This window comes from Amycolatopsis sp. NPDC041971 (assembly GCF_055588925.1).
The window spans coordinates 427,561-471,001 of sequence record NZ_JBVJCE010000001.1 but is presented as its reverse complement, the minus strand read 5'-3'; the positions used below and the strand labels follow the sequence as shown (position 1 = coordinate 471,001).

At 67.5% G+C, this 43,441-nt stretch carries 42 protein-coding genes (1 of these 42 cut by a window edge); 18 read left to right on the top strand and 24 right to left on the bottom strand.

Annotated features, from left to right (window positions below; translation table 11 throughout):
• Positions 1-352 precede the first annotated feature (352 nt).
• Positions 353-1,969 (bottom strand): alpha/beta hydrolase, encoded by a 1,617-nt coding sequence (locus ACZ6DT_RS02375; RefSeq protein WP_465587423.1) that lies wholly within the window; start codon positions 1,967-1,969, stop codon positions 353-355.
• Positions 1,970-2,174: 205 nt separating this feature from the next.
• Here ACZ6DT_RS02375 and ACZ6DT_RS02370 point away from each other — a divergent pair, with 205 nt between their 5' ends.
• Both ACZ6DT_RS02370 and mctP read left to right on the top strand, forming a co-directional pair.
• Positions 2,175-2,453 (top strand): DUF3311 domain-containing protein, encoded by a 279-nt coding sequence (locus ACZ6DT_RS02370; RefSeq protein WP_465587420.1) that lies wholly within the window; start codon positions 2,175-2,177, stop codon positions 2,451-2,453.
• Positions 2,450-4,093, top strand: a complete 1,644-nt coding sequence (gene mctP, locus ACZ6DT_RS02365) for a monocarboxylate uptake permease MctP (RefSeq protein WP_465587417.1) — start codon at positions 2,450-2,452, stop codon at positions 4,091-4,093. Before ACZ6DT_RS02370 ends, mctP begins: the two co-directional genes overlap by 4 nt.
• Here the strand turns inward: mctP and ACZ6DT_RS02360 are convergent.
• The 5 genes from ACZ6DT_RS02360 to ACZ6DT_RS02340 form a co-directional block, all read right to left on the bottom strand.
• Positions 4,090-4,716, bottom strand: a complete 627-nt coding sequence (locus ACZ6DT_RS02360; RefSeq protein ID WP_465587415.1) for a hypothetical protein — start codon at positions 4,714-4,716, stop codon at positions 4,090-4,092. The two genes, mctP and ACZ6DT_RS02360, sit on opposite strands and share 4 nt — an antisense overlap.
• A gap of 554 nt (positions 4,717-5,270) precedes the next feature.
• A complete protein-coding gene (locus tag ACZ6DT_RS02355) occupies positions 5,271-6,194 on the bottom strand; it encodes a bifunctional helix-turn-helix transcriptional regulator/GNAT family N-acetyltransferase (RefSeq protein WP_465587412.1) in 924 nt (307 codons plus the stop codon).
• Between the two features lie 233 nt (positions 6,195-6,427).
• Positions 6,428-6,589, bottom strand: a complete 162-nt coding sequence (locus ACZ6DT_RS02350) for a hypothetical protein (RefSeq protein WP_465588869.1) — start codon at positions 6,587-6,589, stop codon at positions 6,428-6,430.
• A 275-nt stretch (positions 6,590-6,864) separates the two neighbouring features.
• Positions 6,865-8,055, bottom strand: coding sequence for an AAA family ATPase (locus ACZ6DT_RS02345; protein ID WP_465587409.1), 1,191 nt, complete (start codon positions 8,053-8,055; stop codon positions 6,865-6,867).
• Between the two features lie 110 nt (positions 8,056-8,165).
• On the bottom strand, positions 8,166-8,927 hold the full coding sequence (locus ACZ6DT_RS02340) for a MerR family transcriptional regulator (RefSeq protein ID WP_465587407.1): 762 nt from the start codon (positions 8,925-8,927) through the stop codon (positions 8,166-8,168).
• A 71-nt stretch (positions 8,928-8,998) separates the two neighbouring features.
• On the opposite strand from ACZ6DT_RS02340, the gene ACZ6DT_RS02335 reads away from it, so the two are divergent.
• Together ACZ6DT_RS02335 and ACZ6DT_RS02330 are read left to right on the top strand one after the other, a co-directional pair.
• The gene (locus tag ACZ6DT_RS02335; protein WP_465587404.1) at positions 8,999-10,030 is read left to right on the top strand and encodes a glycerophosphodiester phosphodiesterase family protein; all 1,032 of its coding nucleotides are present in this window, start codon (positions 8,999-9,001) and stop codon (positions 10,028-10,030) included.
• Between the two features lie 129 nt (positions 10,031-10,159).
• Complete coding sequence (locus ACZ6DT_RS02330; RefSeq protein WP_465587401.1) at positions 10,160-10,666, top strand: DoxX family membrane protein; 507 nt, start codon at positions 10,160-10,162, stop codon at positions 10,664-10,666.
• A 59-nt stretch (positions 10,667-10,725) separates the two neighbouring features.
• On the opposite strand, the gene ACZ6DT_RS02325 is transcribed toward ACZ6DT_RS02330, so the two are convergent.
• The 4 genes from ACZ6DT_RS02325 to ACZ6DT_RS02310 all read right to left on the bottom strand — a co-directional run bounded on the left by ACZ6DT_RS02325 (position 10,726) and on the right by ACZ6DT_RS02310 (position 14,306).
• A complete protein-coding gene (locus ACZ6DT_RS02325; protein ID WP_465587398.1) occupies positions 10,726-11,097 on the bottom strand; it encodes a YciI family protein in 372 nt (123 codons plus the stop codon).
• Between the two features lie 98 nt (positions 11,098-11,195).
• A complete protein-coding gene (locus ACZ6DT_RS02320) occupies positions 11,196-11,999 on the bottom strand; it encodes an ABC transporter permease (protein WP_465587395.1) in 804 nt (267 codons plus the stop codon).
• Complete coding sequence (locus ACZ6DT_RS02315; protein ID WP_465587392.1) at positions 11,996-12,949, bottom strand: ATP-binding cassette domain-containing protein; 954 nt, start codon at positions 12,947-12,949, stop codon at positions 11,996-11,998. The genes ACZ6DT_RS02320 and ACZ6DT_RS02315 overlap by 4 nt, the downstream gene beginning before the upstream one ends.
• 67 nt (positions 12,950-13,016) lie before the next feature.
• A complete protein-coding gene (locus tag ACZ6DT_RS02310) occupies positions 13,017-14,306 on the bottom strand; it encodes an acetyl-CoA C-acetyltransferase (RefSeq protein ID WP_465587389.1) in 1,290 nt (429 codons plus the stop codon).
• Positions 14,307-14,399: 93 nt separating this feature from the next.
• On the opposite strand from ACZ6DT_RS02310, the gene ACZ6DT_RS02305 reads away from it, so the two are divergent.
• Both ACZ6DT_RS02305 and ACZ6DT_RS02300 read left to right on the top strand, forming a co-directional pair.
• The gene (locus ACZ6DT_RS02305; RefSeq protein WP_465587386.1) at positions 14,400-15,734 is read left to right on the top strand and encodes a 3-oxoacyl-ACP reductase; all 1,335 of its coding nucleotides are present in this window, start codon (positions 14,400-14,402) and stop codon (positions 15,732-15,734) included.
• Between the two features lie 2 nt (positions 15,735-15,736).
• Positions 15,737-16,582 (top strand): MaoC family dehydratase, encoded by an 846-nt coding sequence (locus ACZ6DT_RS02300; RefSeq protein WP_465587383.1) that lies wholly within the window; start codon positions 15,737-15,739, stop codon positions 16,580-16,582.
• Here the strand turns inward: ACZ6DT_RS02300 and ACZ6DT_RS02295 are convergent.
• Entirely contained in the window at positions 16,565-17,230 is a 666-nt protein-coding gene (locus ACZ6DT_RS02295) for a TetR/AcrR family transcriptional regulator (RefSeq protein WP_007032385.1), read from the bottom strand. The two genes, ACZ6DT_RS02300 and ACZ6DT_RS02295, sit on opposite strands and share 18 nt — an antisense overlap.
• Before the next feature lie 127 nt (positions 17,231-17,357).
• Here ACZ6DT_RS02295 and ACZ6DT_RS02290 point away from each other — a divergent pair, with 127 nt between their 5' ends.
• The gene (locus tag ACZ6DT_RS02290) at positions 17,358-17,993 is read left to right on the top strand and encodes an SCP2 sterol-binding domain-containing protein (protein ID WP_465587380.1); all 636 of its coding nucleotides are present in this window, start codon (positions 17,358-17,360) and stop codon (positions 17,991-17,993) included.
• A gap of 29 nt (positions 17,994-18,022) precedes the next feature.
• Positions 18,023-18,670, top strand: coding sequence for an SCP2 sterol-binding domain-containing protein (locus ACZ6DT_RS02285; RefSeq protein ID WP_465587377.1), 648 nt, complete (start codon positions 18,023-18,025; stop codon positions 18,668-18,670).
• Between the two features lie 73 nt (positions 18,671-18,743).
• Here the strand turns inward: ACZ6DT_RS02285 and ACZ6DT_RS02280 are convergent, their stop codons facing one another.
• The 7 genes from ACZ6DT_RS02280 to pdhA form a co-directional block, all read right to left on the bottom strand.
• Positions 18,744-19,226 (bottom strand): FxsA family protein, encoded by a 483-nt coding sequence (locus tag ACZ6DT_RS02280; RefSeq protein ID WP_465587374.1) that lies wholly within the window; start codon positions 19,224-19,226, stop codon positions 18,744-18,746.
• Positions 19,227-19,283: 57 nt separating this feature from the next.
• The gene (locus ACZ6DT_RS02275; protein ID WP_465587371.1) at positions 19,284-19,784 is read right to left on the bottom strand and encodes a P-loop NTPase family protein; all 501 of its coding nucleotides are present in this window, start codon (positions 19,782-19,784) and stop codon (positions 19,284-19,286) included.
• A 2-nt stretch (positions 19,785-19,786) separates the two neighbouring features.
• Positions 19,787-21,736: an ABC transporter ATP-binding protein gene (locus tag ACZ6DT_RS02270; protein WP_465587368.1), complete on the bottom strand. Its 1,950-nt coding sequence runs from the start codon at positions 21,734-21,736 to the stop codon at positions 19,787-19,789.
• Between the two features lie 26 nt (positions 21,737-21,762).
• Positions 21,763-22,332: a TetR/AcrR family transcriptional regulator gene (locus ACZ6DT_RS02265; protein ID WP_465588783.1), complete on the bottom strand. Its 570-nt coding sequence runs from the start codon at positions 22,330-22,332 to the stop codon at positions 21,763-21,765.
• Between the two features lie 149 nt (positions 22,333-22,481).
• Positions 22,482-23,807, bottom strand: coding sequence for a dihydrolipoamide acetyltransferase family protein (locus ACZ6DT_RS02260; RefSeq protein ID WP_465587367.1), 1,326 nt, complete (start codon positions 23,805-23,807; stop codon positions 22,482-22,484).
• Between the two features lie 16 nt (positions 23,808-23,823).
• Entirely contained in the window at positions 23,824-24,816 is a 993-nt protein-coding gene (locus ACZ6DT_RS02255) for an alpha-ketoacid dehydrogenase subunit beta (RefSeq protein ID WP_465587364.1), read from the bottom strand.
• 1 nt (position 24,817) lies between these two features.
• Complete coding sequence (gene pdhA / locus ACZ6DT_RS02250) at positions 24,818-26,023, bottom strand: pyruvate dehydrogenase (acetyl-transferring) E1 component subunit alpha (RefSeq protein WP_465587361.1); 1,206 nt, start codon at positions 26,021-26,023, stop codon at positions 24,818-24,820.
• 373 nt (positions 26,024-26,396) lie between these two features.
• Here pdhA and ACZ6DT_RS02245 point away from each other — a divergent pair, with 373 nt between their 5' ends.
• From ACZ6DT_RS02245 to ACZ6DT_RS02225, 5 genes are all read left to right on the top strand, one after another.
• Complete coding sequence (locus ACZ6DT_RS02245) at positions 26,397-27,809, top strand: M20/M25/M40 family metallo-hydrolase (protein ID WP_465587358.1); 1,413 nt, start codon at positions 26,397-26,399, stop codon at positions 27,807-27,809.
• 84 nt (positions 27,810-27,893) lie between these two features.
• Positions 27,894-28,751, top strand: a complete 858-nt coding sequence (locus ACZ6DT_RS02240; RefSeq protein WP_465587355.1) for an alpha/beta fold hydrolase — start codon at positions 27,894-27,896, stop codon at positions 28,749-28,751.
• A 328-nt stretch (positions 28,752-29,079) separates the two neighbouring features.
• Positions 29,080-29,901 (top strand): transporter substrate-binding domain-containing protein, encoded by an 822-nt coding sequence (locus ACZ6DT_RS02235; protein WP_465587352.1) that lies wholly within the window; start codon positions 29,080-29,082, stop codon positions 29,899-29,901.
• Between the two features lie 70 nt (positions 29,902-29,971).
• Positions 29,972-30,778 (top strand): amino acid ABC transporter permease, encoded by an 807-nt coding sequence (locus tag ACZ6DT_RS02230; protein ID WP_465587349.1) that lies wholly within the window; start codon positions 29,972-29,974, stop codon positions 30,776-30,778.
• Positions 30,775-31,530 (top strand): amino acid ABC transporter ATP-binding protein, encoded by a 756-nt coding sequence (locus tag ACZ6DT_RS02225; protein ID WP_465587347.1) that lies wholly within the window; start codon positions 30,775-30,777, stop codon positions 31,528-31,530. Before ACZ6DT_RS02230 ends, ACZ6DT_RS02225 begins: the two co-directional genes overlap by 4 nt.
• On the opposite strand, the gene ACZ6DT_RS02220 is transcribed toward ACZ6DT_RS02225, so the two are convergent.
• From ACZ6DT_RS02220 to ACZ6DT_RS02205, 4 genes are read right to left on the bottom strand one after another with little or no spacing between them, the layout of a single operon-like run.
• Entirely contained in the window at positions 31,527-32,270 is a 744-nt protein-coding gene (locus tag ACZ6DT_RS02220; RefSeq protein WP_465587345.1) for an ESX secretion-associated protein EspG, read from the bottom strand. The two genes, ACZ6DT_RS02225 and ACZ6DT_RS02220, sit on opposite strands and share 4 nt — an antisense overlap.
• Before the next feature lies 1 nt (position 32,271).
• Positions 32,272-33,468 (bottom strand): hypothetical protein, encoded by a 1,197-nt coding sequence (locus tag ACZ6DT_RS02215; RefSeq protein WP_465587342.1) that lies wholly within the window; start codon positions 33,466-33,468, stop codon positions 32,272-32,274.
• The gene (locus ACZ6DT_RS02210) at positions 33,465-34,037 is read right to left on the bottom strand and encodes a DUF3558 domain-containing protein (protein ID WP_465587339.1); all 573 of its coding nucleotides are present in this window, start codon (positions 34,035-34,037) and stop codon (positions 33,465-33,467) included. Before ACZ6DT_RS02210 ends, ACZ6DT_RS02215 begins: the two co-directional genes overlap by 4 nt.
• 30 nt (positions 34,038-34,067) lie before the next feature.
• Positions 34,068-34,562 (bottom strand): PE domain-containing protein, encoded by a 495-nt coding sequence (locus ACZ6DT_RS02205; protein ID WP_465587336.1) that lies wholly within the window; start codon positions 34,560-34,562, stop codon positions 34,068-34,070.
• A gap of 601 nt (positions 34,563-35,163) precedes the next feature.
• On the opposite strand from ACZ6DT_RS02205, the gene ACZ6DT_RS02200 reads away from it, so the two are divergent.
• Entirely contained in the window at positions 35,164-37,509 is a 2,346-nt protein-coding gene (locus ACZ6DT_RS02200) for an oxidoreductase (protein ID WP_465587334.1), read from the top strand.
• A gap of 35 nt (positions 37,510-37,544) precedes the next feature.
• Positions 37,545-38,015 carry an SRPBCC family protein gene (locus ACZ6DT_RS02195; RefSeq protein WP_465587331.1) on the top strand — a complete coding sequence of 157 codons (471 nt, stop codon included), beginning with the start codon at positions 37,545-37,547 and terminating at the stop codon, positions 38,013-38,015.
• 70 nt (positions 38,016-38,085) lie between these two features.
• Here the strand turns inward: ACZ6DT_RS02195 and ACZ6DT_RS02190 are convergent, their stop codons facing one another.
• Positions 38,086-38,655: a hypothetical protein gene (locus ACZ6DT_RS02190; RefSeq protein WP_465587328.1), complete on the bottom strand. Its 570-nt coding sequence runs from the start codon at positions 38,653-38,655 to the stop codon at positions 38,086-38,088.
• A gap of 179 nt (positions 38,656-38,834) precedes the next feature.
• Here ACZ6DT_RS02190 and ACZ6DT_RS02185 point away from each other — a divergent pair, with 179 nt between their 5' ends.
• Genes ACZ6DT_RS02185 through ACZ6DT_RS02175 form a run of 3 tightly spaced genes read left to right on the top strand, consistent with a single transcriptional unit; the run spans position 38,835 to position 42,852 of the window.
• On the top strand, positions 38,835-40,643 hold the full coding sequence (locus tag ACZ6DT_RS02185) for an NHL domain-containing thioredoxin family protein (RefSeq protein WP_465588780.1): 1,809 nt from the start codon (positions 38,835-38,837) through the stop codon (positions 40,641-40,643).
• 40 nt (positions 40,644-40,683) lie between these two features.
• Complete coding sequence (locus tag ACZ6DT_RS02180; RefSeq protein WP_007032412.1) at positions 40,684-40,977, top strand: GroES family chaperonin; 294 nt, start codon at positions 40,684-40,686, stop codon at positions 40,975-40,977.
• Between the two features lie 30 nt (positions 40,978-41,007).
• Complete coding sequence (locus ACZ6DT_RS02175) at positions 41,008-42,852, top strand: VanW family protein (RefSeq protein ID WP_465587326.1); 1,845 nt, start codon at positions 41,008-41,010, stop codon at positions 42,850-42,852.
• 3 nt (positions 42,853-42,855) lie between these two features.
• Here ACZ6DT_RS02175 and ACZ6DT_RS02170 read toward each other — a convergent pair whose 3' ends face one another.
• On the bottom strand, positions 42,856-43,441 hold the 3' portion of the coding sequence (locus tag ACZ6DT_RS02170) for a leucine-rich repeat domain-containing protein (protein WP_465587323.1). It continues 131 nt past the right edge of the window; the window shows 586 of its 717 coding nt (coding positions 132-717); its start codon lies off the right edge, out of view — the gene reads right to left on this strand; it ends in the stop codon at positions 42,856-42,858.

The following is a 43,441-nucleotide window of genomic DNA, read 5'->3' as shown; positions in this document are numbered from 1 at the left end:
GGGGTGGTTGGGGGTGGGGGTTTGTTGTGTTGGTGTTTGTATGTTCTCTCCCCCCCCCCCCCCCCCCCCCCCCCCCCCCACCACCGGGACCGACGCGGTACGCGGGTTGACCGCCTACCGCCGCCGAGTACGAGGATCCCGGACGGTCAATGCCCGGAACCGTCATCGGGGTCGTGAGTGGCGATTCGGGCTAGAACCCGAAACGCCACTCACGACCAACCCGACCCACGACCCACCGCCGCCCGCCGAGTTACCCCCAGCCTGTGGACAACTCTGTGCACAGGTCTGTGGACCGGCGAAAGAAAGGGCCCCGCCGAGCCGGAGCTCGACGGGGCCACAATCCCTAGTGGTTTCAGGCGCCCGCGGGCACCGGAAGTGGGAGTCCGGGGAGGCTCTGGTCGTTCGGCACCTTGCCGTCGACGAGGAAGTCCTCCACGACCTTGTCCACACCCGCGTTGCCGCCGGCGTAGATGCCGTGGTCGCCTTCACCGGTCACCGTGATCATCCGCGAGCCGGCGAACGCGCGGTGCGCACGGGTCGCACCCTCGATCGGGGTCGCGGGGTCGTTCACCGACTGGACGATCAGCACCGGCGGGACGCCGCGGCCGTCGAGCTTCGGCAGGTCGACCGGCTTGTTCTTCCAGAAGATGCACGGCTGGATCAGCCAGCCGGCGCCCAGCAGCGGCAGGTCGCGGTCGATCAGCTTCTGCGACTGGCGGATGACGCTCTGCCGGTTGCCGGTCCATTTGCCCTCGTTGCAGGGGATGGTCCAGAAGCTGGCGTTGTAGGAGTCGCCGTCGGTCGGGACGAACAGCGGCTGCGGGCCGATGACGCCGTCACCGTCCACCGTCTCCGCCTTGACCTTCTGTGCGGCGGCCGACTTCTGCTGCTGCGACGAGGTGCCCTCGGTCAGCGTCTTCAGGTTGACCAGGTAGTCGGCCAGCGCCGGGAAGTTGCGCTTCGAGTAGAGGTACGACGCGATGGTCGAGTCGAGGGCGTTGGCCGAAACCGGGACGCCGTCCACCTCGACCGGGTTCTGCGTCAGCGCGAAGCGGACCCTCTCGTAGGTCTGGCGAGCGGCCTCCCCGTTCTTGCCGAAGCCGTAGAGCTTGTTGTACTTGCCGATCCACGGCAGGAAGTCCTGACGCCAGCGGCGCTCGAAGCCGAGCGGCTGCCCGTCGAACGAGTTCTGCCAGGTGGTGGTGAACTCGGTCGAGGAGTCGAGCAGGAAGCGGCCGGTCCGGGTGGGGAACTGCTGCGCGTAGTGCGCGCCCATCCAGGTGCCCGCCGAGTAGCCGACCCAGTTGATCTTGTCGCGGCCCAGAAGGACGCGCAGCAGGTCGATGTCACGGATGGTCTGGGCGGTGTTGATCAGCGGGCCCAGCTCACCGGACTTCACCTGGCAGGAGTCGGCCGCGTACTTGGTGGCGTCCAGGATCAGGTTGAGGTTCGCCCGGCTGCGGTCGCGCGGGTCGAGGTCGGAGCCGGTGCCGATCGCGTTGCCGCAAGTGATGTTGGTGCTCTTGCCGGTGCCGCGCGGGTCGAGACCGATGATGTCCTGGTTCGCGCGCAGCTTCGCCTGGTTACGCAGACGGGCCGGGAAGTTACGGCCCGGAGCGCCGGGGCCACCCGGGTTGGTGATCACGCTGGCGGTCGAATTGCCACTGGTGGCGGCGAGGCGGCTGACGGCGATCGTCAGATCGATGGCCTCGTTCGTCCTGTACCAGTTGCGCGGTGCGCGGTAGGTCGCGCACTCGATGTTTTCGGCCCCCGGAGGCGGCGCGGACGGCAGCTCGCCGACGGTGCACTTGTGCCAGTCCAGCTTCTGGTCCGCGTACTTCGCCGGAATGTTGGTGGAGTTCAGCGGCTGCTGCCGGGCAGCCTCCGGTCCTGCGAACGCAGGAGTGAACCCGGCCAGCATGGTGCCGGCGACAGCCGGGATCACCACCGCATAGCGGAGTTTCTTCATCCGATGCCCCTTTGATCTTGCGTGCGAAGTTCCTGTTCGCGACTTGCGGCTATTGATATCCGGCGGGGAGCGGGACGGCAACCGCCCTTCGTCGTATGAGGCGTCGCTGATCAAATCGATATCGGGCACGCGTGACCCGGGTGGGGGAGAGGTCTTAGGGTCATCGGGACCATCCGGGGGTACGGGAAATGTTAGGTGAGGTCCGATGGCGTCAGGTAAGGCAGGCGGGAGGGCGAGGGGCTTTCAGTTCAGCCCCTGGAACCTCCTGCTGATCATCCCGTTGCTGGTGCTGATCACGTCCTTGTTCAATTCGGACGGGCCGCGGGTGTTCGGGATGCCGTTCTTCTACTGGTTCCAATTCGTGTTCGTGGCCGTGGGCGTCCTGTGCACCTGGATCGTCTACGTGATGACCAAGGACAAGCCGACCAGTGAGCGTCCCGACCGGCTGTCCGTGGACGAGCTCGACGAGGGGGACGTCAAGTGAGCAACATCCAATGGCCAGAGCTGATCGTCTTCTCGATCCTCTTCGCGGTGGTCACCGTGCTCGGCTTCGTCGCTTCGCGCTGGAAGGCCGGCAACACCCTCGACCACCTGGACGAATGGGGCCTCGGCGGCCGCAAGTTCGGTTCGTGGATCACCTGGTTCCTGCTCGGTGGTGACCTCTACACGGCGTACACGTTCGTCGCCGTCCCCGCGCTGATGTTCAGCGCCGGCGCGATGGGCATGTTCGCGTTGCCGTACACGATCATCGTCTATCCGATCGTGTTGATGCCGGCGCTGCGCATGTGGTCGGTTTCGCGCGTCCGCGGCTACGTCACGCCCGCCGACTTCGTCCGCGGCCGCTTCGGTTCGCCGACGCTGGCGCTGCTGATCGCGATCACCGGCATCATCGCGACGATGCCGTACATCGCGCTGCAGCTCGTCGGCCTCGAAGCGGTGCTGCGGACCATGGGCATCAACGGTTCCGGCGTCGTCGGTCACCTGCCGCTGCTGGTCGCCTTCATCATCCTGGCGGTCTACACCTATCAGTCCGGCCTTCGCGCGCCCGCGCTGATCGCGTTCGTCAAGGACATCCTGATCTATCTCGTGATCATCGTGGCGATCATCTACCTGCCCTCGAAGCTCGGCGGCTGGTCGGCGATCTTCGACGCGGCCGACGCCAAGTTCGACAAGACGCAGTCCCCGGCGGACGGCATCCTGCTCAACGCGAACAACCAGTTGCAGTACGCGACACTGGCGCTCGGTTCGGCGCTCGCGCTGTTCCTGTACCCGCACTCGCTCACCAGCGTGCTCGCTTCGCGCGGTCGCAGCGTGATCAAGCGGAACATGGTCGCCCTCCCGGCGTACTCGCTGGTGCTGGGTCTGCTGGCGCTGCTCGGTTACGTCGCGATCAGCGCCTCGGTCTCGCCGATCACCAACAACGCCACCGGCAAACCGGACACGAACACCGTCGTCCCGGTGCTGTTCGACTCGCAGTTCTCGTCGTGGTTCGCCGGGATCGCGTTCGCCGCGATCGGTATCGGCGCGCTGGTGCCCGCGGCGATCATGTCGATCGCGGCGGCCAACCTGTGGACCCGCAACATCTACAAGGAGTACATCAAGAAGGACGCGACGCCGGGCCAGGAGGCGAAGCAGGCCAAGCTCGCTTCGCTGATCGTGAAGTTCGGCGCGGTGGCGTTCATCTTGTTCATCGATCCGCAGTTCTCGATCGACCTTCAGCTCATCGGCGGCGTGCTGATCCTGCAGACGCTGCCGGCGGTCGCGATCTCGCTCTACACCCGGTGGTTCCACCGCTGGGGCCTGATCGCCGGTTGGGTGGTCGGCATCGGCTGGGGCCTGGTCATGCTCTACAACATCCCGAACGCGGCGACCGGCAAGGCGCATTTCGGTGGCTCGGCGCTGAAGCTCGGTGAGCTGTCGATCTTCGGCTGGCACCCGCTCAGCGGCTCGCAGCTGCAGATCTACGTCGGTTTCGTGGCGCTGATCGCGAACCTGCTGATCGCCGTCATCTTCACGGTGATCGCGCGGAAGTTGAAGGTCTTCAACGGCACGGACGACACCGAGGCCGAGGACTACCACGCCGATGAACACGACAAGGGACTCCGCGAGATCGGCGTCCACTAGTCACTGGTGATCGAAGGGGCCGCGTCCTGCCGGGACGCGGCCCTTCTCGTTGCGGCGTCCGCGACGAGATAGAGCACGAGCCCGTTCAGCAGGTGCCACAGGAAGTGCGTCCCGGCGGGGAAGTTCCCGCAGACCGTGTGGTCGGCCGTGCGGAACGAAAGGGACACCCCGAAGACACCCGCGGCGACGGCGAATCCGCGGCGGTGCTCACCCTTGAGAATGACCGCGAAGACCACGAGCCCGATCAACGCCGAAAGGTACAACCCGCCGCCCAGCGCCGCGACAAGGGCGGTGAAGGCGAGGAACACGGGGATGCCGATCCAGGACAGCCTGCGGTCGACGCCGAAGAACACGTGCGGGAACACGGCGGCGTAGTACAGGACGAACACCAGGATGAAGCCGGTGTCGGCCGCCGCGGACCAGCGGGTGGCGAGCAGGTGGAAGGCCGTGCTGCCGAGGAACACCAGTCCGATGAGGGCCGCGAAGACACGGCCGTTCGGTCGCCGCCAGACGGCGATCGCGGCGATCAGGAACGCGAGATTGCTGAGGCTGTTGAGCGGTTCTCCCCAGAGGCCGGGGGCCAGACGTTCGCAATAGCCGTCGAGGTAAGCGGTCCAGTTCACCTCTCCAGACAACCTTGTCCGCGTGAACTGCGGGTGTCGCCGCCCCGCCGTCCGAACGCCGACGTGTCGCGAAAGCCGGCACGCGTGTCTGGATGGACGGCACGCGTCGCGGTTCCGAGCAGGGCAGCGCGATCGCTCGCCGGTAGTGCCCGGCGGCGCGGGCGGGGTCTCCGGCCTGGAGCCACAGCGCGCCGAGGACGGCGGGCAGCAGGGTGTAGTCCGGCAGGTCGGCCTCGAAGGCCTCGAGTTCGGCGATCCCGGTGACCACACCGTCCACTATGGACAGCGCGATCGCGCGGTTCAGCCGTGCCACCGGCGACGGGCGCAGTGCCGGCAGATCGTCGTACAGGCCGACGATCCGGCGCCAGTCCGGTGGCTGAGCCGTGCTGTGGCACAGCGAAACAGCCTTCCTGCGTGCGCTCTTCCGCCCAGGCCAGGTAGTTCTCGACCACGCGTTGGGCTTCGCCGGGGCCGAGGTGGTCGTGCGAGTTCTTCGTTTGGGATCGATGGTCCCTGGACGAACGGGTGCTCCGCGAATCGACATCGTCCGTTCGTCACAGCTCCAGCCGCCAGGTCTGCCCGGTCAGCTCGTAGCCGAAGCCCTCGATCGTCTCTTCGCGCACCAGCCGGAAGCCAGCCTTCTGATAGACCGCCCTCGCCGCGTCCAGCAGCGAGACCGTCCAGAGTTCCATCGCCGGGTAGCCGGAGGCCCTCGCGAACTCGACGCACTCGGCGACCAGGCGTTTCCCGACGCCGCGGCCACGTGCGGCCGGTTCGAGGAGCAGCATCCGCAGCTTCGCGGTGATGCCGTCTTCGGCGGGCATGCAGAAGATGCTGCCGACACGTTCCCCGTCGAGTTCGGCGATCCAGCCCGCCTGGCGGGGGTCGCCGCGCCTGTCGACGTACTCGGCGACGACGCGGGCGACGAGTGCTTCGAAGCGTTCGTCCCAGCCGTATTCGCGGGAGTAGAGGGCGCCGTGGCGGTGGACCACCCAGCCGAAGTCGCCCGGCCGAGGCGGGCGCAGGACGAGTACGGGATTCGGGGCGCGCTCGCCGACCAGCGAGGTGATCGTGTCCATGGCGCCGAGCAGGCGCTCTTGCTCGTCTTCGCCGAACCTGCCGAGTAGCGAGCCGATCCGGCCCACCGACCGTTGGTCGAGGACGCCGAAGGCCTTTCGGCCGTCCTCGGTCAGCCGGACGACTTGGCGGCGGGCGTCCTCGTCGCTGCGTTCGCGAGTGAGGAGACCTCGTCCCTCGAGCCTCGCGAGCAGTCTGCTCGCGTATCCGGCGTCGAGATCGAGACGTTTACGCAGGTCGGTGACCTGAGTGGGGTTCTGCTGGGCGAGTTCGAAGAGGACCCGGGCCTCGCTCAGGGAGTACTCGGCGTCGGCCGGTCCTTCGTCGAGGACGCCGATCACACCGGTGTACAGGCGGTTGAAGGCCCGGACGGTCGCCACCCGGTCCGCGGAACGAATCATTTGACCACCTCAACAAATTCGTTGACTAGGTCAAGTGTTACGCCGCGAAGCGGTGAAGGCAAGAAATCTTTCGGGGTGGACATATGGAAACCCCGTGATGCTGCCAGGTCGGGGGTCCGCCAGCATCACGGGGTCGTAATGGGTATCGACGCCGCTTTCCACGGCGTTACACCTCACGCACTATGTGTCGTAGGTCACTCGAAAGGGCGACACCTACAACGGTGGTGGTCGGGTCAGCGCATGTGCGTGTGACGCGCCTGGGAGATAGCGATGAGCTCCTGACGAACGGTCGCGGTGGCCGCGGTGTCGATCGCCCGGTTCAGGGCCCGGCGAGTGCGAGCCTCGGCGCGACGGGCACGGAGCTTGGCGGCGATGTTGTTCATCGGTTGTGTCATCCCCTTGGGAGTAGATCTTGCGTCTTCGTGGCTGTGCTTCTAGTATGCACCCTTTTTCACAAGGATGCCAACGATTATCCGGTGACTTGGCGCACTTGCCGATGAATCATCGGCAACTAGCGCGCAAAACCGAAGAGTTTTGGTGGCGCCGGTCACTTCTTGGTAACGCTGGAGATATCTAGCGTTTGCCCTATAAGGCCGAAGAGAGCGCGATGAAGGGACGATAGCTGTCTCTAACGCTTCCTAGAGCTGAGGCTATAAAGCCGGAGAGAGGCTTAGTCGCGGCCGAGCAGATAGTGGCCGAAGTGCGGGACCGTGAAGGCGATGTGACCGCGCTCGGCGGAGTAAACGAGGCCCTTCTTCATCAGGCTGTCCCGCGCCGGCGACAGCGACGAAGGCTTTCGTCCCAGGTAGACGGCCACATCGGCGGTTCCGGCGGACTCGTCCCGGCCCTGGGTCAGCTCGGCCATCGCGAGCAGGTACTCACGTTCGGCGGGCGTCGCGCGTTCGTACCGGGAGCCGAAGAAGCCGACCGCGAGTTCCGATTCGGCCTCCGGGGCGGCGACCTGGACGTCCTTTACGGTGATGGGATCAGCGGGCGCGGCATCCCAGGCGGCCTTGCCGTACGCCTGGATGAAGTACGGATACCCGCCCGACGCGTCGAACAGGGCGTCCAGCGCTTCGGGTTCGATGCCCGCGTCCTCGCGTTCGATGGGCGCCATCACCGCGAGGTCGGCGTCTTCACGTTCAAGCCTGTCGATGCGCGCGTAGCGGAAGAGACGTTCCGAGTACGACTTCGACGCCGACAGGACCGCGGGCACGTGCGGCAGCCCCGCGCCGACCACGACCAGCGGCGCCCCGGACTGCGAGAGTTCGTGGCAGGCGGCACAGAGTGCGGAGACGTCTTCGGGCAGCAAGTCCTGGATCTCGTCGATCAGCAGCGCGACCCCGGTGCCGACGTCGGCCGCCAACTCCGCGACCTCGGTGAACAGCTCGACCAGGTCGATTTCGATGTCGCCCGAATCGGCGCGGCCCTGCGCGGCGGGCACGTCGATACCGGGTTGCCAGCGGTCACGGAGCTTCGCGTCCGGTTTGTTGGCGCGCAGCGCGAACGCCTTGAGCACGCCGAGCACGTGCTCGACCCGGTCCGGCGCGCGATGGCGCACGGCGAGGTCGCGGATCGCGCGATGCAACGCGGCCGAAAGCGGCCGCCTGAGCTCGGTGTCCGGGCGGGCTTCGATCTTGCCGGCGCCCCAGCCGTGCTTGATGGCCCTTGAGCGCAGTTCGCCCAGCAGCACGGTCTTCCCCACGCCACGCAGGCCGGTCAGCATCAGGCTGCGTTCAGGTCTTCCGCGCGCGACCCGTTCGAGCACGACCTCGAAGGCCTGGAGCTCGCGCACGCGGCCTGCCAGCTCGGGCGGCCGTTGACCGGCGCCCGGGGCGAAGGGGTTGCGGATGGGATCCACTCTCATACGCTATCGGCGTTTCTAGCTCTCGCCCGATAATCCGCCATAGAGGGATAGGCGTGTCGCGACGGGTTACTCCGAGTGGACGGGTCTGCAGCCCCGTCCACTCATCAGTCGCGCAGGTTGCGCTCGGCGTAGACCGTCATCGCGTCACGGATGTACTCCGCGGTGCCGGCGCCGTGCTTCTCGTCGTACTGCCCGTAGCGGGGGTCGTCGACGTACAGCTGCCCGAGACCGGCGAAGTAGCCCTTCGACACGGCCCGCACGGCCGGCCGAAGCCACTCGTACAGCCGCCGCGTGATCGCCTGGGCCTCGTCGCCGTCGGCGGGCAACCCGTTGGCGCGCGCCGCGCCGAAGGCCGCCGCGATGTCCTTCTGTTCCTGCTGGTGCGCCTTCTTGTCCTCGGCGCTGAGGGACTTCCACCACCGGTCGCCCTGCTTGTAGGCGTCGGCGCCCCAGCGTTCGGTGACCTCCTTTTCGTACTTCGCGTGGTCGAAGCCGTCGAACACTTCCGTTGCCATCAGTTGTTCACCTCTTTCTGTCTTCATCAAGGTCGTCCTGACCGATTCGATCTGCCGTCCGAGCCGCTGTCGCTCCTGCTCCAGCCACTTCAGGTGCGTGCGTAGCGCCGCTGTCGTGTCCTGCTCCCCTTCGAGCACTTCACCGATCGCGGGCAGGCTCAGCCCGAGTTCGCGAAGCAGCAGGATCCGTTGCAGCCGCACCAGCGCGTCCTGGTCGTAGTAGCGGTATCCATTGCTCCCCACCCGGCTCGGTTCGAGCAGCCCGATGTCGCCGTAGTGGCGCAGCGTGCGGCTCGTGGTCCCGGCCGAGCGGGCGATGTCCTGGATCGACCACTCCTGCTCGTTCGGCATGTCCACGAAGGTAGAGGTTGACGTTGCGTCAAAGTCAATCGAAGTTCACCCGGCCGTGGGATGGTGCCCGGATGAAGACATTCGCGCTGGTCATGGCCGCCGTGCTGACCTTGACGTCGGCCGGGGTCGCCGACGCGCATCCGCGTCGCGCGTTCGACATCCAGGCCCACCGCGGCGGGCTCGGTCTCACGGTCGAGAGCACGCTCGCGTCGTTCGGCGAGGCGATGGAGCTGGGGGTGACCACGCTCGAACTCGACCTCCAGATCACCAAGGACGGTCGCGAGGTGATCACCCACGACCGCAAGACGACACCCGCGAAATGCCGCGACACCGCGCCCGCGACGCCCGGCGACCCGGCGTATCCGTATGTCGGCAAATACGTGAAGGACCTGACGTTCGCGCAGGTCCGCACGCTGGACTGCGGTTCGATCCGCCAGCCCGCACATCCCGGCCAGACGCTCTCCCCCGGTGCCAAGATGCCGACGCTCGCCGAGCTTTTCCGGCTGGCCGGGGACCACCGTGCCTGGGGCATCAAGTTCAACATCGAGACGAAGGTCGAGGCCGCCGCGCCGCACGAGACGGCGCCGCGTGAGCAGTTCGTCCAGCGGGCGGTGCGCGAGATCGTGCGTGGAGGGTTCGCGCACAACGTCTCGATCCAGAGCTTCGACTGGGGCGCGCTGATGCGGTTCCGCGAGGTCGCGCCGTGGCTCCCGACGGTCGCGCTGACCCAGCCCGAATTCCTGCAGGCCGGACAGCCGGGCAAGTCGCCGTGGCTGGGCGGGCTCGACATCGACGACTTCGGCGGCAGCCCCGTCCGCGCGGTGAAGTCGTTCGGCGCGAAGGCACTCTCGCCGGTGCACGGCAACCCGCAGGGTGGCAAGGTCGGCGACCCCGGCTACCGGCCGTTCACGACGAAAGCGCTGGTCACCGAGGCGCATCGCGCGGGGATCAAGGTCGTGCCCTGGACGATCAACGACCCGGCCACCATGCACAAACTCGTCGACGACGGGGTCGACGGCCTCATCACCGACTATCCGGACCGCCTTCGGGAGGTCGCGGCCGACCGTGGCTTCAAGCTGCCGAGGTCGTATCGAGCCCGCTAGCGAGATCTAGCGCTGTCTAGCGCCAGAGAAATATTCCGGGATACTCCGGTAGCGGGGGTTCGGTGACGTGGCGGGCGGGAAGACTGGGGATAGGTTTGTTTCCGGGCCCGGATCAGAAAGGCTACGACCGTGATTCTCCGTCGCGTCGCACGTCCGCTCCTCGCCGCGATCTTCATCTCCGGTGGGATCGGCGCGCTGAGGGACACCCAGGGGCACGCCAAGGCGGCGGAGCCGTTCCTCACCGAGTCGTTCAAGAAGCTGGAAGGCGTGGTACCGGACTCGGTGCCGCGCGATCCCGCCACCCTCATCCGGATCGACGCCGCGGTGAAGGTCGGCGCCGGGGTCGCGCTCGCCGCGGGCAAGGCCCCGCGCCTGGCCTCGCTGCTGCTGCTCGGCAGCCTCGTCCCGACCACGCTGGCGACGCACCGGTTCTGGGAGATCCAGCAACCGGCCGAACGTCAGCAGCAGCAGATCCAGTTCATCAAGAACGCCGGTCTCGCCGGTGGTCTGCTGCTGGCCGCCGCCGACACCGCCGGCAAGCCGTCGTTCGGCTGGCGTGCCCGCCGCGCCGCGTCGAAGACGGAGAAGCACGCTGAGAAGCTGGCGAAGAAGGCCGAGAAGGCCATCACCAAGTGACACCCGCATTTAGTCCTCTGGATGCGTAAAGGCGCATCCAGAGGACTAAATGCGTGGGGTCAGGAGGTGAGGGCGGCGATGTCCTCTTCCTCGACGATCGTCCGCACCTCGACCTCGATCTCGTCGAACAGCGCGGCGTAGGACTCGGCGAACGAGACGGCCTCGGCCAGGTCCTTGGCGTTGATCAACGCGAACCCGCCGATGACCTCCTTGGCCTCGGTGAACGGGCCGTCGGTCGCGGTGATCTTGCCGCCGCGCACCTTGCGGACCTTCGCGCCCTTCTCCGACGGGTGCACGCCTTCCGCCGTGATCAGGAAGCCCTTCTCGAACGAGTCCTGGATGAAGGCACCCATCTGTTCGATGAACTCCTTGCTGGGGTTCCAGGCTTCCGGGGCGCTCTCGTCGAGCCGGTGCATCATCAGAAACCGCATCGCTGCTCCTCAGTGTCTTGGCGGGGCTGTTTCTACCCCGCCTTCACCGACGCGTCGAGCGGCTCGACGGCGGTTCGACATTTCGACATGGAGTTTTCTCAGCGGCTCGCGACCTTCTTGTACTGGGCCGTCGCCAGCGGCGCGAAGATCGCGATGATGGCGACGCAGCACAGGATCGCGTACAGCGAAGCGTGCTCGGCCGGCCAGCCTGTCGGTGCCGCGCCGAACCGGTTCCCGAACAGGTCACGGGCCGAATTGATCACCGCGGTGAACGGGTTCCAGTCGGCGATCGCCTTCAGCACCCCCGGCAGCTTGTCCGCCGGGACGAACGCCGTCGAGATGAAGCTCAGCGGGAACATCCACATCAGCCCGGCGCTCTGCGCGACCTCGACACTGCGTGCGACGAGCCCGATCCACGCGCCGACCCAGGACAGGGCCCAGGCGAACATCAGCATCACCAGATAACCGAGCACGGCGTCGAAGAAGCTACCGCGGATCCGCCAGCCGACGAGCAACCCGCACAGCGACATGACGATCAGCGCGACCACGCTGATCACCAGATCCGACGTCGTCCGGCCGAAGATCACCGCGAGACGGGAGATCGGCAGCGAACGGAACCTGTCGATGATGCCCTTCTGCAGGTCGTTCGCGAACCCGATCACGGTGAACGCCGAGTTGAACGCGACCGTCTGCGCGAAGATGCCGGCGATCAGGAACTCCCGATACGCGAGCCCACCCGCTTCCCCGCCGATCGCGTCGCCGAAGACGTACGCGAACAGCAGCACGAACATGATCGGCTGCAGGGTCGCCGCCATCAGCCAGTCCGGGTTGCGCTGGACGTTCTTCAGGTTCCGCCAGGTGATCACGCCACCATCGGAAAAGGCCTTCGCGACCGCGCTCACTTCTTCTCCCCCTCGTCCGTGGCGTGCCCTGTCAGCGAAAGGAACACGTCGTCGAGCGTCGGCCGGTGCAGCGCGACGTCCTGAATGGCGACGCCGTGGCCGTCCAGCCGCCGCAGCGCCTCGATCAACGCCTTCGGCCCGCCCTCGACCAGGACGTCGACCTTGCGGGTGTGCTCGTCGACCGACGGCGTCCCCGAGCCGACCTCGGTCAGCACCTGCGTGGTGACGGCGAGATCGCTCGTGTTCGCCACGACCAGCTCCAGCCGCTCGCCGCCGATCTCCTGCTTGAGCTCGTCGGCCGTGCCGCGCGCGATGACCTTCCCCTTGTCGATCACCACGATCGAGTCGGCGAGCTGATCGGCCTCCTCCAGGTACTGCGTGGTCAGCAGCACCGTGGTGCCGTCGGCGACGAGTTCCTTGATGACCTCCCAGGTGTCGATCCGGCCGCGCGGGTCGAGCCCGGTGGTCGGTTCGTCGAGGATCACCACCGTCGGCTCGGCGACCAGCGCCCCCGCGAGGTCGAGCCGTCGCCGCATACCGCCGGAATACGTCTTGGCGGGCCTGTCCGCCGCGTCCTCCAGCCGGAACCGCGCGAGCAGTTCACGCGCCCTGGACTTCGCCGCGGCCTTCTTGCTCCCGTACAACCTGCCGACCATGTACAGGTTCTCGAACCCGGTGAGGTTTTCGTCCACGGCGGCGTACTGCCCGGACAACCCGATCGACCGCCGGACGGCGTCGGGCTGGGCCAGCACGTCATGCCCGGCCACCTCCGCCTCGCCCGAATCCGGGCGGAGCAGGGTGGTCAGGATGCGGACCGTCGTCGTCTTGCCGGCACCGTTCGGCCCCAGCAGGCCCAGCACCTTGCCCTTCGGGATCGACAGATCGACCCCGTCGAGCGCCCGTGTGGACCCATAGGTTTTGACCAGCGCTTTCGCCTGTACTGCGAGCATGCGCACACGCTAGACCCGGGCACCGACAAAGGCACCCGGGTTTCCCCGATCCGCCGCGGGCGAACGGCTACTTTTCGAGGATCGCGGTGACGCCCTGGCCGCCCGCCGCACAGATCGAGATGAGCCCGCGACCGGAACCCTTCTCGTTCACCAGCTTCGCGAGCGTGGCGACGATACGGCCGCCGGTCGCGGCGAACGGGTGCCCGGCCGCCAGCGACGAGCCGTTGACGTTCAGTTTCGCCCGATCGATGGAGCCGAGCGGCTCGTCGAGGCCCAGCTTCTCCTTGGCGAACGCCGGGTCCTCCCACGCCTTGAGGGTGGCCAGCACCTGCGACGCGAAGGCCTCGTGGATCTCGTAGAAGTCGAAGTCCTGCAAGGTGAGCCCGGCGCGGTCGAGCATCCTCGGGACGGCGTACGCGGGCGCCATCAGCAAGCCTTCATCGCCGTGGACGTAGTCGACGGCCGCGGTCTGCGAGAACGTCAGGTACGCCAGCACCGGCAGCTTCCGCGCCTTCGCCCACTGCTCGGTCGCGAGCAGGACCGTCGACGCGCCGTCGGACAGCGGCGTCGAGTTGCCCGCGGTCATCGTGCCGTCAGGACCACCGAAGGCGGGCTTCAGCTTCGCGAGCTTCTCGACGCTGGAGTCCGGCCGCAGGTTCTGGTCGCGGGCCAGCTTCAGGTACGGCGTCACCAGATCGTCGAAGAAACCCTTGTCGTACGCGGCACCGAGCCGCTGGTGGCTGGTCGCGGCGAGTTCGTCCTGCGCCTCGCGGGTGATCTCCCAGACCTTCGCGGTCAGCGCGGCGTGCTCGCCCATGGACAGGCCGGTACGCGGCTCGGAGTTGCGCGGGATCTCGGGGACGATGTGGCCGGGGCGCAGCTTCGCGGCGAGCTTCAGCCGGTCGGGGAGCGTCTTCGCGGCGTTGAGCTGCACGAGGATCTGGCGCAGGTCGTCGTTGACCGCCAGCGGCGCGTCGGACGTGGTGTCGACGCCGCCCGCGATGGCCGAGTCGATCTGGCCGAGGGCGATCTTGTTGGCGACGTTGATGATCGCCTGCAGGCCGGTGCCGCACGCCATCTGCACGTCGGAAGCCGGGGTGGCGGGGTTCAGCCTGCTGCCGAGGACGCTTTCGCGGGCGAGGTTGAAGTCGCGGGCGTGCTTGAGCACGGCGCCGGCGGCGACCTCGCCGATCACCTCGTCCTGCAGGGAGAAGCGGCTGACCAGGCCGTCGAGGGCGGCCGTGAACATGTCCTGGTTCGAAGCTTTCGCGTACGGACCGTTCGAGCGGGCGAAGGGGATCCGGTTGCCGCCGATGATCGCGACCTTGCGCACGGGTGCCGTCCTTTTCGTGGCCATTTTTTTCCACTCCTCCGTAGGCTCTCTCACACTGTAACCTACTAGCGAGTAGGTTAGAATGCGACGTGATGCAAACTGCACGGGAGGCACGTAATGGCTGACAGGTACCAGCAGTTCACGAAATCCCCGGTGGGGAAGTTCGTGGTGCCGAAGCTCGGCCTGCCGAACCCCGCGACGCTCCGCCGGTACAAGCCCGGTCAGCCTCCTCTCGAGGGTCCCGCACTTCTGGGCGCCGCGCCGGGCGGTCGCCTCGAAAAGGTGATCGAGGCGCAGTTGCACCGCGCGGGCGTCGACGTCCTCTCGAACGCGACCGATAAGCACGCCGCGCTCGTCTTCGACGCGACAGGCGTGAAGGACCCGAAGCAGCTTCGCGAGATCTACTCCTTCTTCCACCCCGTGATCCGTAGCGTCGGGCCGTCGGGCCGAGTCGTCGTCCTCGGCACTCCGCCCGAGCTGGTCGAAGGACACGAGCGGATCGCGCAGCGTGCGCTCGAAGGCTTCGTGCGCTCCGTGGGTAAGGAGCTGAAGCGCGGCGCGACCGCCCAGCTCGTGTACGTCGCAGACGGAGCCGAAGAGGCCACTGAGTCCACGCTCCGGTTCCTGCTGTCGTCGAAGTCCGCTTTCGTCGACGCCCAGGTCATCCGCGTCGGCACCGAGACGAAGACCGCCTCCGCCCCGGCCGACTGGACGAAGCCCCTCGAAGGCAAGGTCGCGCTGGTCACCGGCGCTTCCCGCGGTATCGGCGCCGCCATCGCCGAGGTGCTCGGCCGCGACGGCGCCCACGTCGTCGCGCTCGACATCCCCGCGCAGGGCGCGGATCTGTCCAAGGTCGCCAACAAGGTCGGCGGCTCGTCGCTGCAGCTGGACATCACCGCCGCCGACGCGCCGGAGAAGCTCGCCGAGTACCTGACCACGCGCCACGGCGGCGTCGACATCGTCGTGCACAACGCGGGCATCACCCGCGACAAGACGCTCGGCAACATGACCGAAGGCGGCTGGGACTCGGTCATCGCGGTCAACCTCGCGTCGCAGCTCGCGGTGAACGAGAAGTTCGTGGCCGACAAGGTGCTGCACGAGAACGGCCGGATCATCGGCGTCTCCTCGATCGCCGGGATCGCGGGCAACGTCGGCCAGACCAACTACGCCACCAGCAAGGCGGGCGTCATCGGCATGGTGAACGACGGCGCGCCGAAGCTCGCCGAATACGGCGGCACGATCAACGCCGTCGCCCCCGGTTTCATCGAGACCAAGATGACCGCCGCCGTCCCGCTGTTCATCCGCGAGGGCGGCCGGCGGCTGTCCAGCCTCGGCCAGGGCGGGCTCCCGGTCGACGTCGCCGAGACGATCGCCTGGTACGCGAACCCGGCTTCGGCCGCGGTCAACGGCAACGTGGTCCGCGTCTGCGGCCAGGCACTCCTGGGGGCTTGATCATGGCGGTCAAGGAACTTCGCGAATCGCCGAGCCTGTCTTCGCTGTACCCCAAGGCGTTGCTCGGCTCACTGCGCAAGAGCGGCGGGAACACGCTGCCGGGCACCGAGTTCGTCCGCGAGGGTGTCGTCGTCGACCCGGCACATCTCGCCGCGTACAACCAGGTGTGCGGTTTCCGGCTGGACGACGTCCTTCCGGCGACGTATCCGCACATCCTCGCGTTCCCGTTGCAGATGGCGTTGATGACCGAGGCCGACTTCCCGTTCCCGCTGCTGGGCATGGTGCACGTCAACAACCGGATCACCCAGCACCGGCAACTGCGGCTCGACGAGACGTTCACCCTGCGTGTGCGCGCCGAGGATCTGCGCCCGCACGAGAAGGGCACGCAGTTCGACGTGATCAGCGAGCTGCTCGTCGGCGACAGTCCTGTGTGGACGGACGTCAGCACGTACCTGCGCCGCGGTGGCGGCAGCGGCGAGAAGACCTCGCACGGTCAGCTCTCCCAGCCATCGCCCACCGCGATCTGGCAGGTGCCCGGCGACATCGGCCGCCGCTACGCCGAGGTCTCCGGCGACCGCAACCCGATCCACCTGCACTCGATCACCGCGAAGGCGTTCGGCTTCCCGGCCGCGATCGCGCACGGCATGTGGACGAAGGCGCACGCGCTCGCGGCGTTCGAAGGCAGGCTTCCGGAGGCGTTCACCGTCGACGTGAAGTTCAAGCAGCCGGTGCTGCTGCCCGCCAAGGCCGCCTTCACCACCTGGAGTGAAGGCCGGGGCTGGGCTTTCGAACTCTGGAACGCGCGCAAGCCGAAGCCGCACCTGGAGGGCTCAGTCGTCGCTCTCTGACGGCTTCCAGATCTCGCCCTCGACCAGGTCGTTGAACCCGAGCCACACCAGGTTCATCAGCCACGAGGCGAGCACGCCGTCGGAGACATCGGGGTGGTCGAGGGCCCAGTCGGCCAGCGACTCGGCCGCCCCGACCAGCGCGGCGGACAGCCCGGCACCGGAGAACTCGGCCTGCTCGCCGAGGCCCTTGCGGGTGCCCGCGGAGACGACCAGCGCGGCGACCAGTTCGATCGCGCGGGTGCGCATGTCGGTGATTTCCGCGGCGAAGGCGCCGCCGACGGTCATGGCCTGGCGGTGCAGCACCGTCCAGGACTCGCGGTAGTCGGCGACGAACCGGTAGAACGCGCGGAGCCCGTGCCAGAGCTGCATGTCGGGCGGCAGGTCGGGTTTGATCCCGTCCTGCACCGCCTCCAGCAAGCGAGTGGCCTCCCGGCGGATGCACGCGCCGAAGAGGTCTTCCTTCGAGCCGAGATAGGTGTAGATCATCGGCTTGGAGACGCCGGCGACCTCGGAGATCTCGTCCATCGACGCGGAGTGATAGCCGTAGCGCGAGAACACCGAGACCGCTGCGTCCAGGATCTGGCGTTCCCGCACCGCTCTCGGCAGCCTTTTGGCGCGTTCGGCGGGACGCGGTACTTCCTCGGACACTCAGGACCTCCCCTTAGTTCGCGTAAGACGCTACCGGGCTACCACCGGCAGGGGTGCTTTCGGCACGCTTGCCCCCCTACCTACTGGCGGGTAGCCTTACGCTCGGGTAGGCGAGCTGGAGGGGCAGATGACCGAGACCGTGGGGCTGACCGGCCACGCGCTGGTCGACGCGCTGGAGCGGATCGAGCCGGATTCGGCCGAAGCGCACTCTCTCGACGTCAACGAGGTCGCCGGCGCCATCGACCCGAAGGACCTCGGCAAGGACGACGTCCGGCGGTTGCTGGCCGCGCTCGGGCGCCTCGCCGAGTCCGCGCCCGCGTTCGACCTCCGCAAGGTCGACCCGGCCCGCTTCGCGAACCTCGTCGCGCGCGCCTCGCGTACGCAACTCGAGAGCGTCGTCGCCGAACGGCCGCTCCGAGACCGGGTGCTGCGCGAGATCTTCGACCGCATGGGCGCGCACATCCGGCAGGACCGCGCGAAGTCCCTGCACGCCGTCGTCCACTGGCGGCTGTCCGGCGGCACCGGTGAGGGCGGGTACGACCGCTACGAGACGGTGATCTCGCACGGCGAATGCACGGTGAGCCGGAACATGAGGGAGAAACCGAGGGTCACGATCACGATCGCACCCGTCGATTTCTTCCGGCTCATCACCCATCAGGCGACGCCCGCTGTGCTATTCGTCACGGGAAAGATCAAAGTAAAAGGTGACCTGGCCTTCGCGACGGGCCTGATCGGTTTCTTCGACCTTCCGAAACCTTCCTGAGCCTGGCCGAGCGGATACACTTCCGTGCCGTGCCCCGAAATTCTTCGATCCGGCGCTGGCGGGACAAGGCGCGCCTTTCCCGTCCGTTACGGCCGCGCCGGACGCGCACCGGCGGCGAGCACGTCGTCAACGCTTTCGCGGAGAAGCTCGAACTCGCCAACCTGAGCCCCGAGCAGTTCACCCAGGTGCTGGAAACCCTCCACATGCTGGGTGAAACCGGTGCGGGCATCGAGCTGAGCTCACTGGAGACCGAAGTGCTCGTCGACGTCGTGCAACGGGCATCGCGGGAGCAGTTGAAGGCGATCGCCGATCATCCGGAACTGCGTTCGGCGTTCCTCGACGAGATCTTCCGCAGAATGTCGGATCATTTCGTTCCGGAACGTGCTCAGCATGTCGACTTCGTCGTCGCGTGGCGTTTTACCGACGGTGACGGTGAAGACGGTTTCGATCGCTTTCAAACGGTCATCGAAGACGGCGTCTGCGTTTCCAGCACCGATCTCGCGCGCACTCCGGACACCACCATCACGCTGTCCGTCGACGACTTCATCCGGATGGCCACCGGCAACGCGGCCGTGGCGGCGATGTTCGTGACCGGCAAGGTGAAGGTGAAGGGCGAGTACGCGCCGGCGGTGCGGTTCATCGGGTACTTCGACATTCCGAAGCCGAGCGGAAGTTAGCTGGGCCGCTCGGCCTCGACTCCGGTCCTTGGGGAGCTTCGCCACTAGCAGTGTAGTGGCGAAGCTAAAGGGCTCAGCCCTCGACGATGCGGCCCTCGATCACCGGCGGCTGCTTCTTGGCGGCCTCGGCGGGCGGGGTGTCCACGACGACTTCGCTGTCCACCACCATCACCGGCCCGCGGGTACGGTCGGCGAACTTGACCGCCCGGCGTGCCATCCGCTTCTGCCAGACCTTGCGCGCGACACTTCGCGTCGGCGGCAGGATGAACAGCAGGCCGATGACGTCGCTGACGAAACCGGGCAGCAGGATCAGCAGCCCGCCGAGCCCGATCAGCATCCCGTCGGTGAGTTCCTTCTCCGCGTCGGCCGGCCGCCCGAGCCGCGCGGACTCGGCGAACGCGCGGAAGGCGCGGCCGCCTTCGCGGCGGGCGAGCCAGGAGCCGATGAACGCACCGGCGAAGAGCAGCGCGATCGTGCCGAGCACGCCAACGGCCGAGCCCACCGCCCACACGGCGGCGATCTCGGCGACGACATAGAGCAGGAACGCGACAGCCATACCTCGACAACGTACGGCTTGCCCGTTTTGCTCCCAACCCCCGATACGGTGACGAGGTCATCCGATCCGGCGCAGGAACTCCTCCGCCGCACGCCGCCTGGTCAGCACGATTCGCCGCGCGTGCGCCCCCTGTTCCGCCAGCCGTCGCACCGTCCGTTCCCGCTGGTCCTTCGGCCAGCGCCAGACGTAGGAGTAGAACTCCCGGTCGAAGCGCTCGGGGCAGCCGGGTGCCTGCTTGTCCTGCCCGTACTCGCGCAGGCACCGCACCAGCACCCGCCGGAGGCAGACGCGGCGTGGGAAGTCGAGGAAGACGATCGTGTCGGCCCGCGGCAGCCGCAGGTGCATCGACGCCCCGTAGTTCCCGTCGATCACCCAGGCGTCGGACGCGACGATCTCCCGCTGCGCGGCGTGGAACTCCTCTTCCGGCGCCTGCGTCCACCCCGGCCGCCAGAAGAGCCGGTCGAGGTGGGTGACCGGCAGGTCGAGAGCGGCGCCCAGCCGACGCGAGAACGTCGACTTCCCGGCACCGCTACAGCCGACGACCATGATCCGTCGCATCGTCAGTCGACGGCGTCGTCGAGGTACGCGGCGGCTTGAAGGGTGAACAGCTCGGCGTAGCCGGCCTTCGCCGCCATCAGCTCGTCGTGCGATCCGTATTCGGCGACCTTTCCGTTTTCCAGCAACAGAATCCGCTCCGCCTGCCGGACGGTGGAGAACCGGTGCGAGATGTACAGCGTCGTGCGTCCTTCCGAAAGCTCCCGCAGCCGCGAGAAGAGGTCGTGTTCGGCCCGGGCGTCCAGCGCGGACGTCGGTTCGTCGAGGATCAGGATCGGCGCCTCCCGCAGGAACGCCCTGGCCAGCGCGATCTTCTGCCATTCGCCGCCGGACAGGCTGACGCCCTGGTCGAACCAGCGGCCGAGCGGGGTGTCGTAGCCGCTGGGCAGGCGCTCGATCCGCTCGTCGGCACCGGCCCGGTTGGCCGACGTCTCGATCCGTTCACGGTCGATCAGATGCGTCAGGTCGCCGAGCCCGATGTTCTCGGCAGCGGTGCCCTGGTAGGTGACGTAGTCCTGGAACATCGCGCTGATCCGCCGCCGCAGTTCCACCGGGTCGTATTCGCGGATGTCGACGCCGTCGAGCAGGATCCGCCCGCCCGTCGGGTCGTACAGCCGGCACAGCAGTTTGAACAGTGTCGACTTCCCGGCTCCGTTGCGGCCGACGACGGCGACCGTTTCCCCCGGCCGGATCTCGAAGCTCACGCCGTCCAGGGCGGGCTCGGGTGCTCCTGGATAGGTGAAGGACACTTCCTCGAACCTGATGTGTCCCTCCACAGTGGACGGAAGGGGACGCGGCTCCGGCGGCGCGACGATCTCCGGTTTCGTCCCGAGGAAGCGATACAGCGTGTCGAGGTAGAGATTGTTCTCGTACATCCCGGAAAACGCGGTGAACAGGCCTTGGACGGACGTCTGCACCGACGCCGCCGCGGCCGTGTACAGCGCGAGATCGCCGAGGGTGAGCCTGCCGCCGACGGCCTCCAGCGCGATGTACAGCGCGATCGCGGCTCCGGCGGTGGTGCTGAGCAGCCCCCACGACGTCGAACTGACGCTGCGCTTGCGGGTCAGTGTCCGCTGGCGGTCGTAGAAGACCTGGCCGAGCCGCTGGAACCGGTCGACGAAGTACGGGCCGAGCCCGAAGAGCTTGGTCTCCTTGGCGTAGGTATCCGTGGTGACCAAAGAGGACAGATAATCCATCCGTCGTTTCAGCGGTGACATCATCACCGTCAGCCAGAACGCGCGGGCACCGTATTTCGACTGCGAGATGAACGCGGGGATCGGCGCCACGAGCGCGACGAGCGCCAGCAGCGGGCTGATCGAGACGAGCAGCGCGATCATGCTGCCGAAGGTGATCGTCATCCGGATCAGGCCCAGCGCCGAGTTCATCATCGACAGCGGCCGCGTCGGCGCCTCCTGCGCGGCTTGGCGCAGCATGTCGTAGGACGAGGACCCCTCGAAGTACGAAAGATGCAGTTCGCTGGCGTGGTCCATCACCTGATGGCGGATGGTCAGCGTCATCCGTTCCTGCAGCAGGGACTGGCCGTAGGTGGTCAGCGCCTGCGAAACCGCGGTGAGCACGACGATGCCGAACTGGAAGAAGGCGACGCCGACGATCGCGCTCTTCGTCCCGTGTCCCTGGATCGCCGCGACCACCGAATCGATCAGCAGCTTCGCGACGTACGCGGTCGCCGTCGGGAGGAGACCGGAAAGCAGGGTCACCAGGGTGATCATGATGGTCAGCGGCGGGCTTGCCTGCCAGGTCAGCTTCGCGACCTTCGGCAGGCCGCGGACCGTGCCCGCGACGTTGACCCACATGCGGTTGAGCCGGGACTTCAGGTCTTTCGGGAGGGCGTCGGGTTCGGGCTCCGGGATGTCGACCGGGCCGGTCAGCCCGCTGTCGGGCACCGTCGACGGCGGGCGACGGCGCCTGCCGCCGCGCGCCATGAACAGTTCCATGCCGCCTCCCGCACCGGGCGGGCCGATCACGCGGCCCCCAAGGCGCCGTTGAGGAACACGTCGACGAGTTCCATCGTGGTGGGTTCGTCACCGGTCTCGCTGAACCGGATCCGGCCGCTGAACAGCAACGACAGGAAAAGCGCCGCGGATTGCGCCGGCGGCAGGCGGAGGTGGTCCTTCTCCGGTTCGAACAGCTCGGCCATGGCGTCGCGCATCGCGCTCATCGACTCCTTTCGCCGGTCCCTGCGGTCGTCATGGCGATGCTCCGGCCGCTTGCCGGAGCCGTGCATGACCGCCATCAGCGCGCCCATCCGCTGGAGGTGCGCGCTGAGCGCGTCGGCCGCCTCGATGAGCCTGTCGTCGAGGGGTTGGTCGAGGTCGATGACCGCGATCGCGTCGAGTACCTGGTCGGGTTTCAGTGCCTCGGCGAAGCAGGCGGCGAACAGTTCGTCCTTGTCCTTGAACACGCGGAAGACGGTGCCCTCGCCGATGCCCGCGGCTCGCGCGATCTGGCTGGACGTGACACCGGCGCCGTACTCCACCAGCAAAGGCAGCACGGACTGGACGATCATCCGGCGCCGCTCGTCGGCACTCATTCCCGGCGCCCTCCGCCGGGAGGTGGTTTCTGTCATGCCTTCAGTTTGCGGAGTGAGCACTCACTCCGTCAAGCGAATAAACGGGAAGTCCGTGAAGGCCTCCTTGAGGGACTCTAGGTCCCTCAAGGAGGCCTTCACGGACTTTGGGGTCAGTAGGTGATCGCGACCGCGGGGTCGGCCAGCAAAGCGCCGACGTCGGCCAGGAACTCCGAACCCTGCTGTCCGTCGATCACGCGGTGGTCGAAGCTCAGCGAAAGCTGGAGCACCTTGCGCACCTTGATCTCGCCGTCGACCACCCACGGGGTGTCCTTGATCGCGCCGAGGCACAGGATCGCGGACTCGCCGGGGTTGATGATCGGCGTCCCGGTGTCGACGCCGAAGACGCCGACGTTGGTGATGGTGATCGTGCCGCCGAGCATGGCCGCCGGGGTGGTCTTGCCCTCGCGGGCGACGTCGGTCAGCTCGGTGAGCGCGATCGCGAGTTCCTTGAGGGACATCGAATCCGCGTCACGGACCTTGGGTACGACGAGCCCGCGCGGGGTGGCCGCGGCGATCCCGAGATGCACGTAGTCCTTGTAGACGATCTCCTGCGCCGCCTCGTCCCACACCGCGTTGACGTCCGGAGTGCGCTTGGCCGCCAGGCAGACGGCCTTCGCCGCGAAGGTCAGCGGGGTGACCTTGACCCCGGCGAACTCGCGCGACTTCTTGAGCTTCTCCCGGAATTCCATCATCGGCGTCACGTCGACGGTGAGGAATTCCGTGACGTGCGGGGCGGTGTAGGCGCTCCGCACCATCGCGGCGGCGGTGGCCTTGCGGACGCCCTTGATGGGCACCCGGCGTTCCCGCGTCGCGGGGTCGTAGCCACTGTCCACAACAGACTGAACAGGGGCGGCCGGAGCCGAACCGTCGGCGGCCGCCCGCACGTCGTCACGGGTGATGACGCCGCCATCGGCGGTCCCGGTGAGCGCGTGCAGGTCGACGCCGAGGTCCTTGGCGAGTTTGCGCACCGGCGGCTTCGCCAGCGGCACGTACCCGCCCTTCGGCTTTGAAGACACAGCAGGCGCGGGAGCCACGGCCACCGGAGCAGGAGTAGCGGCGGCCGGTGCCGCGCCCTTCCGCGCACGCCGCTGCGTGACGACGGCCTTGGAGCCGTAGCCGACCAGCGGCTTCATCTCCTCTTCCGCCGGCTCTTCCGCCACGGGGGCGGCAGCGGGGGCGGCCTTGCCGTCCGGGTCGACGTCGATGGTGAGGATCGGAGCGCCGACCTCCACCGTCTGGCCCGGTTCGACGAGCAGTTCGGTGACCACGCCCGCCCACGGAATGGGCAGTTCGACGGCGGCCTTCGCGGTCTCGACCTCGACCACGATCTGGTTCACCGTGACGGTGTCACCCGGTTTGACCTGCCAGGCGATGATGTCGGCCTCGGTCAGCCCCTCCGCCGTGTCGGCTAGGGGGAATTGTTTGTACTCGGGCATCTCAGGAACTTCCCCCTTACCAGGCGAGTGAACGGTCGACGGTGTGCAGCACCCGGTCCAGATCGGGGAGGTAGTGCTCCTCGAGTTTGGCGGGCGGGTACGGCGTGTCGAATCCGGTCACCCGCAGCACGGGGGCTTCCAGCGAGTAGAAGCATTCCTGCTGCACGCGCGCGGCGATCTCCGAGGTCAGCGACGACTCCGACGGCGCCTCGCTCAGCGCGATGAGCCGCCCGGTCTTGCGCACCGACTCGAACACCGGCTCCAGGTCGAGCGGGGACAGCGTCCGCAGGTCGATGACCTCGAGCGACTTGCCCTCGTCCTCGGCGGCGGCCGCCGCGTCGAGCGCGACCTTCACCGACGGGCCGTACGCGACGACGGTGACCGTCGTGCCTTCGCGGACGACGCGGGACTTGAACAGCGGGTCCGGCGTGCCGTCGGTGTCGATCTCGGCCTTCAAGGCACCCGAGTGGTACAGCTTCTTCGGTTCGAAGAACAGGATCGGGTCCTCGGACTTGATCGCCTGCTGAATGCCCCAGTAGGCGTCGACGGCGTTCGAAACCGAGACGACCTTGAGCCCGGGGATGTGCGCGAACAGCGATTCCGGCGACTCCGAGTGGTGCTCGACCGCGCCGATGCCGCCGCCGAACGGTACCCGGATCACGATGGGCATCTTGATCTTGCCCTGCGTCCGGTAGTGCAGCTTCGCGACCTGGCTGGAGATCTGGTCGAAGCCCGGGAAGATGAAGCCCTCGAACTGGATCTCGCACACCGGGCGGAAACCGCGGACGGCCAGGCCGACCGCGGTGCCGATGATGCCCGATTCGGCCAGCGGCGTGTCCAGGACGCGCTGCTCGCCGAAGTCCTTCTGCAGTCCGTCGGTGATGCGGAAGACGCCGCCGAGCTTGCCGACGTCTTCACCCATGATCAGGACCTTCGGGTCCTCTTCCATGGCGCGCCGGAGGCCGAGGTTGATCGCCTTGCCGATGGTGAGTTTCTGGAGGTCGGCCATTTCAGTGTTCACCTGCCCCGACGAAACCGTCCATGTAGGCCAAGAACTCTTCGCGCTGCGCGTCCAGCAGCGGCGTGGATTCCGCGTACACGTTGGAGAAGATCCGCTCGGGTGGCGGTTCGGGCATGTTGAAGCAGTACTCGCGCAGCTCGGCCGCGAACGCGTCCGAATCGGCCTGCACCTGGTCGAAGAACGCCTGGTCGGCGCCGCCACCGCGGGCGAGGTACGCCCGGACGCGCTCGATCGGGTCCTTCAGCTTCCACTCCTCCAGCTCGTCGGAGAGCCGGTAGCGGGTGGGGTCGTCGGTGGTGGTGTGCGCGTCCATCCGATAGGTGAACGCCTCGATCAGCACCGGGCCGTTGCCGTGGCGGCATTCGTCGAGCGCCCAGCGGGAGACCGCTAGGCAGGCGAGGACGTCGTTGCCGTCCACGCGGATGCCGGGGAAGCCGTAACCGCGGGCGCGCTGGTACAGCGGCAGCCGCGACTGGCGTTCGGTGGGCTCGGAGATCGCCCACTGGTTGTTCTGGCAGAAGAACACGAGCGGCGCGTCGTAGACCGCAGCCCAGACGAAGCCTTCGTGCACGTCGCCCTGCGAAGTCGCTCCGTCACCGAAGTAACAGATGGTCGCTTCGCCGTCGTCGTCGCCGACCTTGCCTTCGAACTTCTGGCCCATCGCGTAACCGGCGGCGTTGAGCACCTGGTTGCCGATCACGATGGTGTACGGGTGGAAGCCGTGTTCCTTGTAGTCCCAGCCGCTGTGGTCGGTGCAGCGGAAGATGCCGAGCACCTCTTTGAGGTCGACGCCGCGGGCATACGCGACGCCGTGCTCGCGGTAGCTGGGGAAGGCCATGTCCCGCTTCTGCAGCGCGCGGCCGGAACCGATCTGCGCGGCCTCCTGCCCGAGCAGCGGGACCCAGATGCCGAGCTGGCCCTGGCGCTGCATCGCGTTGGCCTCGCGGTCCGCGCGGCGGACCAGGACCATGTCGCGGTAAAGGCCCTTGAGGGCTTCGACGTCGATGTCGTCGACGTAGCGGTCGAATCGCGGCGACGAGATCCGTTCGCCTTCGGGGGTGAGCAGCTGAGTCAGCTCAGCGCCACCTTCGCTCGTTGCTCGCAAACCGGCGATCACCTGTTCGGGGGAAGGTTGCGCCGCTACGGCGGCGGGACCATCTCCAGGCTCCGGGTGCGTCCAGTGTTCGGACGGCATGCGCTGCTCTCCTTGATGTCGGCGCCTCTGGCGGCCACTTGTGGCGGCCACAGTGACTGCGCCGGCGGGGACCAGCGCGTCGGATCTGAAGCGCTGGGTCACCATCGGCGTTGACGGTTCGTGCGCACATCCTGGCATGCCGGACGCCGTCTTGGTCAGTGGCGGATGCTGATTTGTTGCTGAGAAAGGGTGTCTGATCAGGGAAAATGCTAGGAAGCCCGAGTGTGGGGGCGCCGAAAGTAGGGGATTCACCCGCGGGCCGACCAGCGGACGACGCACCCGGACGGGTGTCTTGTCCGGCTTGATCGATGACGATCCGTGCCCGCCGCTGTGATCCATCACACGCTCGGCGACCCGTGGCAGGATGGCGGACGTGGAGCAGAAATCCGTACGCGAAACTGTTGTTTCGAACTGGACGAACGATGTCCTTCCCAGCCTGTCCGGCCTGGTGGCGATCCCCGCCTTGTCGCCGGCGTTCGACTCCGAGTGGGCGAAGACCGGTCATCTGGCCGCCGCCGTCGAGCACGTCCGTTCCTGGATCGCCGCGCGGGAGATCCCCGGCGCGACGCTTGAGGTCGTGGAGCTCGAAGGCCGCAGCCCGCTACTGGTCGTCGACATCCCCGCGACGTCCGCGGCGGCCGACAAGGGCACCGTGCTGATGTACGGGCACCTCGACAAGCAGCCCCCGGTGGGTGGCTGGTCCGAGGGGCTCGACCCGTGGACGCCGGTGATCCGCGACGGTCGGCTGTACGGCCGCGGGGCGGTCGACGACGGCTACTCGGGCTACGCGGCGACGACGGCGATCGAGGCCGTGCGCGCCGCCGGTGGTGAGCACTCCCGCGCGGTCGTGGTGCTGGAGACCGGTGAGGAATCCGGCAGCCCGGACCTGCCCGCCTACGTCGAGCACCTGAAGGAGAAGCTCGGCGCGGTCTCGCTGGTCGTCTGCCTCGACGCCGGCGGCACCGACTACCAGCGCCTGTGGCTGACGACCAGCCTGCGCGGCATGCTGCGCGTCAACGTCACCGTGAAGGTGCTCGAGTCCGCGCAGCACTCGGGGATGGCCAGCGGCATCGTCGCGAGCTCGTTCCGTGTCCTGCGTGCCCTGATCGACCGGATCGAGAACGTCGAGACCGGCGAGCTCAAGCTCGCCGAGCTGAGCGTCGACATCCCGGAGAACCGCGTCGAGGAAGCTCGCGGTGTCGTCGAGATCGCGCCCGGCGCGATGAAGACGCTCTTCCCGGTGGTCGGCCAAACGGTGTCCGACGACGATCTGGAACTGCTGCTCAACAACTCGTGGCGGCCGACGCTTTCGGTGATCGGCGCGGAGGGCTTCCCGCCCCCGGCCGACGCGGGCAACGTGCTGCGCGACAGCACCACGCTCACCCTGAGCTTCCGCCTCCCGCCGACGGTCGACGCGAAGACCGCGATGGAGGCGGTCCGCCGCGTCCTCACCACCGATGTGCCGTACGACGCTTCGGTCGAGCTCGGCGACTTCCAGGCCGAGAACGGCTGGAACGCGCCGGACACCGCGCCGTGGCTCGACGCCGTCCTGCACCACGTGAGCGGCGAGGTCTTCGGCGCGCCGCACAAGAGCTACGGCATGGGCGGGTCGATCCCGTTCATGGGGCTGCTCGGCGAGAAGTACCCGGAGGCGCAGTTCGTGGTCACCGGCGCCTGCGGGCCGGACTCGAACATCCACGTCCCGGACGAGTGGCTGAACATCGACTTCGCGCAGCGGGTCACCGAAGCGGTCGCGCACATCCTGGACGCGCACGCGCGGAGCTGATTTTCCCGCTCACGCTGCGAGGAACGGTCCGTTACTTGCAAAATTTGCAAGTAACGGACCGTTCATGGCGCGTAGGGGAGGATCATGTTCGAGGGTTTCGAGCTCGAAAACGTCGAGGTCGGTGACGTGACCCTGAGGGTCCGCCACGGCGGGTCGGGGCCGCCTCTCGTGCTCCTGCACGGACATCCGCGCACCCACACCACCTGGTACGACGTCGCGCCACGGCTCTCGGACGCCTTCACCGTCGTCTGCCCGGACCTCCCCGGCTATGGCCAGTCCTCGAAACCCGAGACCCTCGAGGATCACTCCGCGCACTCGAAACGCGCCATGGCCCGGCACATCGTCGCGCTCATGCGTCACCTCGGGCACGAGCGGTTCGCCGTCGCCGGGCACGACCGCGGCAGCGCCGTCGCCTATCGCCTCACGCTCGATCACCCCGAGGTCGTCACGAAACTCGCCATCCTCGACGGCCTCCCGATCGGCGAGCATCTTTCGCGCGCGGACGTGACGTTCGCGCGGGCCTGGTGGCACTGGTTCTTCTTCGGCCAGCTCGCGAAACCCGCCGAACGCGTGATCAACGCCGACCCGGACGCCTGGTACGGCGGCGATCCCGAGGCGATGGGCGCGGAGAACCACGCCGATTTCCTGCGCGCGATCCATGATCCCGAGACCGTCCACGCGATGCTCGAGGACTACCGTGCCGGGCTCGGCCCCGACCGCGAAGCCGACGACGCCGACAAAGCGGCCGGGAAGAAGATCGAGTGCCCGGTCCTCGTTCTGTGGTCCAGCCTGGACGACCTCGAAGAGCTTTACGGCGATCCGATCGCCGTATGGCGCGAATGGGCCGAGGACGTCCGCGGCTTCGCCATCGAGTCCGGGCACCACGTGGCCGAGGACAACCCGGCCGACCTCGCCGCGGCGTTGCGGGAGTTCCTGGCCTAGGCGAACTTGGCGCGTGGTCGTCGCGTGATTCCAGGGGCGGCACACGCTCACGTCAGCTGTGCCGAGAAGTCCAAAGTGGACTGACCGGGATCGCGTTCGCAGGGTCCCTGGGCCCGCCGTCCACACGTCGACCCAGGAGTGGCTCTCGCCCTCGACCGTCTCGCCGAGCTTGTTCGCCGTACTCGCTGCACCCCACCATGTCGGCGCGATACCCATGTAACAACCGTGACGGTCGAAACGGCGCTGTAACGTCACAGTGCTGTGATTGCCGCCGGATGAGTGGCAATATGCGTGCTCTCGACACATGGGAACTACAAGGAGTGACGACGTGGCCCGATTCAAAGCGCTCGCCCTGATCCCGGCGCTCGCCCTAGCCGCGGGTGCGCTGACCGCGTGTGGCGAAGAAGGTGGGCAGAGCACCGCGGCCGGTGGCGTCCAGCTCGTCGCTTCCGGCAAGCTCACCACCTGCACGCACCTGCCCTACCAGCCGTTCCAGGTCAAGCAGGGCGACAAGATCGTCGGCTTCGACGTCGATCTGGTCGACCTCGTGGCGAAGAAGCTGGGCGTCGAGCAGAGCATCGTCGACATCGCCTTCGAGAACATCGAGTCCGGCGAGGCGATGAACACCGGTCAGTGCGACCTCGCCGCCGCGGGTATGACGATCAACGACAAGCGCAAGGCGAAGTTCGCCTTCTCCGACCCGTACTTCGAGGCGTCGCAGGCGCTGCTGGTCAAGACCGGTTCGCCGATCAAGGACCTCGGCAACGTCGCCGGCAAGAAGATCGGCGTCCAGTCGGCCACCACCGGTGCCGACTACGCCAAGGAGAAGGCCGCCGGCGCCGAGATCGTCACCTTCGACGACCTCGCGCTGCTGGAGCAGGCGGTCAAGAGCGGCCAGGTCGACGCGGGCATCAACGACAACGGCGTGCTCTACGACTTCGTGAAGACAAACCCGGACACCACCGTCGTCACGGAGTTCAAGACCAACGAGTTCTACGGAATCGGCGTGAAGACGGGCAACACCGCCCTCCTCAACCAGATCAACGAGGTCCTCAAGGCTTCGGTCACCGACGGCTCGTACGCGCAGATCTACCAGAAGTGGTTCGGCAAGGCGCCGAGCTGGCAGCCGGGCAGCCCGGCCGCCGGTTGATAATCCGTCCTCTGTGGCCGGTGCCCAGCGCACCGGCCACAGGCTTGTCACCACCTGTTTGAGGAGAGAAATGGCACTGAGCCGCCGTCAGCGACGATCGGCGTTCCGGTGGGCGCAGTACGGTCTGCTGCTGGTGATCGTCGTGGTGTTCGCGCTGCTGGCCGACTGGGGACGGCTGGGCAAGGCGTTCTTCGACCTCGAAGTCGCCGCGAAGCAGTTCCCGGACGTCATCACCGTCGCACTGAAGAACACCATCATCTTCACCGCGCTGGGCTTCGTGCTCGGCCTCGGACTCGGTCTCCTGCTCGCGCTGATGAGACTGTCCTCGGTCGCCCCGTACCGCTGGTTCGCGCGCGGGTACATCGAATTCTTCCGCGGCCTGCCCGCGCTGCTGATCTTCCTGGCGGTCGGTGTCGGGGTGCCGATCGCCTTCCCGAACGTGTTCCTGCCGCGGAACATTTCGATCATGCTGGCGCTGGGCATCGTGTCCTCGGCCTACATGGCGGAGACCATCCGCGCCGGTATCCAGGCGGTGCCGCGTGGACAGGTCGAGGCCGCGCGGTCACTCGGCATGTCTCCCGCGCGCACGATGATCACCGTCGTGATCCCGCAGGCGTTCCGGATCATCCTGCCACCGCTGGCCAACGAGTTGATCATGCTGACGAAGGACTCTTCGCTGGCGTTCCTGCTCGGTACCACGCCGGCGCAGCAGGAACTCGCGCAGTTCAGCCGTCAGGCGCTGCTGGAGGCCAAGGGCCTGACACCGATCGTCGTCGCCGGCCTGTGTTATCTGGTCATCACCATTCCGTTGTCGATCCTGCAGCAGCGGCTAGAGAAGAAATACGGAGCCGGAGTGCCCGGCGGAGGAACGGTATGAGCACCCAGACGATCGTCGAGGTTTCGGGACTGCACAAGGCGTTCGGCGAACTCGAAGTGCTCAAGGGCATCGACCTGCACGTCGAGCGCGGCCAGGTCGTCTGCATCATCGGCCCGTCGGGCTCCGGCAAGTCGACGTTTTTGCGCTGCGTGAACCTTCTGGAGGAACCGCAGCAGGGCAAGATCGTGGTCAACGGCAGCGAGATCACCGACCCGGACGTCGACATCGACGCCGCCCGCACGAAGATCGGCATGGTCTTCCAGTCGTTCAACCTCTTCTCGCACCTGAGCGTGCTCGAAAACCTCACCGTCGCGCAGCGCAAGGTGTTGAAGCGCGGCAAGGACGAGGCGGTGCGCATCGCGCGGGAGAACCTCGCGAAGGTCGGGTTGGCGGAGAAGGAATCTTCGCTGCCGACGCAGCTTTCCGGCGGGCAGCAGCAGCGCGTCGCGATCGCCAGGGCCCTGTCGATGGACCCCGACGTCATGCTGTTCGACGAACCGACGTCGGCGCTGGACCCCGAACTGGTCGGCGACGTCCTCGCGGTCATGCGGCAACTCGCGCAGGAGGGCATGACGATGCTCGTCGTCACGCACGAGATGCAGTTCGCCCGCGAGGTGGCCGACATCGTGCTGTTCATGGACGGCGGTGTCGTCGTCGAGCAGGGTGCGCCGGACCAGGTGATCGGCGACCCGCAGGAGGAACGCACGAAAACGTTCCTCTCGCGGGTGTTGAACCCGAACCACCAGGGCTAACGTCCCCGGAGCTGCGACTCCAGCTGGACCACCTTGGAGACGATTTCGTGCGGCCCGGCGCCCATGAGGCTCACCCAGCCCTTGGCGTCCGGGCCGAACACGACGCGGCCCTGTTCGGTGTCCATCCAGCCCGGTGGCCTTTCGACGCGTTTCCGGTTGCCGCCGCCGTCACGGATGGCGACGTAAAGCCTGCCGAAGAAGGTGTGCGGCGACCGGATCCACTGGATGATCTTCTTGGCGTCGCGGATGCTCGGGCCGCCGCCGGTCGGCGTTTCGCCCTTCATCAGGACTTGCAGATCGGCTTCCGCGCAGTTCAATGACGGCGTGCGCGCGGCGGGAGCCTCGGGAAGCAGACCGGTGAAATCCTGCGCGAGCGTGTCCGGCCTGGCCGGCGTCAGGTACACGACCTTGTCGACCAAGACGACCGTGACCGCTTCCCTGCCACTGCCCGCGGCGCGAACGGTCCGCTCACGTCCCTCGGACTTCACCCACGAGTAGTACTCCACCGCCGGCCGTTGCAGGAAACGAAGTGTGTCGAGGAATTCGTCGTCGATCCGGCCACGTTTGAGCAGACCCTGTCTGTCCAATTCGGACTGTGCGGTGGCGGCGAGCTCGCGACGTTCCTCGGGCACGTACCACTGCGCGCCACGGACGAGCGTCGGGTGGATATCGCCCAGATCGTGTTGGTCCAGCAGGGTTTCATAGGTCTGGAGCGTCAGTTCGACGGGTTTTCGCAGCACGCTACGCGCCGATCACCGGCGGAACCGGCTTGTCCCCGTCGTAGCCGCCGAAGAGGGAGTCGCCGTCCTCTTCCTGCAACATGATCTTGCGCTGGTGCTCCTCGTCCTCGCCACCCTTGCCCTTGGCGCCGCCCATCCCGCCGGCACCCATACCCGGCGCACCGGGACGACCCGACCCCGCGCCACCCGCCGGCGTTCCGGCCGGTCCGCGCATCGCGCCTGCGCCGGGCATCCCGGCGCCGACACCGCGACCGGGCCCCATGCTCCCCGGCCCGCCCGTCGACCCGCCCGGCCCGAACCCGCCACCAGGCCCGAAACCGCCGGTGAACCCACCCGACCCCGGACCGAATCCGCCGCCGCCACCGGGTCCACCCGGCCCGAGGTTTGGCGGTGGGAAGTTGCCTGGACGCCCCTGGACCTTGTCGTCGGCCTTGGAGGACAGGTCGGTCCGATCGTTCGGCTGCGGCGAAGGCAGCGGCCTCGGCATCTGCGGCATCCTCGGCGGCTGCGGAACCTGCGGCGGCCTCGGCGCCTGATAGCCCTCGGCGCCCGGAGGCGCGCTGTACGAACTCGGCCCGCCGGTGTACCCGCCGGGTCCACCATGCCGCCCCGAGTCACCAGGCCCACCGCTGAACCCGCTGACCTTGGTCTGACCAGGGTCGACCGGATCCGGCGTGATCGGCCCCGACGAAACGTTCGGATCGTGCGCGGCCGGATACGCCGGCGCGAGCGACTGCTGCCGAGGCTGCGTGCCCTGGTAGTACGGCTCGTAGATCTCGACATTGTGCTTGGTGTCCGCGTCGAACTTCGCGGCCGCGATCTCGTCGTCACTCGCCCCGATGGACAGGACGTCCTCCGGCCCGCTGTCCCCCGCGCGCTCCTTCTCGACCGGACGGACATTACCGCGCGTGTAATGGAAGGAGGCGTTCTGGTCGTACATCGACTGCCGGGCGCGGTCCATGTTCTCGCCCGCGATCTTGGAAGTCGCGATGAGCGGGGCGAGGCCCGCTACGCCGCTGTCGGCGGCTTTGCCCTTCCAGAAGGAACTCAGCGCCGTCTGGCTGTTGGCCATCGCCTTGCTGATGTCCTCATGGATCACCATCAGGTGGTGGGACGCCACCTGGGCCGCGTCGAGCCGTGCGGTCGTCTTGGGGTTGGCGTTGAGCTTGGTGAAGATCTCCCAGCCGCTGTAGGTCATTGGGCCGCCTTCAAACGCTGGATCGCCAACTCCGCCAGCTTCACGCTGGAACCGCAGGGATCGCTGTAGCCAGGGCTGTCATCGAACAGCGCGGTGACCACGGTGTACATCATGTCGTCGCGAACTCCGACCGCCAGGTTGCAATTCCCAGCGCCTTCACCGCCGTTCGCGTAGACGACGGCCGGATATCCGCCGATATCAGGCAAGGGCTTGAACGTCGTGACGCCGCTACCCTGTTGCTTGAGCGCGTAGAGGTGACTCAAGCCATCGGGCTGGCTGACGTTCAGGCCTCCGTTGATCGATCCGGCGAGGTCGGCGAGGACCCACGAGCAAGTCGGGCCGCCGGCGATTTGTTCCACCTTCGAGCTCTTCAGCTTTCCGGCGATGCCCTCGATTTCCGCGTTTGTGGCTGCACTGCAGGGTTCGTTGGTGAGCTTTTCCGTCTTCAACGGGGTCGCCACTTTCGGAGCCCCTGCCCGAGGGAGGGCTGTGGCATCGGGGGTGGGTGTCGAGGGCTCGGCCTTACCGCCGGTTTCCCCGTTGCAACCGGCCGCGAGCACGGTGGCCACAGCGAGAACAGAGACGAGACGAGCACGCATTCAGAGAGCCTTTCCAACAGAACGGAGGGCGTCGATCGCAGCCTGGTCTTGCTTTTCGTACGCTGTCTTGATTTCCACCAGCGTGTCGGCGTAGGCCCTGGTGAACTTACGTGCGCTGTCCAGGAAGGTTTGATACGAGGCGCCTGATTCGTTCGCGGTCGCGACGTAACCATGGCTGGCGACCTCATCACCCATCGCGTCGATGCCGGTCAGGTACGCGGCTTCCCTCATTGCGCTGCTGAAGTTGTTCTCGATGCAGTCTTCAAGGGATTTGATCACCTTGGCCATTGCTTCGGGATCGAACTCCCATCCACCGTTCGCCGACGCGGCGGCGAAGTCGGCTTTCGCCTGCCCCTTGCCCAGCTCGTCGTAGTTCGGCGGGGGCTGAGCTGCGGCGGAACCCGGCATCAATCCCGAGCCCTGCTGCGATGCCTGCGGTGGTGTCGTGTTCAGCTGGTCGTAGATCCCCTGAGGGCCGCTTCCCGGTCCTGTCATACGTGCCTCCCCGCACGGGTCGCGATCGGGCGCGACCTACCCGTAGTTCCCTGCTGACTCCAATCGGTGACGATAGCAGCAGGTAAACCGTTGATCAGCCCTTTCGTGAAAGATCACCATCGAAAGATGGGGCGACCAGTGTATTTCGCCTTGAAAGACGGTTTTGCCCGATCGGGCAGACTCGGCGAGGATCGCCGAAGCGGACGTGGAAGTCCTGATTCGGAACCACCGGGCCGAGACAGCCTGCGGCAGGTTCTCTTGTCCCCGTTGCAAGCAACAAGGTCGTACAGGTGATCGTCGCAGCGATGACGAGCCGTCGCATTCAGAGTGCCTCCCCGCACGGGCTGCGAAGGGCGCGACCTACCCGTAGTCCACCGCCTGACTCCGCTGAGTGACCGTAGCAGCGAACGATCGCCCCAACGTCGAATCCGGCCAAGATCACCGACGTGGACCCGAACGGCCTGGTCCGGAACCCGGAGTGGCCGTTCTGCCGTCGTCCTCCCGTGGCAGGTTGCGGTCTACTGTGCTGGGCCACTTGCGAATCCCGTGCGTGATCGGCTTCGCTGGTGGCCGGGGAACGACGGGGGAGGGAAGCGAGACGATGCCGGGTTTTCGGCGCAACAACGGACCGCGCGAGCCGGGGGAAGGTGACCCGAACGGCGACACGTCCCTGCCGCCGCTCGACCCGTTCGATCCGAACCCCGACAAGCGATACGAGGTCCCGGCGGCCGAGCTGATGAAGCCGGGGACGACGGGGCTGCTCCGGTGGCGTCGTCAAGCGACCAACGCGCCGATCGTGCAGGTCGAGGACGCGTACATCACCGGGACGCTCGATTTGCGCGCGGCCGACATCAAGTATCTGTTCCGGTTCGAGCGGTGCCGCTTCGAGCATCCGCCGGACGTCCGTGAGGCGCATCTGCTGGGGCTCGTGTTCCGCAAGTGCTGGCTGCCCGGGCTCAAGGCGCGCAACCTCCGTACCCGCAACGACGTCCGCCTGATCCGCAGTGTCGTGCACGTCGACGCCGAGCACGAGATCGAGGAGACCACGGTCCAGCGCGGCGACGATCGCGAGCGCGGGATGCCGAACGCGGCGGTCAATCTCACCGACGCGGTCATCGAGGGTTCGGTCGTGCTGACCCGAACGGTGATCACGCATCCACGCGGGAAGGCGATCCAGGCCGACCGGGTCAACATCGTGGGCGCGCTGCTGGCGTATCGGTTGGTGGCCAACGGAGAAGTCCGCATCCCGGGTATGCGGGCCGGCGGTAACGTCAACTTCTCCGGCGCGACGCTGAACAACCGGGACGGCTTCGCGCTCAACGGGAACGGGATCCACATCGGCGGCAGCCTGCTGTGCGAGGTGGACAATTACGGGCCAGCCGCGCAGCGGAAACGCTTCTCCGCCAGTGGGATCATGTTCCTGCCGAGTGCCACTGTGGACAGTGACATCATTTTCCGCGAGGCCAAGCTCTCGGTGAACCAGTCCGGGCCGATCGTCGTCGACGCGTGGAAGTCGAACGATCCGTACATCGATCCGCGGCCGGCGCTGGTCGCGGATCGATGCACGGTGAACGGAAACCTCGAGCTGAGCGACGGTATGCAGGTGACCGGGACGCTGCGGATGGTCAACGCCCGGATCGGTGGTTCGCTGCGGTTGGCGGGTGCCGAGGTCCAGGTCGGTCGCGGGCAGAGCATTCCTTACTACGACCGCGCGATCCACCTCGACGGGACCACCATCGGCGGCGATCTCGAGGCGACGAGTCTGCGGGTGCCGTCCGGGCAGCTGCGCATGGCCGACATCACCGTCGGCGGCAACGTACTGGCGTGGAACTCGATGTTCCTGCACCCGCGCCGTGACGTCTTTTCCGCGCGGCGCGCGAAGATCGCGGGCAACTTCCAGCTCACCGACGCGACCGTCCAGGGCACCTTGCGGTTGCAGGGCGCCGAGGTCGGCGGCAGCGTGAACCTCTTCGGCACGAGCCTGACCGAGCCCGGCGCGCGCACGCGCACCAGTTACTCGCTGGACGTCCGCACCGCGCGGATCGGCCGGGATCTGATCCTCACCGAGAACAAGGAGCGTCCGTTCGTCGCTCAGGGCGGGGTCAACCTCGACGGCGCCCAGGTCGCGCGGCGCGTCGACTTCCGCGGCGCGCGGCTCGGTTCCCTGCCGCAGCACGGGATCGCGCTCGACGGCAGTGATGTCTCGGCCGACGAGTTCCTGCTCACGCCCGGCACTCCGCCGGACGGCCGGATCGTGCTGCGGCGCGCGCATTGCGGGACGCTGGGCGACAACGAGGCGTTCTGGGCGTCGGCGACGGGGATCGAGCTGGAGGATTTCCGGTACGACGCACTGCAGGAGGACATCGCGCTCGACGACGACCGGGCGATCGACCATCGGATCGTGTTGCTGCGCAAGGCGATGGACGGTTACCGCCCGGGACCGTACGACCAGCTGGCAGCGACGTTGCGCGCGTCCGGTAACGAAGAGCACGCTTCCACGGTGCTGCTCAAGAAGCAGCAGTTCCGGTACGAAGCGCTCGCGAAGGGCTTCAAGTTCTTCGGACCCGGCGTGCACGTGTGGAGCTGGTTGCAGCGGTCGATGGTCGGCTACGGTTTCCGTCCGGTGCGCGCGCTCGGCTGGCTGCTGACGCTGCTCGTGCTGGGCAGCCTGTGGTTCGGGCTCGGCGTCGACGACTGCATCACGAATCCGAAGCTCACGGTGAGCGGGCCGCGGTGCCTGGTCAATCAGGACGACACCGGGCTGCAGTGGAACCCGGTGCTGTACACGATCGACCTCCTGGTGCCGATCGTCGACTTCGGCAACAAGTCGCGCTGGTACATGCACGGCATGGACAACTGGGTCGCGGCCGGGTTCACCGCCTCGGGCTGGGTGCTGGCGACGACGGTGGCGGCAGGGATAAGCCGCATGCTCCGCCGCGACAACTGAGGGTATTTCACATACTCTCAGTACGGAGGTATGTCATGACGGAGCCCAGCGCCACCGGCAAGATCGCGATCGCCGCCCCGCCCGAGAAGGTATACGCCCTGGTCAGCGACCCGGGCGCGCTCGCGGGCATGGCCGAGGAGTACGAAGGACATCGTTGGGTCGGTGCGGCGAAGGGGGCCGCCGTCGGCGCCAAGTTCCGCGGCCGCAATCGCCGCGGGATCCGTCGTTGGAGCACCCTCTCGACGATCACCGACGCCGACGAGGGCAAGCGGTTCGCGTTCGAGGTGACCACTTTCGCCGGACTCCCGGTGGCGCGTTGGCAGTACGACATCGAGTCCACAGGTGAGGGTTGCGTGGCCATCGAGAGCACGTGGGACCGGCGGCCGGGCTGGCTCCGCGGGCCGACGTCGCTGTTCACCGGGGTCTGGAAGCGGGACGACGCCAACCGGGCGAACATCGCCGCGACACTGGCCCGGCTGAAGGTCGCCGCCGAATCCCGCGTTTAGTCCTCTGAATGCGGTAGTTCGGAGTGCGAAACATCGCATTCAGAGGACTAAACGCGGGAGGGGGGCGAGCTCATTCTACGAAGCGTGACCAGAACTCGATTGGACGCGGTCCCTCGGGCGGCGGCGGGCCCAAGGGCTGGTCGCAGAAGTCGTGTCGCAGGTATCCCCTCAGGTCGTAGCCGTGACAGGCGATGTCGGTCCGATACACCGACAGCACCGGATATCCCGAACTCCCGGCGATCCCGGGCAGGTACCGATGCCCGCAGACGGGTACGAGCTGAGGGGCGCGCGCCAGCTGCGAGCGGGCCCGCGAAAGCGCGTCGGCGAGGTCGATCGGGCGCTTGCCCCAGTCCGGCAGCCAGAAGCCGTTGTGTTCGACGTCGTAGAGCACCCCGTCGACCGGCCAGTCCAGTCGTTTCCGCAGCTGATCGGGGTTGCCGCAGCGCCAGTCCGGCCAGCGGTCGCCGATCGGCACCCCGGCGGACAGGAACGTGCGGTGGTCGGCGGCGAACCGGAGGCCGAAGCGGGCTTCGACGTCGTCGAGCTCGGCCTCGCTCAACCCGGGACGCACGGGTTCGGCCAAGCTCGCTTGGAGGTCGTGTGCCTCCTCGATGGTGAAGGCGTGCTCAACAGCGGACATGTGTTCGAGCCTAAATCGCGTACCGCGCGGGCGCCTTCCCTTTTAACACGCCTCTCTCATCACCCACATGAGGCTCCTCCCCCGGGGTGAGCTCGCCCTCTCCACGCCTGGACCTCGGAACAGAGCGACCATCGGTGTAGTTCACTCATGTCGTGACCTCTCCACGAACGCAGTCCCGCGTGCGGGCGCCCGAGCTCGCCGGTGACGTGTGGCTCAACACCGGCGGCGAGCGGATCACGCTCGCCGGGCTGCGCGGCCGTGTCGTCCTGCTGGACTTCTGGACCAGCGGCTGCGTCAACTGCCTGCATGTGCTGGACGAACTGCGCCCGCTGGAGGCCGAGTTCGCCGACGTCCTGGTGACCATCGGCGTGCACTCGCCGAAGTTCTTGCACGAGGGCGAGACGGCCGCGATCGAGGCCGCCGTGCGACGCTACGAGGTGCACCACCCGGTGCTCAACGACCCGAAGATGACCACCTGGTCGCAGTACGCGGTCAAGGCGTGGCCGACGCTGGTCGTCGTCGACCCCGAGGGGTACGTCGTCCACGTCGCCGCCGGTGAGGGGCATGCCGAGGCGCTGCGCCGGGTGATCGCCGATCTCGTCGCGACCCACGAAGCCAAGGGCACGCTGCGCCGCGGCGGCGGCCCGTACGTCCCGGCCGAGGAGCAGCCCACCGAGCTGCGCTTCCCGAGCAAGGCCGTCACCACCGCCGAAGGCCGCATCCTGGTCGCCGACACCGGCAACCACTCCATCGTCGAGTTCGCTTCCGACGGCGAGACGATCATCCGCCGCTTCGGCAGCGGAGAGCGCGGCGCGCAGGACGGCCCGTTCGACCTGGCGAGTTTCACCGAGCCCGCCGGGATCACCCTGTTGCCGTACGAGGTCGCCGAGCGCGCGGGTTACCACGCCCTCGTCGCCGACACGGCCGGTCACCGGCTGCGCGGTATCGACCTGATCACCGGTGAGGTCTCCACGGTCGCCGGCACCGGCCGTCAGTGGCGCGACGGCGTCGACACCGGCAAGGCGCTCGACGTCGACCTCACCAGCCCTTGGGACGTCGCCTGGTGGGGCCCCGCGGGCGGCGTCGTGGTCGCCATGGCGGGCAACCACACGCTGAGCGTGTTCGAGCCGGTCTCGGGCAGCATCCGCCGCTTCGCCGGTACGACCGTCGAGGGCCTGCGTGACGGCGACGTCCATGAGGCGTTCTTCGCGCAGACGTCCGGTCTGACGCCCCACGGGCAGAAGCTGTGGCTCGCGGACGCGGAGACGTCGGCGCTGCGCTGGATCCAGCCCGAGGGCGAGACGTTCACCGTGCACACCGCGGTCGGCGTCGACCTGTTCTCCTTCGGTCACGTCGACGGCCCCGCCGACAAGGCGCTCCTGCAGCATCCGCTCGGCCTCGCCGTGCTGCCCGGCGACACCATCGCGATCGCCGACACCTACAACGGCGCCATCCGCCGCTATGACCCGCTCACCCGCCAGGTGACCACGCTCGCGTCCGGCCTCGCGGAGCCGTCCGGTCTGCTGGTGCACGACGGGGAACTGCTGGTCGTCGAGTCGGCGGGCGGCCGGATCGGGCCGGTGCCGCTCGGTGAACAGGCCGTGTCCGGCGACGCGCACGCGGTCCGTCGTCCGCCGACCGTGCTGGCTCCGGGCGAGCTGGAGTTCTCCGTCGTCTTCACCCCGCCTCCCGGCGAGAAGCTCGATGACCGTTTCGGCCCGTCGACACGGCTGGAGATCAGCGCGTCGCCGCCGGAACTGCTCGCCGACGGCGCGGGCGTGGGCACGGACCTGTTCCGCAAGCTCCGCTTCGCCGAAGGAGTCACCGCGGGCGTCTTGCAGGTCGTCGCGCAGGCCGCGAGCTGTGATGACGGCGGCGAGCACCCGGCCTGCCGTATCACCCGGCAGGACTGGGGCGTACCGGTGCGATTCGAAGCCGGTGGAGAAAGCGTGCTGAGCCTGGTCATGGCGGGGGATCCGGGTAAGTAGAGTCGTACTCGTGTCAGACGGGCCGAAACTCGAAATTCAGATGCTGCAGGACAGGGTGCTCGTGAAGCTGTCCCCCGAGGACGGAGAGCGCCGGAGTTCCGGCGGCATCGTCATCCCCGCCACCGCGCAGGTCGCGCGGCGGCTCGCCTGGGGTGATGTACTGGGCGTGGGCAACAGTGTGCGCAACGTCAAGACCGGTGACCGGGTGTTGTTCAACCCGGACGACCAGCACGAGGTCGAGATCCAGGGTGAGGGGCACCTGGTGATGCGGGAGCGCGACATCCACGCCGTGGCGACCGAACGGACCGAACACGGCACGGGGTTGTACCTGTAGCTCGAGCCGCGGGAGGGGTGGAGAAGAACGGTGCGCGATGACCACGACGAGCCGGGCACCGATCTGTTCACCGACGTCCTCCTGCCCGCCGCGGACACCGACGAAGACCTGGTCGACGAGCTCTTCGAGGGTGACAGGGTGGTCCAGCCGCCACCGACACCCGCGTCGAGGCTCCGCAAGGGGCTGGGCAAGGCCCTCATGGTCACCGGGGCCCTCATGGGCCTGTTCGTGCTCGCGTACGCGGTCGATCTCATCGTCAGCGCCGGGGACGTCCCGCGCGGCGTCACGGTCGCCGGTGTCGACGTCGGTGGCCTGACGCACAAAGAGGCCGAGTCGAAGCTTCGCCGTGAGCTGGAACCGAGACTGATCGAGCCGGTCCGTGTCCGGGCGGGAGACGTCCGCACGGTGCTGTACCCGACATCGTCCGGTCTCGGCCTGGACTGGCCGCAGACGCTGGGCCGTGCCGGTCATCAGCCGCTGAGCCCGTACACGCGGGTGATGTCGTTCTTCACCGGTCGTGAGGTCGGCGTCGTCACCTGGACCGACGCGCCGAAGCTCGAAAAGACCGTCTCGGACCTCGCCGCCGCGCAGTTGAACCGCCCGCCGGTCGAAGGGAACATCACCTTCCAGCCGATCGCGGGCACCGACGGCGGGGTCGTCCCGGCGGCGGTCGAACCACGGGCGGGGCAGACGCTCGCCGACGTCAAGTCGGCGGTCGCCGCGGTCATCGACGGCTGGCTGAGCGACGATGGCGTGGAGCTGAAGGTGAACGTCTCGCCGGTCAAGGCGACTTCGCCAGGGGTGCACGCGGCGCTCGTCAAGATCGTCGTCCCGGCGGTCGCGAAGCCGCTCGTCATCCGCGGCGAAGGCAAGGACGCGACACTGAAGCCGGACACGATCGCCGGGTCCTTCCAGTTCGCCGCGCGTGACGACGGCAACCTCGAAGTCCGCATCGACCAGGGGAAACTGCGGGCCGCGGCGCAGCCGCAGCTCAAGGAGACCGAGACCGACGGGGCGGACGCGCAGATCGTCTTCGTCGGCGACAGGCCGGCCGTCCAGCCGTCGAAGGACGCGAGGAAGGTCAATTGGGACCTCACGTTCTCCGCGCTGACCTCGACGCTCGCCAAGAGCCAGGACAGGGAGCTGAAAGCGGTCTACGACGCCAGCAGCCCGGCCGTCAGCACCGACGCGGCGAACGTCCTCGGGATCAACGAGGTCATCGGCGAGTTCACCACGTCGGGCCTGAGCGGGCCGGCGATGACGAACGTGCAGGCACTGGCCGCCAGGGTCTCGGGTGCCATCGTGAAGCCGAACGAGACGTTCAGCCTCGGCGCGCGGTCCGGGCCGAGGACGGCGGACGCGGGCTACGTCCCCGCTCCGGCGAACGAGGACGGCACCGGTCCCGTCGTGGTCGGCGGCGGCGTTTCACAGCTCGCGACGACGCTTTACAACGCCGCTTATCTGTCAGGCATGGCCGACGGCGGACATCTGGAGCACGACCACTACCTCGATCGTTATCCGGTCGCGCGTGACGTGAAGGTGATCGACGACAACGGTTCTCCGGTCGAGATGCAGATCGTCAACGACGCCCCGACCGGGATCGCGATCCAGGTGCTCCCCGCCAACGGCTCGGTGACGGTGCGGATCTGGGGCACGAAACGGTTTTCGGTGCAGGGCGTCGGCGGCGAACGGCACTCCTACGTCCCGCAGCCGGTGCGGGTCGGCTCGGGTCCCGGCTGCGTACCGGATCCCGGCGCGACCGGTTTCAGCACCTCGGACACGCGGGTGCTCGTCGACGTCGTCACCGGCACGGAGGTCCGCCGGGAGACCCGCAACGCGACCTACTCGCCGCGCGCCACCGTCATCTGCGCCTGAGGCTCACCGCAGCACCATGCAGCCGCGGGCTTCGAAGTCCGCGAGCCACGACGGTTCCCGTAACTCCTTGTTCCACCGCAGATCCAGTTTGTCCAATTTGGACAGCATAGTGATCGATGACGGGAGCGAGGTGAGCTTGTTCTCGCGCAGGTCCAGCTGACGCAACTCGCTCAGCTGCCCGATGGAGGGCGGCAACTCCGTCAACCGGTTGCGCCGCAGATGCAGCTCGCGTAACGCGGAAAGTGTCCCGATCGACTCAGGCAGTTCGGTCAACCCGTTGCCGTACAAGCGAAGTTCGCGCAGCGAAGCCAGCCCGGAGAGGTCATCCGGGAGGGTGGAGATGCCATTGTCCGTACACCCCAGGTACTTCAGCCTGCCGAGCGAGCACAGCGCGGCGGGGAACTCGGTCAGCCGGTTGTCGCTCACGTAGAGGTATTCCGTCAGCCCGGAAAGTTCGCCGAGCTCGTCCGGAAGAGTCGAAAGCTCGTTGTGCCCCAGGTCCAGCGTGTGCAGATTCCGCAGGGCGCCGATCGAAGGCGAGATGGCGGTCAGCCGGTTGGTGGCCAGATTCAGCACGCGGAGCCCGGAA

Coding starts and splice junctions, on each gene's coding strand:
- ACZ6DT_RS02375 (WP_465587423.1), bottom strand. CDS start 1,969: ATGAAGAAACTCCGCTATGCGGTGGTGATCCCGGCTGTCGCCGGCACC.
- ACZ6DT_RS02370 (WP_465587420.1), top strand. CDS start 2,175: ATGGCGTCAGGTAAGGCAGGCGGGAGGGCGAGGGGCTTTCAGTTCAGC.
- ACZ6DT_RS02355 (WP_465587412.1), bottom strand. CDS start 6,194: ATGATTCGTTCCGCGGACCGGGTGGCGACCGTCCGGGCCTTCAACCGC.
- ACZ6DT_RS02350 (WP_465588869.1), bottom strand. CDS start 6,589: ATGACACAACCGATGAACAACATCGCCGCCAAGCTCCGTGCCCGTCGC.
- ACZ6DT_RS02340 (WP_465587407.1), bottom strand. CDS start 8,927: ATGCCGAACGAGCAGGAGTGGTCGATCCAGGACATCGCCCGCTCGGCC.
- ACZ6DT_RS02335 (WP_465587404.1), top strand. CDS start 8,999: ATGAAGACATTCGCGCTGGTCATGGCCGCCGTGCTGACCTTGACGTCG.
- ACZ6DT_RS02325 (WP_465587398.1), bottom strand. CDS start 11,097: ATGCGGTTTCTGATGATGCACCGGCTCGACGAGAGCGCCCCGGAAGCC.
- ACZ6DT_RS02315 (WP_465587392.1), bottom strand. CDS start 12,949: ATGCTCGCAGTACAGGCGAAAGCGCTGGTCAAAACCTATGGGTCCACA.
- ACZ6DT_RS02310 (WP_465587389.1), bottom strand. CDS start 14,306: ATGGCCACGAAAAGGACGGCACCCGTGCGCAAGGTCGCGATCATCGGC.
- ACZ6DT_RS02305 (WP_465587386.1), top strand. CDS start 14,400: ATGGCTGACAGGTACCAGCAGTTCACGAAATCCCCGGTGGGGAAGTTC.
- ACZ6DT_RS02300 (WP_465587383.1), top strand. CDS start 15,737: ATGGCGGTCAAGGAACTTCGCGAATCGCCGAGCCTGTCTTCGCTGTAC.
- ACZ6DT_RS02290 (WP_465587380.1), top strand. CDS start 17,358: ATGACCGAGACCGTGGGGCTGACCGGCCACGCGCTGGTCGACGCGCTG.
- ACZ6DT_RS02280 (WP_465587374.1), bottom strand. CDS start 19,226: ATGGCTGTCGCGTTCCTGCTCTATGTCGTCGCCGAGATCGCCGCCGTG.
- ACZ6DT_RS02275 (WP_465587371.1), bottom strand. CDS start 19,784: ATGCGACGGATCATGGTCGTCGGCTGTAGCGGTGCCGGGAAGTCGACG.
- ACZ6DT_RS02270 (WP_465587368.1), bottom strand. CDS start 21,736: ATGGAACTGTTCATGGCGCGCGGCGGCAGGCGCCGTCGCCCGCCGTCG.
- ACZ6DT_RS02265 (WP_465588783.1), bottom strand. CDS start 22,332: ATGAGTGCCGACGAGCGGCGCCGGATGATCGTCCAGTCCGTGCTGCCT.
- ACZ6DT_RS02260 (WP_465587367.1), bottom strand. CDS start 23,807: ATGCCCGAGTACAAACAATTCCCCCTAGCCGACACGGCGGAGGGGCTG.
- ACZ6DT_RS02255 (WP_465587364.1), bottom strand. CDS start 24,816: ATGGCCGACCTCCAGAAACTCACCATCGGCAAGGCGATCAACCTCGGC.
- pdhA (WP_465587361.1), bottom strand. CDS start 26,023: ATGCCGTCCGAACACTGGACGCACCCGGAGCCTGGAGATGGTCCCGCC.
- ACZ6DT_RS02240 (WP_465587355.1), top strand. CDS start 27,894: ATGTTCGAGGGTTTCGAGCTCGAAAACGTCGAGGTCGGTGACGTGACC.
- ACZ6DT_RS02230 (WP_465587349.1), top strand. CDS start 29,972: ATGGCACTGAGCCGCCGTCAGCGACGATCGGCGTTCCGGTGGGCGCAG.
- ACZ6DT_RS02225 (WP_465587347.1), top strand. CDS start 30,775: ATGAGCACCCAGACGATCGTCGAGGTTTCGGGACTGCACAAGGCGTTC.
- ACZ6DT_RS02215 (WP_465587342.1), bottom strand. CDS start 33,468: ATGACCTACAGCGGCTGGGAGATCTTCACCAAGCTCAACGCCAACCCC.
- ACZ6DT_RS02205 (WP_465587336.1), bottom strand. CDS start 34,562: ATGACAGGACCGGGAAGCGGCCCTCAGGGGATCTACGACCAGCTGAAC.
- ACZ6DT_RS02200 (WP_465587334.1), top strand. CDS start 35,164: ATGCCGGGTTTTCGGCGCAACAACGGACCGCGCGAGCCGGGGGAAGGT.
- ACZ6DT_RS02195 (WP_465587331.1), top strand. CDS start 37,545: ATGACGGAGCCCAGCGCCACCGGCAAGATCGCGATCGCCGCCCCGCCC.
- ACZ6DT_RS02190 (WP_465587328.1), bottom strand. CDS start 38,655: ATGTCCGCTGTTGAGCACGCCTTCACCATCGAGGAGGCACACGACCTC.
- ACZ6DT_RS02180 (WP_007032412.1), top strand. CDS start 40,684: ATGCTGCAGGACAGGGTGCTCGTGAAGCTGTCCCCCGAGGACGGAGAG.